At 63.0% G+C, this 56085-nt stretch carries 57 protein-coding genes (1 of these 57 only partly in view); 24 read left to right on the forward strand and 33 right to left on the reverse strand.

The genetic code is table 11. The annotated features are described in order from the left end of the window. From YUO_RS47470 to YUO_RS0137700, 8 genes are all read right to left on the reverse strand, one after another. The coding region (locus YUO_RS47470) for a DUF4372 domain-containing protein (RefSeq protein ID WP_035725689.1) at positions 1–185 on the reverse strand (185 nt) is incomplete at its 3' end. 162 nt (positions 186–347) lie between these two features. Further along, a complete protein-coding gene (locus YUO_RS0137670) occupies positions 348–1109 on the reverse strand; it encodes an SDR family NAD(P)-dependent oxidoreductase (protein ID WP_028351713.1) in 762 nt (253 codons plus the stop codon). Between the two features lie 34 nt (positions 1110–1143). Continuing rightward, a complete protein-coding gene (locus YUO_RS0137675) occupies positions 1144–3030 on the reverse strand; it encodes a feruloyl-CoA synthase (protein WP_028351714.1) in 1887 nt (628 codons plus the stop codon). Position 3031: 1 nt separating this feature from the next. Then, positions 3032–3832: a crotonase/enoyl-CoA hydratase family protein gene (locus YUO_RS0137680; protein ID WP_028351715.1), complete on the reverse strand. Its 801-nt coding sequence runs from the start codon at positions 3830–3832 to the stop codon at positions 3032–3034. A 901-nt stretch (positions 3833–4733) separates the two neighbouring features. Further along, a complete protein-coding gene (locus tag YUO_RS0137685; protein ID WP_028351716.1) occupies positions 4734–5192 on the reverse strand; it encodes a DUF3237 domain-containing protein in 459 nt (152 codons plus the stop codon). Between the two features lie 151 nt (positions 5193–5343). Then, positions 5344–6660 (reverse strand): TRAP transporter large permease, encoded by a 1317-nt coding sequence (locus YUO_RS0137690; RefSeq protein WP_028351717.1) that lies wholly within the window; start codon positions 6658–6660, stop codon positions 5344–5346. Between the two features lie 6 nt (positions 6661–6666). Next, a complete protein-coding gene (locus tag YUO_RS0137695) occupies positions 6667–7176 on the reverse strand; it encodes a TRAP transporter small permease (RefSeq protein WP_028351718.1) in 510 nt (169 codons plus the stop codon). A 78-nt stretch (positions 7177–7254) separates the two neighbouring features. Beyond that, on the reverse strand, positions 7255–8271 hold the full coding sequence (locus tag YUO_RS0137700) for a TRAP transporter substrate-binding protein (RefSeq protein WP_028351719.1): 1017 nt from the start codon (positions 8269–8271) through the stop codon (positions 7255–7257). A 279-nt stretch (positions 8272–8550) separates the two neighbouring features. On the opposite strand from YUO_RS0137700, the gene pobA reads away from it, so the two are divergent. After that, positions 8551–9720, forward strand: coding sequence for a 4-hydroxybenzoate 3-monooxygenase (gene pobA / locus YUO_RS0137705; protein WP_028351720.1), 1170 nt, complete (start codon positions 8551–8553; stop codon positions 9718–9720). 245 nt (positions 9721–9965) lie between these two features. Further along, positions 9966–10385, forward strand: a complete 420-nt coding sequence (locus YUO_RS0137710; protein ID WP_028351721.1) for a PaaI family thioesterase — start codon at positions 9966–9968, stop codon at positions 10383–10385. Positions 10386–10431: 46 nt separating this feature from the next. Here YUO_RS0137710 and YUO_RS0137715 read toward each other — a convergent pair whose 3' ends face one another. Next, positions 10432–11325, reverse strand: a complete 894-nt coding sequence (locus YUO_RS0137715; RefSeq protein WP_028351722.1) for a LysR family transcriptional regulator — start codon at positions 11323–11325, stop codon at positions 10432–10434. A 117-nt stretch (positions 11326–11442) separates the two neighbouring features. On the opposite strand from YUO_RS0137715, the gene YUO_RS0137720 reads away from it, so the two are divergent. Continuing rightward, entirely contained in the window at positions 11443–12072 is a 630-nt protein-coding gene (locus YUO_RS0137720) for a pyridoxamine 5'-phosphate oxidase family protein (protein WP_028351723.1), read from the forward strand. Positions 12073–12135: 63 nt separating this feature from the next. Here the strand turns inward: YUO_RS0137720 and YUO_RS0137725 are convergent, their stop codons facing one another. Together YUO_RS0137725 and YUO_RS0137730 are read right to left on the reverse strand one after the other, a co-directional pair. Then, a complete protein-coding gene (locus YUO_RS0137725) occupies positions 12136–12867 on the reverse strand; it encodes a glutathione S-transferase family protein (protein ID WP_028351724.1) in 732 nt (243 codons plus the stop codon). A 63-nt stretch (positions 12868–12930) separates the two neighbouring features. Then, a complete protein-coding gene (locus YUO_RS0137730; protein ID WP_028351725.1) occupies positions 12931–13176 on the reverse strand; it encodes a hypothetical protein in 246 nt (81 codons plus the stop codon). A 102-nt stretch (positions 13177–13278) separates the two neighbouring features. Here YUO_RS0137730 and YUO_RS0137735 point away from each other — a divergent pair, with 102 nt between their 5' ends. Then, positions 13279–13977, forward strand: a complete 699-nt coding sequence (locus YUO_RS0137735) for a helix-turn-helix transcriptional regulator (RefSeq protein ID WP_028351726.1) — start codon at positions 13279–13281, stop codon at positions 13975–13977. Positions 13978–14023: 46 nt separating this feature from the next. Next, positions 14024–14350, forward strand: a complete 327-nt coding sequence (locus YUO_RS0137740) for a YkgJ family cysteine cluster protein (protein ID WP_028351727.1) — start codon at positions 14024–14026, stop codon at positions 14348–14350. Positions 14351–14489: 139 nt separating this feature from the next. Here YUO_RS0137740 and YUO_RS0137745 read toward each other — a convergent pair whose 3' ends face one another. Next, entirely contained in the window at positions 14490–14891 is a 402-nt protein-coding gene (locus tag YUO_RS0137745; protein WP_028351728.1) for a hypothetical protein, read from the reverse strand. A 181-nt stretch (positions 14892–15072) separates the two neighbouring features. Further along, positions 15073–15426, reverse strand: coding sequence for a DUF3307 domain-containing protein (locus YUO_RS0137750; RefSeq protein WP_083754910.1), 354 nt, complete (start codon positions 15424–15426; stop codon positions 15073–15075). A gap of 423 nt (positions 15427–15849) precedes the next feature. Between YUO_RS0137750 and YUO_RS0137755 the strand changes: the two genes are divergently transcribed. Continuing rightward, positions 15850–17259 carry a TAXI family TRAP transporter solute-binding subunit gene (locus YUO_RS0137755; RefSeq protein WP_028351730.1) on the forward strand — a complete coding sequence of 470 codons (1410 nt, stop codon included), beginning with the start codon at positions 15850–15852 and terminating at the stop codon, positions 17257–17259. 107 nt (positions 17260–17366) lie between these two features. On the opposite strand, the gene YUO_RS0137760 is transcribed toward YUO_RS0137755, so the two are convergent. Beyond that, entirely contained in the window at positions 17367–18230 is an 864-nt protein-coding gene (locus YUO_RS0137760) for a DUF6537 domain-containing protein (protein WP_035728599.1), read from the reverse strand. Between the two features lie 17 nt (positions 18231–18247). Then, a complete protein-coding gene (locus YUO_RS0137765) occupies positions 18248–18913 on the reverse strand; it encodes a Crp/Fnr family transcriptional regulator (protein ID WP_028351732.1) in 666 nt (221 codons plus the stop codon). Between the two features lie 261 nt (positions 18914–19174). On the opposite strand from YUO_RS0137765, the gene YUO_RS0137770 reads away from it, so the two are divergent. Next, on the forward strand, positions 19175–19951 hold the full coding sequence (locus YUO_RS0137770) for an enoyl-CoA hydratase/isomerase family protein (protein ID WP_035728603.1): 777 nt from the start codon (positions 19175–19177) through the stop codon (positions 19949–19951). Positions 19952–19960: 9 nt separating this feature from the next. Here the strand turns inward: YUO_RS0137770 and YUO_RS0137775 are convergent, their stop codons facing one another. Then, on the reverse strand, positions 19961–20395 hold the full coding sequence (locus YUO_RS0137775; protein WP_028351734.1) for a DUF6157 family protein: 435 nt from the start codon (positions 20393–20395) through the stop codon (positions 19961–19963). Positions 20396–20421: 26 nt separating this feature from the next. Continuing rightward, on the reverse strand, positions 20422–21063 hold the full coding sequence (locus YUO_RS0137780) for a glutathione S-transferase family protein (RefSeq protein ID WP_028351735.1): 642 nt from the start codon (positions 21061–21063) through the stop codon (positions 20422–20424). Positions 21064–21149: 86 nt separating this feature from the next. Between YUO_RS0137780 and YUO_RS43415 the strand changes: the two genes are divergently transcribed. From YUO_RS43415 to YUO_RS0137795, 3 genes are all read left to right on the forward strand, one after another. Continuing rightward, positions 21150–22178: a helix-turn-helix transcriptional regulator gene (locus YUO_RS43415; protein WP_035728605.1), complete on the forward strand. Its 1029-nt coding sequence runs from the start codon at positions 21150–21152 to the stop codon at positions 22176–22178. A 102-nt stretch (positions 22179–22280) separates the two neighbouring features. After that, positions 22281–22541, forward strand: a complete 261-nt coding sequence (locus YUO_RS0137790; protein ID WP_028351736.1) for a hypothetical protein — start codon at positions 22281–22283, stop codon at positions 22539–22541. 234 nt (positions 22542–22775) lie between these two features. After that, on the forward strand, positions 22776–24410 hold the full coding sequence (locus YUO_RS0137795) for an ankyrin repeat domain-containing protein (RefSeq protein ID WP_028351737.1): 1635 nt from the start codon (positions 22776–22778) through the stop codon (positions 24408–24410). A gap of 140 nt (positions 24411–24550) precedes the next feature. Here YUO_RS0137795 and YUO_RS0137800 read toward each other — a convergent pair whose 3' ends face one another. The 8 genes from YUO_RS0137800 to YUO_RS0137835 form a co-directional block, all read right to left on the reverse strand. Beyond that, complete coding sequence (locus YUO_RS0137800; RefSeq protein WP_035728607.1) at positions 24551–25264, reverse strand: nitroreductase; 714 nt, start codon at positions 25262–25264, stop codon at positions 24551–24553. 108 nt (positions 25265–25372) lie between these two features. Beyond that, positions 25373–26620: an acyl-CoA dehydrogenase gene (locus tag YUO_RS0137805; RefSeq protein ID WP_028351739.1), complete on the reverse strand. Its 1248-nt coding sequence runs from the start codon at positions 26618–26620 to the stop codon at positions 25373–25375. Positions 26621–26728: 108 nt separating this feature from the next. Then, a complete protein-coding gene (locus YUO_RS0137810; RefSeq protein ID WP_028351740.1) occupies positions 26729–27976 on the reverse strand; it encodes an acyl-CoA dehydrogenase in 1248 nt (415 codons plus the stop codon). A 120-nt stretch (positions 27977–28096) separates the two neighbouring features. Beyond that, positions 28097–29224, reverse strand: coding sequence for an acyl-CoA dehydrogenase family protein (locus YUO_RS0137815; RefSeq protein WP_028351741.1), 1128 nt, complete (start codon positions 29222–29224; stop codon positions 28097–28099). A 129-nt stretch (positions 29225–29353) separates the two neighbouring features. After that, a complete protein-coding gene (locus YUO_RS0137820) occupies positions 29354–31225 on the reverse strand; it encodes an AMP-binding protein (RefSeq protein ID WP_028351742.1) in 1872 nt (623 codons plus the stop codon). A gap of 41 nt (positions 31226–31266) precedes the next feature. Next, entirely contained in the window at positions 31267–32073 is an 807-nt protein-coding gene (locus YUO_RS0137825) for an enoyl-CoA hydratase/isomerase family protein (protein WP_028351743.1), read from the reverse strand. A gap of 187 nt (positions 32074–32260) precedes the next feature. After that, entirely contained in the window at positions 32261–33019 is a 759-nt protein-coding gene (locus tag YUO_RS0137830) for an SDR family NAD(P)-dependent oxidoreductase (protein ID WP_028351744.1), read from the reverse strand. Positions 33020–33105: 86 nt separating this feature from the next. Further along, positions 33106–33771 carry a TetR family transcriptional regulator gene (locus tag YUO_RS0137835; protein WP_028351745.1) on the reverse strand — a complete coding sequence of 222 codons (666 nt, stop codon included), beginning with the start codon at positions 33769–33771 and terminating at the stop codon, positions 33106–33108. Between the two features lie 147 nt (positions 33772–33918). Here YUO_RS0137835 and YUO_RS0137840 point away from each other — a divergent pair, with 147 nt between their 5' ends. The 6 genes from YUO_RS0137840 (at position 33919) to YUO_RS0137865 (ending at position 40691) form a co-directional block, all read left to right on the forward strand. After that, on the forward strand, positions 33919–35091 hold the full coding sequence (locus YUO_RS0137840; protein WP_028351746.1) for an acetyl-CoA C-acetyltransferase: 1173 nt from the start codon (positions 33919–33921) through the stop codon (positions 35089–35091). A gap of 103 nt (positions 35092–35194) precedes the next feature. Continuing rightward, positions 35195–36739 carry an acyl-CoA synthetase gene (locus tag YUO_RS0137845; RefSeq protein ID WP_028351747.1) on the forward strand — a complete coding sequence of 515 codons (1545 nt, stop codon included), beginning with the start codon at positions 35195–35197 and terminating at the stop codon, positions 36737–36739. A 166-nt stretch (positions 36740–36905) separates the two neighbouring features. Beyond that, positions 36906–38084 (forward strand): alpha/beta hydrolase, encoded by a 1179-nt coding sequence (locus YUO_RS0137850; protein ID WP_035728654.1) that lies wholly within the window; start codon positions 36906–36908, stop codon positions 38082–38084. A 105-nt stretch (positions 38085–38189) separates the two neighbouring features. Continuing rightward, positions 38190–39662, forward strand: coding sequence for an amidase (locus YUO_RS0137855; RefSeq protein ID WP_028351749.1), 1473 nt, complete (start codon positions 38190–38192; stop codon positions 39660–39662). Between the two features lie 76 nt (positions 39663–39738). Beyond that, a complete protein-coding gene (locus YUO_RS0137860; protein WP_028351750.1) occupies positions 39739–40299 on the forward strand; it encodes a hypothetical protein in 561 nt (186 codons plus the stop codon). 38 nt (positions 40300–40337) lie between these two features. Beyond that, complete coding sequence (locus tag YUO_RS0137865; protein ID WP_028351751.1) at positions 40338–40691, forward strand: nuclear transport factor 2 family protein; 354 nt, start codon at positions 40338–40340, stop codon at positions 40689–40691. A gap of 100 nt (positions 40692–40791) precedes the next feature. On the opposite strand, the gene YUO_RS0137870 is transcribed toward YUO_RS0137865, so the two are convergent. Together YUO_RS0137870 and YUO_RS0137875 are read right to left on the reverse strand one after the other, a co-directional pair. Beyond that, positions 40792–41880 carry a Zn-dependent alcohol dehydrogenase gene (locus YUO_RS0137870; protein ID WP_028351752.1) on the reverse strand — a complete coding sequence of 363 codons (1089 nt, stop codon included), beginning with the start codon at positions 41878–41880 and terminating at the stop codon, positions 40792–40794. A gap of 50 nt (positions 41881–41930) precedes the next feature. Next, positions 41931–43700 (reverse strand): acyl-CoA dehydrogenase family protein, encoded by a 1770-nt coding sequence (locus tag YUO_RS0137875; protein ID WP_430649594.1) that lies wholly within the window; start codon positions 43698–43700, stop codon positions 41931–41933. A 171-nt stretch (positions 43701–43871) separates the two neighbouring features. Between YUO_RS0137875 and YUO_RS0137880 the strand changes: the two genes are divergently transcribed. Then, positions 43872–44573, forward strand: coding sequence for an SDR family NAD(P)-dependent oxidoreductase (locus YUO_RS0137880; protein WP_028351754.1), 702 nt, complete (start codon positions 43872–43874; stop codon positions 44571–44573). A 144-nt stretch (positions 44574–44717) separates the two neighbouring features. Beyond that, entirely contained in the window at positions 44718–45548 is an 831-nt protein-coding gene (locus tag YUO_RS0137885) for an enoyl-CoA hydratase (RefSeq protein WP_028351755.1), read from the forward strand. A 65-nt stretch (positions 45549–45613) separates the two neighbouring features. Here the strand turns inward: YUO_RS0137885 and YUO_RS0137890 are convergent, their stop codons facing one another. Next, a complete protein-coding gene (locus tag YUO_RS0137890; RefSeq protein ID WP_028351756.1) occupies positions 45614–46234 on the reverse strand; it encodes a GNAT family N-acetyltransferase in 621 nt (206 codons plus the stop codon). Between the two features lie 72 nt (positions 46235–46306). Then, positions 46307–46510, reverse strand: a complete 204-nt coding sequence (locus YUO_RS0137895; protein ID WP_028351757.1) for a DUF1127 domain-containing protein — start codon at positions 46508–46510, stop codon at positions 46307–46309. Between the two features lie 115 nt (positions 46511–46625). Here YUO_RS0137895 and YUO_RS0137900 point away from each other — a divergent pair, with 115 nt between their 5' ends. From YUO_RS0137900 to YUO_RS46930, 5 genes are all read left to right on the forward strand, one after another. After that, complete coding sequence (locus YUO_RS0137900; RefSeq protein ID WP_028351758.1) at positions 46626–47525, forward strand: transcriptional regulator GcvA; 900 nt, start codon at positions 46626–46628, stop codon at positions 47523–47525. Positions 47526–47721: 196 nt separating this feature from the next. Next, positions 47722–49113, forward strand: coding sequence for an FAD-dependent tricarballylate dehydrogenase TcuA (gene tcuA / locus YUO_RS0137905; RefSeq protein ID WP_028351759.1), 1392 nt, complete (start codon positions 47722–47724; stop codon positions 49111–49113). A 63-nt stretch (positions 49114–49176) separates the two neighbouring features. Continuing rightward, positions 49177–50208 carry an alpha/beta hydrolase family protein gene (locus tag YUO_RS0137910; RefSeq protein WP_028351760.1) on the forward strand — a complete coding sequence of 344 codons (1032 nt, stop codon included), beginning with the start codon at positions 49177–49179 and terminating at the stop codon, positions 50206–50208. Between the two features lie 34 nt (positions 50209–50242). Next, a complete protein-coding gene (gene tcuB / locus YUO_RS0137915; RefSeq protein WP_028351761.1) occupies positions 50243–51361 on the forward strand; it encodes a tricarballylate utilization 4Fe-4S protein TcuB in 1119 nt (372 codons plus the stop codon). 315 nt (positions 51362–51676) lie between these two features. Continuing rightward, positions 51677–51949, forward strand: a complete 273-nt coding sequence (locus YUO_RS46930) for a hypothetical protein (RefSeq protein ID WP_156908957.1) — start codon at positions 51677–51679, stop codon at positions 51947–51949. A 175-nt stretch (positions 51950–52124) separates the two neighbouring features. Here the strand turns inward: YUO_RS46930 and YUO_RS44265 are convergent, their stop codons facing one another. The 4 genes from YUO_RS44265 to YUO_RS0137945 form a co-directional block, all read right to left on the reverse strand. Continuing rightward, on the reverse strand, positions 52125–52730 hold the full coding sequence (locus tag YUO_RS44265; protein WP_083754897.1) for a DedA family protein: 606 nt from the start codon (positions 52728–52730) through the stop codon (positions 52125–52127). Positions 52731–53055: 325 nt separating this feature from the next. Further along, positions 53056–53469 carry a Rieske (2Fe-2S) protein gene (locus tag YUO_RS0137935; RefSeq protein WP_028351764.1) on the reverse strand — a complete coding sequence of 138 codons (414 nt, stop codon included), beginning with the start codon at positions 53467–53469 and terminating at the stop codon, positions 53056–53058. Continuing rightward, positions 53469–54572, reverse strand: coding sequence for an amidohydrolase family protein (locus tag YUO_RS0137940; RefSeq protein ID WP_028351765.1), 1104 nt, complete (start codon positions 54570–54572; stop codon positions 53469–53471). Before YUO_RS0137940 ends, YUO_RS0137935 begins: the two co-directional genes overlap by 1 nt. Continuing rightward, the gene (locus tag YUO_RS0137945; RefSeq protein WP_028351766.1) at positions 54569–55648 is read right to left on the reverse strand and encodes an amidohydrolase family protein; all 1080 of its coding nucleotides are present in this window, start codon (positions 55646–55648) and stop codon (positions 54569–54571) included. The genes YUO_RS0137940 and YUO_RS0137945 overlap by 4 nt, the downstream gene beginning before the upstream one ends. A 139-nt stretch (positions 55649–55787) precedes the next feature. Between YUO_RS0137945 and YUO_RS0137950 the strand changes: the two genes are divergently transcribed. After that, positions 55788–56085: the 5' portion of a CinA family protein gene (locus YUO_RS0137950; RefSeq protein WP_028351767.1), read on the forward strand. Its footprint extends 185 nt past the window's final position; 298 of the gene's 483 nt are visible here — the first part of the coding sequence; it begins with the start codon at positions 55788–55790; its stop codon lies beyond the right edge, outside the window.

Consider the following 56085-nt stretch of genomic DNA (forward strand, 5'->3'; position numbering starts at 1 on the left):
CCCGCCACCACCCCGCGCAGACTGTCGTTCCTGCTCAGCTGCGCGTAGATCAGCGCCACCAGATGATCCCAGCTCTTGAATGACTTGTCGTAGGCATCCCCGCCCAGACGATCCACAACTGTCTGAAACTGCCGCCGATTGATCGGTTCAAGGAGCCTTCCAAAAATGCTATCGCGAAATCGCATGCTCGGCCTTCTGTGTCTCGACAACCAGAAAAGGCCGATTTGCCTCGGTCTCGCCGAGCATGCACCGCGACATAGTGAATCATTCCCCGGACAGCCCTGCCGCAAGCGGGACAGGGAGCGCACCTTCTTCTTGGTCGCAATCAAATCTGATTTCATCATGTTCTAGCGCGGCGCCATGCGAAGCGCTGCATCGAGCCGCACCACTTCGCCGTTCAAATAGGGGTTGTCGATCATGTGCAGCGCCAGCGAGGCAAACTCGTCGGCCTGGCCGAGGCGGCGCGGGAACGGGATCGAGGCGGCAAGCGAATCCTGCGCTTCCTGCGGCAGGTTGGCGAGCAGCGGCGTGAGGAACAGGCCCGGCGCGATCGTCAGCACGCGAATGCCGAACTGCGCCAGTTCGCGCGCGATCGGCAGCGTCATGGCGACGATGCCGCCCTTGGAAGCCGAATAAGCCGACTGACCGATCTGGCCGTCATAGGCCGCGACCGAGGCGGTCGAGATCACCACGCCGCGCTCGCCGGTCGCAAGCGGCTCGAGCTTCGACATCGGAGCTGTCGCCAACCGCAGCATGTTGAACGAGCCGATCAGGTTGACCTTGATCACCTTATCGAAATCGCCGAGCGCCATCGGGCCGTCCTTGCCGATCACGCGCTTGGCGACGCCGATGCCGGCGCAGTTCACCAGTACGCGCGCCGGACCATGGGCCGCCGCCGCCTTGGCGATCGCGGCTTCCGCGGAGGCGGCATCGGAAACGTCGCAGATCAGGGCGACGCCGCCGATCTCGGCCGCGACGGCCTCTGCTAGGTTGGCGTTGAGATCGCAGACTGCAACCTTGGCGCCTTGCGCCGCGAGGCGGCGCGCGGTCGCCGCGCCCAATCCCGATGCGCCGCCGGTGACGATGGCGGCCTGGTCCTTCAACTGCATGGTGCTCTCCCTGACAAGCTTTGCGCGAATTCGGTTACGGCGTGATCACCTGCGCTGGTGGCACGGACGAATAGATCTCCTCGATCAGCGCACTGCGGTTCTCCAGAACAGCGCGCTGGTTAATCGAGCCCTTGTCGGTGACCTCGCCGCGATCGATCGACAGCGGCGTATCGAGCAGCACCGCGCGCGTGATCCGGGTCGACGATCCGGTTGCGTCCACAACGAGCTTCTTAAAGCGTTCGCGGAAGGCGGCGACGATCAGCGGATCGGACGCCGCGGTGGCCAGGTCGTCATGCGGAAGCGTTGGATTGATCAGGCGGCAACCGTCGAGGTCGAGCACCACCAGCGCCGATATTTCGTCGCGGTTGATGCCGGCAATGACGACGTCCCGCACCAGCGGCGCGCAGGCCGCGACGAAGCGCGCCCGTAACGGGCCGACGCTGACCCAGGTGCCGCTGGCAAGCTTGAAGTCCTCGCCGATGCGGCCGTCGAAATCGAAGCCGGCGCCGAAATTATCTGGATCGGCCGGCTTGAGCGCGTCGCCCATCTTGTAGAAGCCTTCCTCATCGAAGGACTTCGCCGTCATATCAGGCTGACGCCAATAGCCGGGCATCACGTTCGGGCCCTTGGCGCGAACCTCCAGCTTGCCATTATTGGGCACGAGTTTCGCATCATTACCCAACACCGGCAGCCCGACATGGCCGGAGCGGCTGGTCATCGGATTGACCGACATGAAGAACGGCGCGGTCTCGGTGGCGCCAAGGCCGGTCAGCATCGGCACGCGATAGCCGGTTTCCTGGACCGACAGTTCGTCGAGGCTGTTCCAGACGAAGGCCGACAGCGCAGCGCCCGAGAAGAACATCGCATGGAGCCGCGCAAAGAATTTTTTGCGCAAGGCTGCATCGTCGCGCAGATAGGGTAATAGCGATTCATAACCCTTGGGCACGTTGAAATAGACCGTCGGCGAAATCTCCTGGAGATTGCGCACGGTCTCTTCAATACCGCCGGGCATCGGCTTGCCTTCGTCGAGATACATCGAGCCGCCATTGTAGAGCGTCAGCCCGATATTGTGATTGCCGCCGAAGGTGTGATTCCACGGCAGCCAATCGACGATGACCGGCGGCTCGTCCTTCAGGAACGCCAGCGTCTCACGCAGCATCACCTGATTGGCGCAGATCATGCGCTGGGTGTTGATCACGGCCTTCGGGTTGCCGGTCGAGCCCGACGTTAGCAGGAATTTGGCGATCGTGTCCGGGCCGATCGCCTCATGCGCCGCGTCGAGGCGCGGATGCAATGGCGTCGCCATCAGATCCGCAAGCGTCGTGACATCACGGCCGGGCACCGCACCGCGCGAGGCGACAATCTCGGTCCCGAACGATACATTGGCGGCGAGCGCATCGGTGAATTTCGTCGCGTCGTCGACGAACACGAGGCCGGGAGTCAACAGCTTCATCAGATAGCTGAGCTTGCCGTAGTCGCGTGATACCAGCGAATAGGCCGGCGATACCGGACAGAAGGGAATGCCGGCATAGAACGCGCCGAACGCGACGAGCGCATGATCGACCGAGTTGCCGGACAGGATGACGACCGGCTTCTCGGCCGAAAGTCCGCGCGCCAGCAGCGCAGACGCAATGTGCCGCGATAACGTCAGGAGCTCTGCATAGGTGATCTGCCGCCAGCCCCGTGCCGAGTTGCGTTCCGCCATGAAGACCCGGTCAGGCGCCGCTGCGGCCCAATGATGCAGGCGGTCGGTGATGCGCACCGGATAGTCGCGCAACTGCGCTTTCGGACGCAGGTAGATGGTGCCGTCGTCGCGGCGCTCGACATGCACCGCGGGCGTGCCGAACGAGATCGGGCGCAGCGGATGATCGGCGCGCGCGGCTGAATCGGTCGAGGCGGACACGCTGGGCTTGGCGCTCATGTCAGGTCGGCTTCACCTTTGCGGTCTTGTGGTCGAGAAACGCGCGAATGCGGCGCTTGGCCTCTTTATCGCTCTGCGCCACGGTTGCCATCAAGGATTCCATCAGCAGGCCGGTTTGTGGATTGGCCTCCGCGATCATCGGCAGCGCCTGCAGCACGGCAAAATTGGTCAGCGGCGCGTTCGCCGCCACCCGTTCCGCCAGTTCCAGCGCCTTCGGCAGCGCGCCGTCGGCCTCCGTGAGATATTGCGAGAAACCATAAGACGAGCCCTCGGTCGCCGAGTAGACGCGACCGGTGAGCATCATGTCGATCATCCGCGCCACCCCGATCAGCCGCGGCAGCCGCACCGATCCGCCGCCGCCGACGAAAATGCCGCGCTGGCCTTCGGGCAGCGCGAAATAGGCTGATGGTTCGGCAACGCGGATATGGGCGGCGCAGGCCAGCTCCAGCCCGCCGCCGATCACCGCGCCCTTTAGCGCCGCGATGACGGGAACGCGGCTATACTGGATGCGGTCGAACACCCGGTGCCACATCTGCGAATGGCGTAGGCCCTCGGTGGCGTCGTGCTCGGTCAGTTCGGACAGGTCAAGGCCGGAGGAGAAATGGTCGCCGACGCCATGGATGACCACCGCGCCTGTGCCATCAGGCAGATTGGAGAAGCAATCCTGGATCGCAAGGATGATGCCGTCGTTGAGCGCATTGCGCTTGGCCGGACGGTTAAGCCCCACGGTCAGCACCGCGCCCTTCTGCTCGATCTTGAGCAGGTCGGATTGACCCGCAGCGGCGGTGGAGGCGTTTCCCATGAGCGACTTTAGGTCCTGCGCAGAATAGTTATGTTTTATAACGATTTTGCTGGGCGGGAGTCAAGGCGGCTGACGCGATCACGACACTGCCGTCGTCCCTGCGAAAGCAGGGACCCATAACCACCGCTGCTGATCGTTGAGGGAAAGTCGTCGACCATCCCCGCAAGACAGCATCCGCCGCGGCGTATGGGTCCCTGCGTTCGCAGGGACGACGGGGATGGAGATAGTCGCGCTACAAAATATGACTCCGCGATCTCGCGACGCGTTGCGCCCGAGGTTTGCCCTCAACTTCCCGCCCTCTCGTTCAGAGGGCGCAGGGAAGACCGGGTGCGCGCCGCACCCGCGGTCTCGTGTGCAATTGCGCATAGAAAGAACGCACACGAGCATACAGGTACAGCGGGAGCATCCCGGCCTTCCCTGCGCAATGGCTTTACGGCTTACTTCGTGCTCTTCCCGGAGAACGGCTCTTTTGCCTCCGTCGCTGCGCAAATGGCTTCACGCAACTTAACGCCAGCACCGCGGCGCCCGAACCACACGACTTCGCCGTACGCTTCCGGCGCGCAACGTCTATCACGCCATCTGCGTCCATCGCATCTCACCGCGCATTCGTGACGTGGCCGACGCCCCTCATCTGCCGTGAGACAGGCGGAGTTATGCGACTGATTTAGGTGAGAACGAAAGCGGAATATTTTTGATTCCTGGACTTGACATGATTTCTGAAAATCAGAAGTGATTTGCCCGCGGGCAGCCACAGACAAAGTCACAGCGTGCCCACCATCAAGCAGCGCACACGACGATCGATGGTGGGCACGTCGCTAGCGCTCCTTTGCCCACCCTACAACTGCGATGTCTGCGAGCTCACCCTCCCCTGGAGGGGGAGGGTCGCCGCGGCTCAAAAGCCTCACAACACCTGATGCACGTCGATGACGACGTGGTCGGGGTGGCGGGCGGCGGAGGCGATGAAGAGGTTTTGCATCAGCCGGTGATATTTCTCTGCGCCCGTCTCGAATCTCGGCACGGTGCGGAAATAGATCAGTTTTGGATCGACCGGCTCGCCGCGCTTGAGCTTCTGTAGCAGTTCGACCGGGCCGAAGCGCAGGCCCTTGTTCTCGACATAGACCACCGCGCCGTCGTCGGTCTCGAAGGCGTACTTTGCTTCCAGCTCGATCAGCTCGTTCGGGCGGATGATCTGGAAGTCGGCGCCAAAGGCGCAGACCTTGCCGTTGATTTCGCCCTTCACCTCGCCGCCGATGATCGGAATGATCCGGCGCACGCCGGTGCCGATCTCGCCGGCCGAGGTCACCTCGCCGATCCGCACGGTGATGGTGAAGACGTATCTGGTCTCAAGCTGCGGGGTCATCGGATCACCCTATTTTTACTGCGTCATAGCCGCTCACATCCCTCATCCTGAGGAGCCGCGGAGCGGCGTCTCGAAGGATGTAGGCCACAGACGGGGCCTCATGGTTCGAGACGCGCTTCGCGCTCCTCACCATGAGGGAGACGCAGCACGACTATCCGGCCATGCGCTGCGGCAGCCACAGTGCCAGCAGAGGAAATGCGATCAGGATCACCAGCCGGATCAAGTCCGTCACCACGAAGGGCATCACGCCACGGAAGATCGTGGAGAACGACACGTCCTTGACGACGCTCTTGATGACAAAGACATTCATGCCGATCGGCGGAGAGATCAGGCCAAGTTCGACCGTCATCACGATGATGACACCGAACCAGATCGGATCAAAACCGAGATGCACGATCACCGGAAAGATGATCGGCACCGTCAGGATGATCATGGCCATGGCATCCATCAGGCAGCCCAGCACCAGATACATCACCATGATCAGCGCCAGAATGCCGTAGGGACCGAGCCCGAGGCCGGTGAGCAGCTCGGTGACCTTCTGCGGGGTCTGCGTCACCGTCAGGAAATAGCCGAAGATGAGCGCGCCGATCAGCACGGTGAACACCGCGGCTGCGGTGCGGGTCGCCTGCAGTAACGAACCCAGGATCTTTTCCTTGTCCAGCCTTCCCGTCAGTATGCCAATCAGGAACGCACCGGTGGCGCCGACGCCGCCTGCCTCCGTCGGCGTAAAGCGCGGCAGAAATGGCAGGCCGTACAGCCCACCGATCACGAAGATGAACAGCAGCACCGGCGCCCAGATGTTCTTCAGGCCGGCCAAGCGCTCACGCCATTTGGTTTGCGGACCCGCCGGCAGGAAGTCCGGCCGGAACCAGCCGATCAGCGAAATCGTAAGCATGTACATCGCAATGGCGAGCAGGCCGGGGATGATGCCGGCGATGAACAGCTTGCCGATGTCCTGCTCGGTGATGATGCCGTAGACGGCGAGCACCGTCGATGGCGGCAACATGGCGCCTAACGTGCCGCCGGCCGCGATCACGCCGGTTGCAAAGGATTGCGGATAGCCATAGCGCCGCATTTCCGGATAGGCGACGGCCGAGAACGTCGCGGCGGTCGCCACTGACGAGCCGCAGATTGCGGCAAAACCGCCGCAGGCCCCGACGGTAGCAATGCCAAGCCCGCCGCGCAGATGCCCGACAAAGCCGTTGGCGGCGCGGAACAGTTCGCGGCTCATGCCGGAATTGCTGACGAACGCGCCCATCAAGAGGAACATCGGAATCACGCCGAAGGTGTAGTCGGTCACCGTGCGCATCGAGGTCTGGCCGACCATCTTGAGCGCCGGCGTGAAGCCGACCAGATAACCGAAGCCGCAGACGCCGACGAGGCCCATCGCCATGCCGACCGGCACGCGCAGCAGCATCAGCACGAAGAGCGCGACAAATCCCAGGACCGCGACGGTATCGGTGGTCATCCCGCCCTACTCCACGGTCTTGATCTTGGCGTCATGGATGTCTTCCGGATGGAAGACCAGACGCCAGGTGCGGATCGCGATCAGAAGCACCGCGGCGGCGTCGCCTGCCCAGGCGATCGCGAAGAACGGCCAGGTTGGCATATGCACTTCATACGTCAGGACGTTATCGTTGTAGGTGCCGCGCACCTTGTCGAACAGGGTATAGGTCTGCACGGTGACGACGAACAGCAGCACCAGTGTTGCGAACACGTCGATGATGCGCTGGTATCTCGGGCCGACATTGGCCCAGATCAGATCGACCGTGATATGGCCGCCGCGATAGCTGGTGGCCGCGATGCCCCAGAAGATCAGGATGCCGAGCAGCATGCGCCCGATGTCGAAGGAATCGGGGATCGCATAGTTGAAGGTGTTGCGCAGCAGGACGCCGATGAAGATGTTGAGCGCAACGATGCCGACAAAGCCGGCCGCGATCCATTCGATCGTGTCAATGAAACGATCCATCCACGCGCGATTCATGTCCGCTCCGAACGGCTGGCAATGGCAGGGAGGAGGCGGCGGCAGGAGATCCCTGCCGCCGGCAAGAGCGCTTGCGTTCTACTGCGCGAGCGCGTTGTACTTGGTGAGCGAGGCCTTGAGCTCGGCCAACGCCGCGTCCGGGTCGCCGCCATTCTTCTTGACGCTCTCGCCCCAGGTCTTGACCAGCGGCTCGGCCGCCTTCTTCCATTGCGCGGTCTGCTCCGGCGTCAGCTTATAGACCTCGTGACCCGACATCGCCTTGATCTTCTCGACGCCGGCATCCTCATACTTGCCCCAGGGTTCGCCGACGCGGCCGGCGGCTTCCGTGTTGCAATTGTTGTCGATCGCCTTCTTTTGCTTGTCGGACATCTGGTTGTACTTGTCCTTGTTCATCACGAAGGCAAAGGTCGTGACGTAGATCGGCGCTTCGATGTGATACTTCGTCACCTTGTCGATGCCGAACAGCACGACCGACCCCCACGGGAAGGTAACGGAGTCGGCGACGCCGCGTTCGATGATGTCGCGGACCTCAGGCGCCGAGGACTGCACGTTGGTGCCGCCGAGCTGGGTGACGAAATTCGCCATGGTGGCGTGGGCGGGCCGGACCTTCATGCCCTTGATGTCATCGGGCGTGACGATTTTCTTCGTCCGGGAATGGAAAGTCGACGGCGAATGGATGAAGGCCAGGCAGAACTTGACGTCCTTCATCTCCTTCTCGGCATATTTGCGATACCAGGCGTCGAGCGCCATCGAGCCGCCCTTGGCGTCCGACATCAGGAAGGGCAATTCACCGGCGCCGATCAGTGGAAACCGCCCCGGCTGATAGCCCGGGTTGATGTAGGTGACATCGGCGATGCCGTCGCGCGCCATGTCGTAATGATCGAATGCCTTGCCGAGCTGCTGCGCCGGGAACACCTTGGACTTGATGGTGCCGCCGGATTCCTTCTCGACCGCCGCACCCCATTCCTCCAGCGCCTTCTGCAGCGGATGCGAGGCCGGCACCCAATGCGACAGCTTCAGTTCGAAGGTTTTTTCCTGCGCCAGCGCAGGCGTCACGCTGGCGGCCAGCAGCATCGCCAGAAATGCTTTCCTCATCGGCATCCTCTCCCTCGGCACGCGGGCTGTTCGATCGCCCGACCCTGTTAATTAACATGTTATCTAACTCGCCCGCCTTTTCAAGGCGAACGTTCAGCCGCGGCGTCTCCTCTTCCCCTGGTCGCCACGTGCACCGCCGCGAAGTACATTGATACTGTTTCGCGCCAATGTCCTTTGCCAAAACCGTTATATGATATAACTACCATTGCAAGATAACTACCATTGCAAGCCTGGGGGCAACCGCCGGCTTGAAACCTATAATACCGGGAGGAGCGGGTATTGAGGACAAAAGTCGCAATCATAGGTGCAGGTCCGGCAGGATTGTTGCTTGGGCAACTACTTCACCGCTACGGCGTCGATAACGTCATTCTCGAGCGCCAGACAGGCGAATATGTGCTCGGCCGCATCCGCGCCGGCCTGCTCGAGGAAGGCACGGTGGCGCTGCTCGACGAGGTCGGCGCCGGTGAGCGCGCCCATCGCGAGGGGCTGGTCCACCACGGTCTCGAACTCGCGTTCAGCGGCGCGCGGCACCGCATCGACTTGCACGGCGCCACCGGCAAGACCGTCATGATCTACGGCCAGACCGAGGTGACGCTCGACCTGATGAACGCGCGCAAGGCGGCCGGCCTCACCACCATCTACCAGGCCGCCGACGTCAAACCGCTCGATTTCGATACCGACCGCCCGCGCGTCAGCTACGTCAAGGACGGCGTCACCCACGAGATCGAATGCGACTTCATCGCCGGCTGCGACGGCTTTCATGGCGTCAGCCGCGCCAGCGTAAAGCCGTCCGCGATCCAGACCTTTGAACGGATCTATCCATTCGGCTGGCTCGGCATCCTCTCGGAGACGCCGCCGGTCAGCCCCGAGCTGATCTACTCGAACCATGCGCGCGGGTTCGCGCTCTGCACCATGCGCTCGACCCGGCGCAGCCGCTATTACGTGCAGTGTTCGCTCGACGATCATATCGACCAGTGGCCGGACGACCGCTTCTGGGACGAGCTGAAGCGCCGGATCGATCAGAAGGCGGCCGACGAACTCGTCACCGGCCCCTCGATCGAAAAAAGCATCGCACCGCTGCGCAGTTTCGTCGCCGAGCCGATGCGGTTCGGCCGGATGTTTTTGGCCGGCGACGCCTCCCACATCGTACCGCCGACCGGCGCCAAGGGCCTGAACCTCGCCGCCAGCGACGTGCATTACCTCTCGCAGGCGCTGCGCGAATATTACGACGAGAAATCCTCCGCCGGCATCGATGGCTATTCGGCGAAGGCCTTGTCGCGCGTCTGGAAGGCCGTGCGCTTCTCCTGGTGGATGACCTCGATGCTGCACAAATTCCCGGACCAGGGCGAATTCGGCGCACGGATTCAGCTCGCCGAGCTGGACTACGTCGTCAATTCGAAGGCAGCGTCCGCGTCGCTGTCGGAGAATTATGTCGGGCTGCCTTTTTAGACCAATCGTAGGGCTGCCGTTTTGATCCAACTTGTAGGGTGGGCAAAGGCGCTCTTCGCGCCGTGCCCACCATCAGGCGCTCCGCATAAAATGGTGGGCACGCTGCGCTTTGCCCACCCTACGGTCGCTTCGCCGTCATGCCATTTCAAACGCCTGTCGAAATCCCGTTTAAAACTTTGTAGGCGGTGACTTCGCAAGTGCGTTGCGTTCAATGATGGGAGAAATCATTACGCAGCGAGTTGCACATGACAGCCACCGACATTCCCCAAGGCTTCGAACCGCACACCCGCAAGAGCCCGCTTACCGATCCATGGGAGCCGCTCTATTCGAAGCGGACCGACAAGGCTGTCATCATCGGCTTGCGGCTAGCCAAACCGCACACCAACGCCCGCGGCATGATCCATGGCGGGCTTATCGCAGCGCTTGCCGACGGCGCCATGGGCCATAGCTGCGCCCATGTGATGGGCGGGGTACCGTCACTGGTGACGATCAGCCTCGCGGTCGATTTCGTCGGCACCGCGGAGGTCGGGCAGTGGCTCGCGGTCGAAAGCGAGGTGGTCAAGACCGGCAAGACGATCTGCTTCGCGCAGAGCCTGATCAAGGCCGACGACGCCGTGATCGCGCGGGCCAATGCGACGTTTCGCGTGGTGCCGAAGAAGGCATGATGTCATTCCGGGATGGTGCGCCAGCACCAGACCCGGAATGACATTACTACCCGAAATGCCAGTCGGCGATTTCGGTCACGAGATCGACGAAGGTGCGGACCTTGGCCGAGAGCAGCCGCGAGGTCGGATAGACGATGTGGATCGGCATCGCGGGCTGTTCGAACGGCGCGAGCACGATTCGGAGACGCCGCGCTTTCAGCGATTCGGCGGCCTGATAGGCCATCACCCGCGTCAGCCCGCCGTCCTGCTCGGCATACTGGATCGCAGCATCCGAGCTGTTGGTGGCAAAGCGCGGCGTGCTGGCGACGCGGATCTCGCGGCCGTCCTCAACGAAACGCCAGTCGAGCGCCGCCGTCATGGCGCCGAATTGGATCGTGTCATGCGCGGAGATGTCCCGTGGCCGCTGCGGCTCGCCGCGCGCCCGGAGATAGCCGGGCGACGCCACCACGATCCGCCGCATTTCGCCGACATGGCGCGCCACCAGCGTCGAGTCGGGCAGATGGCCGATCCGGACGGCGAGATCGACGCCGTCCTCGACGAGGTTGATCATGCGGTCGGACAAACGGAGATCGACGCCGACGTCGGGATAGCGCTTCAGGTAGGCGGTCACGATTGCGCTGACGTGCAGCCGGCCGAACCCGACCGGCGCCGAGATGACGAGCTGCCCCTCGGGGCGCGTGCGCTCGCCCGCGACGGCGCCCTCGGCCTCCTCGACGTCGGCAAGGATCCGCCGCGCCCGCTCCAGATAGCGTGAGCCGGCGTCGGTCAGCGTCACCTGCCGCGTCGTCCGCTGCAGCAGCCGCGCGCCGAGACGATCCTCCAGCGCCGCAATCAGCCGCGTCACGCCCGATGGCGACAGGCCGAGCTTGCGCGCCGCCGGGGCAAATCCCCGCAGGTCGGCCACCGCAACAAAGGCCTGCATCGCATCGAGCCGGTCCATCCCATTATTGCATATCCAGCAATAGTGAAGTGTCAATTCCAAAGATTGTTCAAGCTACGGAAACATCCATCTTAAAGCCCGAAGGACGATCGTTTAGGCGGTCCACGGGAGGCTCAGATGTCTGACGTTCACACCTATTCCAGCGACGTCGCCTTCACCCCGGCGGTAAAAGCGATCCAGACACGCAAGGGCTCGCGCGAGGCCTATGCCAGCGTCGAGGCGCGCGGCGGCTGGCGCGTCGAGATCGACGAAAACCTCGCCGGCTTCCTGGCGGAAACCACGAGCTTCTATCTCGCGACCGCTTCGGCCGACGGCCAGCCTTACATCCAGCACCGCGGCGGGCCGAAGGGTTTTGTCAAAATCCTCGACAAGAACACCATCGCGTTCGCCGACTACAGCGGCAATCGGCAGTACATCAGCCAGGGCAATCTATCGGAGAATCCGAAGGCACATATTTTCGTGATGGACTATGCGCATCGCCGGCGCGTGAAGATCTGGGGCGAGGCGCGCGTGGTGGAGGACGATCCGGCGCTGACGAAATCGCTGATGCCGCACGGCTACAAAGCGCGGCCTGAGCAGGTCATCCTGTTCAAGATTGCGGCGTGGGACACCAACTGCCCGCAGCACATTCCGCAGAAGTTCGATGCCGCCGACGTCGCGCAGGCGTTGGCCGTGCGCGACGCCCGCATTGCCGAACTTGAGAGCGAGCTGGCCGCTTTGCAGAGCCAGCCCGCTCCGGCAGGCTAAAGCGTTTTCAAGCGAAGTGGTACCGGTTCGCGTGAAGAAAACGCGTCAAACAAAAAGCCGTAATCAGGCGGCTTGCTGCTGCACCGGCGCCCAGGCGAATTCCGGATAGTACAGCAGCATCATCCGGTCGACATAGGCGGTGAGATTGGCGAACTGCTCCGTCCGCTGCCGCAGCGCCGACTCGAAGAACGGCGTCAGGATTCCGGCGAGCGCGCCGAACGCGGTTGCGTCCATGCCGCAGGGTGTTTCGCCCATCAAGAACGGCTTGTCGCCGAGCTGGACCGACAGCGCAAACAGCGAGCGGGCGGCAAGATCGATGTCCTCGTCCGGGGCGTGGCGGCCGAGGCCGCTGAGCAGGTAGTTCTCGGCGACGCGGAACTGGGCGTCCTCGCGCATCTTCTCGCGTAAGTGCGCCGGTGCGCTGTCGAAGAAGTGCGCAGGGCCCTTGGCAAAATTGTCGCCGTCGACCCAGCGCGCGCCGACCAGCGCCCAATAGATATGATGCTCGATCATCCGCTCGAATGCCCAGGCCTGCGCCCGCGCCTGCAGGCTGAGCGGCGCATCGAAGTCGAAACCATACTTGGCCTCCAGATGCGCGCGAATGAAGGTGGAATCGGCGATCGTCTCGGCCTCATCGACGATGTACGGCAACTGTCCCTTGGGCGAAGCCGGCGGCTTGGCCTTCTCCTTGCGATAGGCAAGACCGGCCATCTTGAGCTGGACCTCGGTCTTGGTCACAAAGGGGCTGATCTCCGGCAGGCCGAAGCCGGCACCGAAGCCGTAGACGGTAATCATGCTGGTCTCCCGATCTCAAAAAACGCTGGCCGAGGCTAGCGCCCCCCTGCTGCCACCATGGTGTCAGCAGCAGCAGTGCCGGCCGCCGCCTTCCTCCCGCGGCGAACGGGTCTTGCGCACCCACGACGCAAGCTGCTCTTGCGCCAGGGCGCACGCGGCGATGAGCGACCGCCATGCCAGCTCAACCATCGCCCAGCGCAGGTCGGTGGTGACGCAGTGGATGGAAACGAGCTGTTCCAATGCAAATCGATGGGCATTCACGAGAGGTCCGCGGCTTTGCCGGAAGCCGAATTCGGTGAAAATCGTCATGGACAAGTTCCCTTTAATTGAGGTGTTGTCCCGATATACAAAACCCCTGCTGCCAACATGCTGTCAGCATCGCGGGCTATCGATCAGGAAAAGAGACGAGCCATGAGACGGGCCGACCGGCTGTTTCAAATCATTCAGGTGCTCCGGCGCACCCGGAAGCCTTTGACCGCAGACGCAATCGCGGCGGAGCTGGAGACTTCGAAGCGAACCATCTACCGCGACATAACGACCCTGATCGAACAGCGCGTGCCGATCCGCGGCGAAGCCGGCGTCGGCTACATCCTGGAAAAGGGATTCGACCTGCCGCCCTTGATGCTCACGCCAGATGAGATCGAGGCCTGCGTGCTCGGCGCGCAATGGGTGGTCGGCCACGCCGACCCTGCATTGGCGCGCGCCGCTCAGGACCTGATGGCGAAAGTCGCCGAGACCGTGCCGGAGCGCTTGCGGCCATTCGTGCTGGAGCCGGCCAGCCGCGCCCGGCGGGCCTGGAACCGGGAGCCCGACCGCATCGACATGGTGCGGACGCGGGCGCAGATCCACGACGGCAAGAAGATCACGCTGAATTATCGCGACGAGCATGGCCGCGACAGCCAGCGCACGATCTGGCCGATCGCGGTCGGCTATCACGAGGCGGTGCGGATACTGGCGGCATGGTGCGAACTGCGGAAGGATTTTCGCAGCTTCCGCACCGACCGCGTCGTCGACGCGGTCTATCACGACGAAAAATATCCGGAACGGCGCGATATCTTGCGGGCGAAATGGCGGCGGAGCCTGGTCTGGGAGGCGCCAAAGGATACTTGAGGCCGGTCGCTGGCCGTCGCCGCCATTCCGGGCTAAACGCTGAAACATGCAAGGAATCGCCGCCGACAACCAAAGCCCCTGCCAAGCCTGTGGCGCCTGCTGCAGCTACTCGCAGAACTGGCCGCGTTTCACCACCGAGGACGATGCGGCGCTCGACCTGATCCCGGAACAATTCGTCAACGAACGGCTGTCGGGAATGCGCTGCGACGGCGATCGCTGTTCGGCGCTGTCAGGCAAGGTTGGCGAAGCGACGTCGTGCCTGGTCTACGCGGTGCGGCCCGAGGTGTGCCGGACCTGCATGCCCGGTGACGTGGAATGCGCGATGGCGCGAAACCGGCACGGATTGCCGATACTTCCCGTCGCCCCTTCCTAGTGCGCAATTGCGCACGGGCGCAGGGACACATACCGCTGATCTATCGATAGAGCAGAACGGCTGTCGCTCGATAACCAACCAAGGCCGGTGGTTATGGGTCCCTGCGTTCGCAGGGACGACGGAGAGTTTGGGTGTTTGTTTACGCGGTCACGGCTTCGGCAAAATCTTCGTCGTCGATCTCGTCCTCGATCGGCTTGAAGGTCGAGAGCGGTTTGGTCGAAAGGGTGATCGGCTTGCGGCCGTTAGATGACGACGAGGCGGAACGCGCGGCGGGTTCGCGCGACAGCGCGTAGAGCGTGGAGCCGACCCGGCCGCCGAAATAGATCAACTCGCGTTCGGTGCAGCTCGCGGCGATGGCGATGGCCAGCGCGTGGAGGTGGCTGCGGCGGTAGCAGAACAGTGCCAGCATGGCGCGGACGTCTGATGAAACGCTTTCCACCAGCAGCGACAGCCCATGCGGATTGGCGCGATACATCTCGCCCAGCAGCTCGTCCCGGACCGGACAGAAATCGTTCTCGAAGGCGTCGCGGCTTGAAAACATTGCGGGTTCTCCCTATCCGGAAGATGCCGCGTAATTCTCTAATGAAGGGTTAACCACCTGCACCAGTAGTGTTCCGGAGCGCTTGCCAGTGGCGCATGAACCGGAATCAGAACGTGATTCGCGCCAACGTGGGTGCGCATTCCGAATTCGGAGAAGATTGGACTGATGCCGCCAGGCGGGATCAGTTCGCCGCCATGAAAATCGCCAGGCCGAAACCGGTGAGATGATGCAGCGCCTGATCGACGCCGATCAGCGTCCAGAACCACGGATGCTCGTTCTCGAGCGTCACGCCGAACCGGGAGGCGATGATCCCCTTGAGGCGGTCGACGGTGATGTGAATGAAGAAATCGATAAACGCGACGAACCAGAATCTCGGCGCGACGATCAGGATCAACGCCAGCGATACCGCGAGGTGCACGAGGCAATGCGCGAGCAGCGGCATCGCCCAGCCGGTCTTTTGATCCTTGCCGATCGCCATCCAGGAAGTTTGCAGCATGAAATCGGCAATGACGTGCTTCACCGTGAGAAGCAGCATCCATCCGATCAGCGCACCTACCGGGATCGAGGACGACATCGAAGGAAACAACAAAGCTGACGCCCTTTGGCTGGGACTGACGAGATGGCGAAAAACCGGGGCCTAGGCTGTCAGCGCAATGTTCTTGTCAAACCCGGACTATTCGAACGTTGCATTATTTATGACATCTCCCGCGGCGGAATGCACCTGTGGGTAGTCTGAAAATCGCACGGTGTGGCGGAACTGCGATACTGCGGCAACCTCGCGCAGCGTGGTCCCGGGGGTAAGGTTACCCGGCCGGCGCGGTTTGCAATCCCATGGGAGAGGGCTATCATCGGCCGGCGGGCAAAATTATCATCCTTTTGTATATATTTACGAATTCATTCGGACGGCCCGCGGCGCCAGCTCGGCCGGCGACACGTCCCTGATCCCCGGGTACGAGCCATGAGTGCTGAAGCCGCAACGCCGCATCCGAAAATGCCGCGTCGCCGCATGCGGGCCGTCAAAAGCAACCGGACCCAGATCCTGCTGTTTTCCATCCTGACGCTAGTCCTGACCGCCGCGGTGGTGTGGGGTGGCCGGACGCTGCTGCGCAATTCCGAGACGCTGGTATTTGCCGTCGGTGATACCAGCGGCCCGGAGGCGCGCTTCGCGGCCGGGCTGGCGACGGTGCTGAAGAACAACTCCTCTCGGCTGCGGCTCAAGATCGTGCCCAACGGCGACAATGCCAAGGCGTTGTCGCAGTTCGACCGCAAGGAAGCCCACCTTGCGATCTTGCGCACCGACGCCAGGATTCCGCCCCGCGCCCGCGCGCTGGCGATCCTCGAACACGACCTGCTGTTGCTGATCAGCCCGAACGGCAAGAAAATCAAATCCATCGCGGAGCTGAAGAAAAAGAAAATCGCCGTTGTCGCCGACAACGAGAGCGGGGCTGCGCTGGTACGCAACATTCTCGAGCTCTCCGACAACCCGGATGCGGCGGCGCGGGTCCAGATGGCTCCGCCGGGCGCGACCTTCGACCAATTGTTCGCCGCGGGTTTCGGCGCCGTGATCAAGATCGCGCACGCCTCGCAGATCGTAAAGGACAAGAGTTACGCGCAATATGCCAGACGCGGCAGCTTCACACTGAACGCGATCGATTCGGCGAAAGCGATCGCGAGGAAGTACCCGGCGATCTCGGAGGAGACGGTAGCGACCGGAATGCTGTCCGCCTCCCCCGCCGTCCCTGCGGAAGACGTTGAGACGATCGGGCTCGAATGGCTGCTGGTCGCCCAATCCAGGCTCTCGACCACCACCGTCGGCGATCTTGCGCGGATCATCTACGAGAACAAGGCCGAGCTTGCGCTACCCGACGGCTTCGCCTCCAAGATCGAGCCCGCAGAGACCGACAAGGACGCCTTCGTCGTGGCGCATCCGGGCGCTGCCGAATACATCAACGACGAAACCAAGTCCTTTGTCGAGCGCTACAGCGATTTGATGTATGTGGCGCTATTGGCGCTCAGCATCATCGGCTCCATCTTTGCCGCCATCTACGCCAAGGTCACCCGGATCGCACCGGAAAAGGCCAGCCAGCTCGCGACCGCGATTCTCGATATCGGCGAACGTGTCGAATACGCCAACTCGCTCGACGCGCTCGACGAACTGCAGGACGAGCTGGAAGCGATCCTGCGCGGCGTGGTGATCGGCTTGCGCGACGGCACCATCAGTAGCGATGGGCTGGATACCTTCAAGCTCGGCTATGAATTCGTGCGCGACGAAATCGGCCTGCGCCGCGAACATCTCAAGCGACATGCCGCGCATGATCATCCGCAGGACGACAAGGTCGTGGTCGTGAAGACCGCGCAGAGCGCGTAAGCTCGATCTCTTGTAGGGTGGGCAAAGGAGCGCTAGCGACGTGCCCACCGTCAGGACCTCGCGCATGGATAGATGGTGGGCACGTCGCTCACGCTCCTTCGCCCACCCTACACGTTAACGGACACCCGTGCCCTTATCTCGGCGATCTTGCGCTTGAGCGCGGTCTGCCGCGGGTCAGGCAACGCGGCGGCGCGCGCTTCGACTATCGCGCCGGCAAGATCTGACAAGGCCAGCACGCCATCGAAGGTCGGCTTGGCAAGCCCGTCGATGATCGCGTTCCAGTCCGCCATGCCCTGCCGATAGACGTCGCCATAGCCCTCGATCATGGTCGCGGTCTGGATGATCGTGGGCGCGGCCTGGGGCTGTTTGGTCAGGCTGCGGTCGATCATGTGCAGCCAGCGCTCGACCCAGACCCGCTCCTTGGCATAACGCACCGAAAGCAGCCGCCATCGCCGCAGCCCCGCCTCGATCTTGAGGCGGCGAATGCCAAAGCGACTTGCCGTACTAAAGCGGATCGAGACGCGCTTGTGCGTCCATCCCACCCACTCCAGCGCATCAAGCAGGTATTCGGCGATGACGGCGGGAAGCGCGCCGATCAGCTCTTCAAGCCGGAATTTTTTGACCTCGACGGACCCGGCCAACACACCGGGCGGGCCGTGCAGTTCGGCGAGCTTGATCTGCGCGATCCGGATCGGGTCCTGATAGCTCATGCGCACCGCCATCAGCCGCGCTATTTCGCCGAGCATCACGTCGTCGACGCCTCGTTTGCCGATGAACCGCCGCAGCCGGTCGACATAGAGGCGGGCGTAGCCCGGGCCCTGATAGTCGATGAGGAGATGGATGGCCTCGCTCGCCACCGCCATCACCGACTCCGGCAGTCCTTCGGGCAGGAATGGCGGCTCGTCGTCATCGTCGCCGATGAAATCGGCGAAGAGATAACGCAACGACGACAGAATACCGCGGTCTGACACTCCTTGGGCTCCGGCCTCTACGCGGGTTTCGGCTCGGCTGCCGGCGCAGACTGCTGTGCCAGTCGCCGCTCAAGCGTTTCAATATTCTGAAACAGCCGGGCACTCGACAGCCGCAGGAAATAGAAGCCGAAGGCCGGGTTCTGCACGTAGAGCTCCTCAACCTTGGTGTAACTGACGCTGAGGATGAGGCCGGATTCGACGCATTCCAGCGTCTGGGTTCGCATGTTCGACGGCGACAGCATACCGAGCTCGCCAACGATGGCGCCTACCGGTAGCACGATGCCGGATTCGACCAGCTTGAACTTGCCGCTGACGATATAGAGCATGTCCTCGGCCTTCTCATCCTTATAGAACAGGATTTCGCCGGCCTGGCATTGGCGCTCGGTCATGAACGGCTTCAACCATTCCATCGACAGGTCGCTGTTGACGGATTTTTTGACGTCGCGCACCAACTGCAACATCTGGTGCAGCCGATAGGAATTAACCAGCAGCATGATCAACTGCACCACCATGACCAGGTAGTTTCGGGCGGGAATTGCGGTGATGATCAGGATGACGTTGGCGAGAATGCCGAAAACCCGCAAGGGGATCATGGTCTTCATCGTCGTGGTGGCAACGACGAAGATCGTGGCAAATAGCGCACCGGCCGTTCCCGCGTGTTGTGCCAGATGAGACGTATCCATTGGAGGCCAACCAATTTTCTTCAGGGAGTGATCTAATTCGCGTTACTGTTGCCGTGCCCGCTATCGTAATGTCCGCGGGCTTGCTTTGGTATACGAGGAAAACGCGACTATTTGTCGGGATTCTCACCTTTCCGGGGTAAAATTCACCGCAATGGCGCTTGCTGGACAGTGCCGGCCGCGGCCCGGGTTTTGACAAGGCATTTGACGGTCCTCCCGGCCCGACGGCGTGCCAAGACAGACAAAAGAATAATGGAGAACAGAATGTCCGAAGCGGCGAGCGCACCAGTCCTTGAGATCAGCGGCCCGCGCGCCACCATCCGCCTCAACCGGCCGAATCATCTGAACCGGCTGCAGAGCGAGGACCTCGGCGAACTCATGAAACTGTTCGACCGGATCGAGGCCGATCCGGCGATCCGCGTGCTGGTGCTGACCGGCACCGGCCGCGCGTTCAGCGCCGGTTATGATCTCAATTCGGTCGCGGACCGAGCGATCAGCGAGAAGGAACAGCCGAGCGCGGGATCGGCATTCGAAGCAGTGGTCGGTCGGCTGGAGGACCTCGGCGTGCCGACGATCTGCCGGCTCAATGGCGGCGTCTATGGAGGCGCGACCGACCTCGCGCTGGCCTGCGATTTCCGTATCGGGGTCGATACGGCCGAAATGTTCATGCCGGCGGCGCGGCTCGGCCTGCACTACTACAAGAGCGGAATTAAGCGCTACGTCTCGCGGCTCGGCGTCGACAATGCAAAGATGCTGTTTCTCACCGCGCAGAAGATTACGGCACCGGAAATGCTCCGGATCGGTTACCTCACCGCCATGGTGCCGGTGGCGATGCTGGACGAGGAGGTGGATCGTCTCGCTGCTATCCTGGCCGGCAACGCGCCGCTGGCGATGCGCGGCATGAAGCGCGCCATCAACGAATTCGCCCGCGGCAAACTTGACGAAGAGGCTGCCGACCGCCGCCACCGCGAGAGCATGCGCAGCGCCGAGATCAAGGAAGGCATCGAGGCATTCGCGGAAAAGCGGCCACCGAAATTTTGAGCGAAAAGTTCAGGCACGCCTGGTACGCATCGCTCGGACCTGCTGGATAGCAGGATCGCACGCAAGCGCCTGGTAGCGCTTGCTGTCGACCGCATAGATCGCGACGCGCCCCTCGACATCGGCGTGCACGCCCCAGCCGAAGCGCTTGCCGAGGCCTGACGCTCTCAGGCACGCCTGCCCTTTTGAGAAGAATTCCTCGCGGGCAAGGCTTAGCTCCTGCTTCGTCGCCTTGGCACCGAGCTGCCGGCCGCGGGCGGATGTCGCGAATATCACGTCGTCGGACGTGTATTTGTAGGGCGCTTCCGCAATCATCTTGTACTGCAGCCCGGCAACCGTCGGATTGCCCGCGCGGGCCGGCGGTTCCTTGCCGGTACGCGCGGGACAATCCTCCGCGACCTGGATGAAGGTGTTGAAGCAGTTGGTGGTGTGAACTGTCTTTGTCATCCAGCGATCAAACCTCGTCGCGCCACTCACCCGCAAGCCGCGGCGTGCTCCGCCGCCATGGCATCATCGGCGGCGCTGATCCGCTGGAAGGCGGGCCGCGACGTAATGCGCTCGGCATAGGCCTTGAACACGTCCTTTTCGGGCACGAGGCCGAACATCATCGTCCAATTGAACGCGACGCCCCAGAGAATATCGGCAGCCGTCATGCGGTCCCCGAGCAGATAAGGCCCCCTGGAAAGCTGCGTCTCCAGGACGCCCAGCATGGAGTCGTAGTCGGAATAGGGCGATTGCGCCGGCGGCGTCGGTTCGTGCTTCATGAACTTGTCGATCAGAGCTGGCTCGAAGGACGAACCATAATAGGCGATCCAGCGCAGATACGGGCCACGCCTGGGATCGTCGAGCGCGGGCGTCAGCCCGGCTTCCGGAAACAGGTCGGCGAGATAGATGTAGATGGCGACCTGTTCGGTCACCAGCGCGTCGCCGTGGCGGATCAACGGCACCTTGCCCAGCGGATTGATGGCGAGATAGGCCGGCTGGCGCTGCTCGCCCACCTTCATGTTCAGGGCATGAAGATCGTAAGGCGCCCCCAATTCCTCCAGCAGCACCCGCGTGCCGGTCGCGCGGCTCTGCGGCGAGTAATAAAGGGTGATGCGGTCCTTGCTGGTCATTGGCAGTCTCCTTTTCGGCCCCACGGGTACCCTTCTATGCCCGGCCATACCTGACATCTTGTGTCAGGTATGGTTTAAGAGGGCCCATGCGCGCAAGCCGGTTGCTTTCCATCCTCACCACCTTGCAGGCGCGGGGACAGGTCACCGCGCCTGAACTCGCTGATACCTGCGAAGTTTCGGTGCGCACCATCTATCGCGACATCGATGCGCTCGCCGCCGCCGGCATCCCCATCTATGCCGAGCGCGGCGCGGAAGGCGGCTATCGCCTGCTCGACGGCTATCGCGTGCGGCTGAATGGCCTGTCACAACCGGAGGCCGAGGCGCTGTTCATGACGGGACTGCCAGGGCCCGCAGCCGCGCTTGGCCTCGACGCCGCGATGATGGCGGCGCAGACCAAGCTGATGGCGGCGCTGCCGGCCAATCTGCGCCCGAATGCCGGCCGGATGCAGGAGCGCTTTCATCTCGATGCCCCAGGCTGGTTCGGCGAGGCCGAGCAGCCCAAACATCTGCGTGCGATTGCCGACGCGCTGCTGCGCGAGTGCCTGATCGAAATCCGCTACCAGAGCTGGAGGGCCGAGAAGCGCCGCCGCGTCGCGCCGCTCGGGCTCGTGCTGAAGGGCGGAAGCTGGTATCTCGCCGGACACGTCGACGGCAGCGTGCGCACCTATCGCGTCGCGCGCGTTCTGGATTGCAACGTTCTGGATGAGTGTTTCGTCCGGCCTGCCAATTTCGATCTCGCTGCCTATTGGCAAGCCGCAACGCTTCGGCTCGAAACCGAGATGCATCCGGACTCCGCCACCGTCCGGCTATCGCCGCTTGGCGTAAAACTGCTCGACGCCTTGAGCCAGCCCTATGTGAGGACGCGTACCCGTATCGAGGAGACTGCTGATGCGGCCGGCTGGCGGATTGCCGTCGTGCCGATCGGGAAAACGGTGTGGCATGCCGCTGCCGAACTGCTGCGCCTCGGCGCGGAGGCCGAGGTGCTGGCACCAGCCGAGCTGCGCGACAAGATGGCCGAGCTCACACAAGCCATGGCCGCCCGCTATCAGACGGTGCGGAGCGCACATCCTGATCGAAAGGGTGCCCGGAAATCTCGTCTCACGAAACACTCCTGAAACACGATTCTCCCCTTCGCACGTGAACGCAAGCTGCGCCTGATCCGACTGATGGGCAGGGACGCAACAAGGCCTCGTGCCAAGCAACTGGAGAAAATGAGTATGTTTCGCAAGGTTATCCTCGGACTGATTGCCGTCGCCTCGCTGACCATTGCCGCTGCAGCGCCCGCTTCCGCCGGCGGCTTCTATCACGGCCATCACTGGGGCCATCATTGGGGCCATGGCTACGGCTGGGGTCCTGCCATCGGCGTCGGCTTCGGCGGCGTCTATGTCGACACCGGTTTCAATGGCTGCCTGCAACAGCGCTGGGTCGAAACCCGCCGTGGCATGCGCCTGCGCACCGTGAACGTCTGCGCCTACTGATCGAACCAGCGTTGCTAAGAAAGATCCCGGCCGCTCGCCACGCGGCCGGGGTTTTTCTGCGCGCCTGATCCGTTGACCCCCGCCCGCTGCAGCCATACTGTGGCGCCTGCGGTGCAAGCCGCGCCCGGGCCCGCGGGAAGGGTTGAACCCACTTGCAGCTTTCGAGCGACATCTTAGAGCCTTTGTGCAGCCGGTATTGCGGGCCGTCGGTGATGTCATGCACGGAGGTGTCTGATGAACCGGTCTCCCGATCGATTGAATCTCGATCATCTGAAGAAGCAAGCCAAGGAATTGATCCGCCTGTATCGAAGCCGCGACCCGGCGGCGATGGCGAGGTTTCGGCATGCGCTGCCGGCGGCGGCCGGCCGCAGCGATGGCGATATTGTATCCCTCGAACTTCGCCTGCACGACGCGCAATCATGCCTCGCGCGCGAGCACGGCTTTGCTTCCTGGCCCGACCTGAAACAATACGTCGAAGTGCAGATGGCAGCGCGCAACGAACGCACGGTCCGCGTCCTGCACTGGACCCAGCTTCTCTATTCCGGCGACGTCAGCGGCGCGGCTAACCGCGCCAACCCGCGCGTCGCGCTGCGCATCCTGGCCGATGATCCCGAACTCGTCGCGGGCGATCCTTATCTCGCCTGCGCGACCGGCGACGAAAGCGCACTGCAGCGAGCGACACAGGCCGATCCGGCCTGGATCAACCGTCCCGGCGGCCCGCTGCGATTGCCGCCGCTGTTCGCGGTCGCGCATTCGAGCCTGCTGCATGTGGAAGAATTTCGCGAACGCCTGCACGCAAGCGCGCGATCGCTCATAGCGGCAGGCGCCGACGTCAACCAGCACATCTACAGCCGCTGGCCGCCTGGATCGCTGAACGAGCCTGACCGACGCTATCCGCTCTCGACGCTTTATGGCGCGGCCGGCAGCAACCATGATCCGGCGCTGACCAAATTGCTGCTCGAAGCGGGAGCAGATCCGAATGACGGCGAATCGCTTTATCATTCATTGGAGAATCCGGCGTGCACGCAGCTATTGCTGGAGCACGGCGCGCGGATTGCAGAGAGCAACGCAATCTACCGCTCGATCGATCTCGAAGACGATACCGCGCTAAAACTGTTGCTGCAGCATGGCGGCGATTCGAACGAGCCGGCGCGGAACAAGCCGCTGACCGATTGGGGCTCGCCTTTGGCATGGGCGATCTACCGCCGGCGCCCCCGCCATGTGAAGGCATTGCTGGAGGCTGGCGCCGACCGGTTGCGGCCAACCGGTGACGGCATCAGTCCCTACAGGCTGGCGCTGCAGTTCGGACTCTCCGAGGTCGCATCCCTGCTGCGCGAGGGCGAACCTGATATCTCCGACGAAGAGCGCTTCGTCGCCGCATGTGCGCGCGGCGACGAAACCGAGGCGCGAGCGATCCGCTCGCGGCGGCCCGACCTGCCGGCCTCGTTGTCGCCGGCACAGTTGCGATTACTGCCTGACATGGCCGCGGCCGGCGCCGATGACGTCGTCAAGCTGATGGTCAGGCTCGGCTGGCCGATCGCGGTGCGCGGCGGCGACTGGGATGCATCCGCGCTCAACCTCGCGGTGTTCCGCGGCGATGCCGCGCTGACGCGCTTCCTGCTTGAACACGGCGCTGATTGGACCGAGCAGCACGGCCACGGCGACAACGCCTGCGGCACGCTGGGTTGGGCCTCCTGCAACGAACCGGTCGAGGGCGGCGACTGGCTCGGCTGCGCACGCGCTTTGCGCGATCACGGCATGCCGGGCGCAACGGCGATACCTGATGATCCCGACTGGGTGATGGTCGCGGGAATCAAGAAGCGGTTTTCGGACGAAGTCGCCGAAGTGCTGTTGCTGCTGAACGTTTGAGGGTTCACTCCCTCTCCCCTTGTGGGAGAGGGTGGATCGAATGAGCGAAGCTCATTCGAGACGGGTGAGGGGTTCTCTCCGCGGAGACATACCCCTCATCCGGCGCTTCGCGCCACCTTCTCCCACAAGGGGAGAAGGATCTACTCCTCCACGAACGTCACCGTGTCGGCCACACTCGCCCGCGAGGTGCGGTAGCTGTTGACCTTGTGGGCGTGGTCGGCGTAGCCGAAGGAAATGCCGCAGACCACGCGGCGGTCGTCCGCCAGATTGAAGTGACGCCGGATCAATCCGGAATGCCGCGCCAATGCTGCCTGCGGAATGGTGCCGAGGCCGAGCGCCTGCGCCGCCAGCATGAAATTCGAGACATAGGCGCCGCAATCGACCGCGCCATAGATGCCGAGCGGCTCATCGGTGTGGATAACAGCGACATGTGGGGCGCCGAAGAAATTGTAGTTCTCCAGCGCCTGTTTGGCGTAGGCCATCTTGTCGCCTCTGGCGATGCCGAGCGTGTTGTAGAGCTGAAAACCGCTCTCGCGGCGGCGCTCGAGATAGACGCCGAGATATTCGCGCGGCGGCGTGAAATCATGATCGTCTTTCGCGCCGGAGGCGGCCTCAGCATAGATCGCCTTGCGAAATGTCTCCTTGGCCTCGCCGCTGGCGATCAGCACCTGCCAGGGCTGGCTGTTGCACCACGACGCCGTGCGCTGCGAGACCCTTAGGATATGCTCGATGGTCTCGCGCGGCACGTCCTGCGGCAGGAACGCGCGCACGGAGTAGCGCTCGTTCAGGAGGTCTTCGAGCACGTCGATGCGGTCCGCAGTCATATAATGAGCATTCGACGTTTTCGCGTCCATGGCGCTTCCTCTTCCGTCATTCCGGGGCGCGCGCAGCGCGAACCCGGAATCTCGATACGAAACCTCTGGATTCCGGGTTCGCCGCTTCGCGGCGCCCCGGAATGACGGCTAGCCTCGCCCCTTGGTCGGGATCTTGTTGAACGGCACGTCCTTGTCGACTCTGATATCGCCGGGCAGGCCGAGCACGCGCTCGGCGATGATGTTGCGCAGGATCTCGTCGGTGCCGCCGGCAATGCGCATCGAGGGCGAGGACAACAGCATCTGCTGGAACTGACCGCGCGCCATTTCCTCATCCGCGCCGGTGAGCGCGCCGGCCGCGCCCTGCAGATCCATCGCATAGGTCGCGATATCCTGCAGCATCGAACCCGACACCAGCTTGCCGATCGAGTTTTCCGGGCCCGGCCGCTCGCCCTTCGACAGCGACGAAATCGCGCGATAGCTGGTGTATTTCAGCCCGCTCGCCTTCACCGCCCAGTTCGCGAGTTTCGAGCGCGTCGCGGGATCGTCGATCGCAAGCCCGTCATCGGTCATCAGGTTGGAGCAGAACTCGAACATCTCGGGGAAGCCCGTCGCAAGGCGCGAACCGATCGACATCCGCTCGTTCATCAACGTGGTCAGCGACACGTTCCAGCCGTCGCCGACCGCGCCGAGCCGTTGGCTGTCCGGGATCACCACATCGGTGAAATATACCTCGTTGAACTCCTGCATGCCGTTGGCCTGCTTGATCGGCCGCACCTCGACGCCCTTGCTCTTCATGTCGAGGAAGAACATCGTCAGGCCCTTGTGCTTGGGCACGTTGGGGTCGGTGCGCGTGATCAAGAGGCCGTAGTCGGAGTAGTGCGCGCCTGAGGTCCAGATCTTCTGGCCGTTGACGATCCAGTTGTCGCCCTGCTTTTCCGCGCGCGTGCGAAGCCCCGCGACGTCCGAGCCGCCGGCGGGTTCGGAGAAGAGCTGACACCAGATGTGTTCGCCGGAAGCGAGCTTCGGCAGATAGTGGCGCTTGTGCTCCTCGCTGCCGAACGCCATCACCGTCGGGCCGCACATGCCCTCGCCGATCTGGAACGGCTGCGTCAGCTTGCCGTAGACGCCCTCTTCCTGCTGCCAGATCACCTTCTCGATCGGGCTGGCGCCGCGGCCGCCATATTCCTTCGGCCAGTGCAGGCAGGCCCAGCCGCCCTCGGCCTTCTTCTTTTGCCAGGCCTTGCCGACATCGACGATATCTTCCTTTTCCAGCCGGATGCGGCCGAGCGAGGATTTTGAAAGCTCCGCCTCATATTGCTTCGGCGCGTTGGCGTCGATCCATTTGCGAGCCGTGGCTCGAAATTCCGCTTCCTGCGGGGTGTCGTCGAAGTTCATGGCGGCTTCCTTTTTTGTTCTGCGTAGGGTGGGCTAAGCGAAGCGAGCCCACCATCTGAGTGTGATGCGGTGGGCAACGCTTGCGCGTTGCCCACCCTACAAACTCGTTTAAGCTCTTCCCTTGGTCGGAATCTGATTGAACGGCACGTCCTTGTCGATCCGGATGTCGCCGGGCAAGCCAAGCACGCGTTCGGCGATGATGTTGCGCATGATCTCGTCGGTACCGCCTTCGACGCGGGTGCCCGGCGCGCGCAGCAGCATCGCCTGGAATTTGCTGGCAACTTCGGCGTCTTCCGGCCCGCTCAGCACGCCGGCGGCGCCCTGCAGGTCGAGCGCGTACATCGCGACTTCCTGGACCATCGATCCCGCCACCAGCTTGCCGATCGAATTCTCCGGGCCCGGACGCTCGCCCTTCGAGAGCGCCGAGATCGCGCGCATGCTGGTGTATCGGAGGCCACTGGCCTTCACCGCGTAGTTTGCAAGCCTTGAACGAACGCTGCGATCCTCGATTGCGGGGCCGTCTTCCAGCATCAGGCTGTTGCAGAACTCGAACAGTTCCGGGAATCCGGTCGCGACACCGGCGCCGATCGACATGCGCTCGTTCATCAGCGTGGTCAGCGAGACGTTCCAGCCATCATTGACGGCGCCAAGCCGCTGCGAGTCCGGGATCTTCACATCGGTAAAATAGACCTCGTTGAAGTCGGACTGGCCGCTGGCCTGCTTGATCGGCCGCACCTCGACGCCGGGGCTCTTCATGTCGAGGAAGAACATCGTCAGGCCCTTGTGCTTGGGCACGTTGGGATCGGTGCGCGTCAGCAGAATGCCGTAATCGGAATAATGCGCGCCCGAGGTCCAGATCTTCTGGCCGTTGATGATCCAGTCGTCGCCCTTCTTCTCGGCACGGGTGCGAAGCCCTGCGACGTCGGAGCCGCCGGCAGGTTCAGAGAACAACTGACACCAGATCTTCTCGCCGGAAGCGAGCGGAGGCAGATACTTTCGCTTCTGCTCCTCGCCGGCATAGGCCATCATGGTCGGGCCGCACATGCCGTGGCCTATGATGAACATGCCGGAGAGTTTGCCGAACGGTCCCTCTTCCTGCTGCCAGATCACCCGCTCGATCGGCGAGGCGCCGCGGCCGCCATACTCCTTCGGCCAGTGCAGGCAGGCCCACCCAGCTTCGGCCTTCTTCTTCTGCCAGGCCTTTGCGACCTCGAGAATGTTGGCGCCCTTCAGCACGGTGCGGCCGAGCGAGGACTTTCGAAGTTCCTCCTCATATTGCTTCGGCGCGTTGGCTTGTATCCACGCGCGGGCTTCAGCGCGGAACGCGGCTTCCTGCGGGGTGTCGTCGAAGTTCATGTTCTCAATCCTCGATCGCGTTCCGGCTTCGTAGGATGGGTGTAGCGAAGCGATACCCATCTCTTTCTTGGCCGGTGTGATGATGGGTTTCGCTTCGCTCTACCCATCCTACAGGTGCCTTTACGCCGCGTTCTTCTTGCGCATGCGGTCGATCAACTGATCTTCCCAGTACGACAGGCTGCCGAGCGTCAGCGCTGACGCGTTGGCGCGGCGGTAGTACATGTGGCAGTCGAACTCCCAGGTGAAACCCATGCCGCCGTGAACCTGGATGTTGTTCTTGGAGCAGTGCTGGAACGCCTGCGTCGCGCTGATGCGCGCAGCAGCGGCGGCTTCCGGCAACTCCGCGGCGTTGGTCGAGAGCGCCCAGGCGCCGTAATAGCAATTCGAGCGCGCCAGCGTCGCCGAGACGTACATGTCGGCGAGCATGTGCTTCACTGCCTGGAACGAGCCGATCGGCCGGCCGAACGCGATACGGTCGAGCGCGTAGTCGCGGCCCATTTCCAGCGCGCGATCGGAGCCGCCGACCTGCTCGAACGCCAGCAGCACGGCGGCGCGGTCGAGCACTTGCGTGAGGATGCTCCAGCCGTCGCCGGCCGCTCCCAGCGGTTCGGCCTTCGCTTTCGTGAAGGTGAGCTCGGCTTGCCCGCGGGTCGGATCGATATTGGTCAACGGCTTCGCCTCGACGCCGCCGGCCTTGAGGTCGACCAGGAACAGCGAGATATCGGAATCGCGACCGGTTGAACCGGTACGCGCGGCAACGACCGCAAAATCGGCAATCGCGCCATCCGGCACCGGCCTCTTCACGCCGTTGAGCGTGCCGCCGGAAGCCTGCAGCTTGATCGCCTTCGGTGACGGATTGCCCTTGCCTTCGAACAGCGCCAGCGTGCCGATCGCCTCACCGGAAGCGATCTTCGGCAGCCATTTCTGCTTCTGCGCATCGGAGCCAGCCAGCAGCAGCGCCTCGGCGGCGAGATAGACCGTGGAGGAGAACGGCACCGGCGCATTCGCGCGGCCCATTTCTTCCGCGATCACGCAAAGCTCGAGATGGCCCGCGCCTGCGCCACCGAACTCTTCGGGGATCGCGACGCCGAGGAATCCCATCTCGGCAAGTCCCTTCCACAATTCCTTGTCATACGGCGCCTTGCCGTCGAGCACCTCGCGCACGGCCTTCGGCGGGCATTTTTCGGCGAGAAATTTCCGCGCCGCGTCGCGCATTTGTTTTTGTTCGTCGGAGAAATCGAAGTTCATGGCGGCTACCTTTACTTGCTGTCATTCCGGGGCGATGCGCAGCATCGAACCCGGAATCTCGATGTAAGAAACTTCTGGATTCCGGGTTCGCGCTTCGCGCGCCCCGGAATGACGGATGGGAGAGGATTCTCATTGCAGCACAATCACGTCGTCTCCCGGCTTGTCGGCGTAGAGCTTCTCCACCAGCGCGGCGCGGCGTTCGAGGCCGGCGCGCTGGTTGATGTAGCCCTTGTCGGTGAGTTCGTTGCCGTCGATCGAGGGCGGCTCGGCCATCAGCATGGCCCGCACAATCCGCATGCTGCTGCCGGTAGCAGAAGCATTATGCGCTTCCAAGCCACGCTTCAGGCGGGCGATCACCTGGGGATGCTTGACCACCTCTTCGAACGTCGCATCGGGATTCCCCACGATCTGCCGGCAGGCGTGCAGATTGGGCCAGGCCAAAAGTCCGATGAACGGACGATCCTGCCCCGTGACCAGCGCGTCATGCACCACCGGCGTCGCGGCCGCGATGGCGTCGGTGCGCAATGAGCCGACATGGACGAAGGTGCCGGTCGTGAGCTTGAAGTCTTCGACCACGCGCCCGGCAAAGATGATGCCCTGCAGCGGATCCTTGTCATCGACGAACACGCCGGCGTCGCCGATGCAGTAAAAACCTTCCTCGTCGAACATCTTCTTCGTCAATTCAGACTGGCCGAAATAGCCCGGCGTGACGTTGATGCCGCGCAGGCGCAATTCGTACTTGGAGCCGCACGGCACCATCTTCAGGTCGACGCCGGGAAACGGCAGGCCGATCAGGCCGACGCGCTCGGTGTCCCAATAGGTGCCGGTCGAGGTCGGCGCGGTCTCGGTCGAGCCCCAGCCGGTGTAGAACACGATGCGCTCGCCGGTGGTCTTCACCGCCAGCGCCTGCATACGGTCGTAAAGATCGTCCGGCAGCCGCGCGCCGCCATAGGCCATCACGGTCAGGTTCTTGAAGAAGCTGCGGCACAGCGCGTCGTCCTTCTCCATCGCAGCGGCGAGCGCGGCATAGCCGGCGGGGACGTTGGCGTAATAGGTCGGCGATATCTCGTGCAAGTTGCGGATGGTCTCGTCGAACTGGCCGGGCATCGGGCGGCCGTCGTCGATGTAGAGCGTGCCGCCGTCGATCAGCGCCGGGTTGAACAGCGCATTGCCGCCCATGGTGTGATTCCAGGGCATCCAGTCGAGATAGGTGGAAACCGGCCCGTTCGGGTCGCGCGGGCGCACCTGCATCATCATCGCCGCGTTGGCGCACATCATCTCCTGCGTATTGATGACGGCCTTCGGCATGCCGGTTGAGCCCGAGGTGAACAAGAGCTTGCCGACGGTTTTCGGCGTGATTTGCGAGATCGAGTCTTCGACATCCTTGGTAGCCGGCGTTGCCGCGAGTTCGGCAAACGACACGCTCTTGATACCTTCGCAGGGTCGCGCGACGTGAACCACAGTGACGCCGGCCAGGTCGATCGCCCTGAGCGCCTTCTCAAAGGTCGGACCGTCCTGCACCATCACCACCGCAGGCTTGATCAGGCCGAAGAGATATTTGAGCTTGAGATGATCCTGGCTCATCAGCGAATAGGCCGGCGACACCGGCGCGGCCGGCAAACGGGCCTGCATCGCGGCCTGTGTCATCAGCGCGTGCTCGATGGAGTTACCCGAGAGGATCGCGACGGGGCGGCCTGCTTCGAGGCCAAGGTTGAGCAGGCCCTGCGTCAGTCCGTCGACGACACGCTTGGCTTCGCCGTAGGAGACTTTCCGCCATTGCCGCTCAGCGCCGCCGCGCTGCGCGAGCCAGATCCGTTCGGGATCTTGCTTCGCCCATTTCGAAAGCGACGCCGGAATGTGCTTCTCGTAGGGCTGCAGCGGAATGCGCGACTTCAGGATGATGACGCCATCGGGACGACGCTCGACCGCGATGTCGCGCGGCAGCCATTCGATCTTGCGGAAGGCCGGCTTTGTCAGCACCTTTGCTGCACTCCCACTCATATTGCGTCTCCCGGAATTCTTGTCCTTTGCGGATCTTGTCGTCATCGCCTGATATAGACAGGCTTTCGTTTCTCAAGGAAGGCCCTGATGCCTTCGTTGAAATCTTCCGAGCGGCTGCACAACACCTGATTGCGGTCTTCCATCGCGATCACGGCTTCGATCGAGCCGGCATCGACGCTCATGTTGAGGCATTCCTTCGACAGCCTTAGGCCGACCGGCGAGGCCGTCATCATCGCCTCGACGTAAGGCTCGGCCGCCGCATCAAGCTCTCCTTCCTCGACGACCTCTGAGACGAGGCCGACGGCCAGCGCCCGCTCGGCGCTGATGAAACGGCCGGTGAGGATCAACTCGGAAGCAACGGAGACGCCGACCAGGCGCGGCAGGAAATAGGAGGTGCCGATGTCGCAGCCGCCAAGACCGAGCTTGATGAAGGCGCAGTTCATCCGCGCGGATTTGGTGGCAATCCGGATATCGGCGGCGAGCGCCAGCGCAAAACCGCCGCCGGCGGCCGCGCCCTGAATCAGCGCGATGATCGGCTGCGGGCAGCGCCGCATCAACATCACGATGTCGGCGATGCGGCGTTGCGAATCTAGGGACTCGGTGACACCAGGCGGCTCCTGCTGCCCGGCGCGGCGCTTCATAGCGTGTTTGAGATCGAGCCCGGCGCAGAACGATGCGCCTGCGCCCTTCAGCACCACGACGCGGGTCGAGCGATTGCGCTGCAGTCCTTCGAAATAGCCATTGAGCGCGTCGATCAGCGAGGGATCGAGCGCGTTGAGACTGTCCGGGCGATTGAGCGTGACCCAATCGCCCCCGTCACGATGTTCGATCAGCAGCGGTTGAGTCATCGAACGCTCCCTGCATCCGCGGACTGCGGCGCTCATTGCTGCGCCCTCTCCCCTTGTGGGAGAGGGCTACACCGGCATCAGCCGTGCATTCGATTCGGTGAGGGTTGCCAGCCGGAGAGAACCCCTCATCCGTCTTCGCTTCGCGAAGCCACCTTCTCCCACAAGGGGAGAAGGGAAGAGAGCCCCCTTACCGCGGCGCCATGCGGATGGCGCCGTCGAGGCGGATGGTCTCGCCGTTGAGCATCGCGTTCTCGACGATGTGTACGGCGAGCGCGCCGTATTCGTCCGGCTCGCCGAGGCGGGCCGGATGCGGCACCTGGGCGCCAAGGCTCTTGCGGGCTTCCTCGTTCAGGCCCATCAGCAGCGGCGTGAAGAAGATGCCGGGGGCGATCGTGTTGACGCGGATCTTCAGGCTGGCGAGGTCGCGCGCCGCCGGCAAAGTGAGGCCGACGATGCCGCCCTTCGAGGCGGAATAGGCGATCTGGCCGATCTGGCCTTCATAGGCCGCAACGGATGCGGTGTTGATGACGACGCCGCGCTCCTCGCCGACGGGGGCCGCGGTGGCGAGCCGCTCGGCGAACAATCGCAGCGCGTTGAAGGTGCCGATCAGATTGACGTTGATGATGCGGACGAACTTTTCCAAGGGATAGACGCCGTCCTTGCCGACCACGCGCTGCGAGCCGCCGATGCCGGCGCAGTTCATCAGCACGCGCGCGACACCATGAGCGGATTCCGCCTTGGCGATCGCCGCCTTCATCTGCTCCTCGCTGGTGACGTCGGCATGAAGGGCTACGCCCTTCACTTCGGCCGCGACCTTCTCGGCATTCTCCTTGTTCTGATCGAGCACGCCGATCTTGGCGCCCTTCGCGGCCATGGCGCGGGCGGTCGCTGCCCCTAAGCCGGAGCCACCGCCGGTGATGAGAACGGCAACGTCTTTCAACTGCATGGTAACAACCTTTCCTTCCTTTGGCGTTTCTTCTCTAGATGGCGAATGGCGAATAGGGAGTAGCGAATGGAATGACGGCCCATTCGCTACTCGCTACTCGCTATTCGCCCGTTCAACATGCCGCCGCAGATCAGCGCTTCCATGTGCTTGATGTATTCGCGGCAGACTTCGTCGGTGACCGGACCGACCCCGGTCGCGCGCGACATCGCGTGGCGGCCGAAGAACAGGTGATCGCAGGCGCCGATCAGGCTGGTGTAAAACATGACCGGATCGACCTTGCGGAACTCGCCGGCCTTGATGCCTTCGGCGAGCAGGCGGCGGTGAAAGTCGAGCAAGGGCGCGACAAAGAATTGCGAGACTTCGTCGGCGGCTTCCGGACTGCTCTCGTGCAGGAGATAGTGGATCAGCCGGTTCATGTAGGGGAACTGGTGATAGGCGCGGATGATGCCGCCGATATGCAGGCGAAGCTTTGCCGTCGGCGAGATCGGCTGGCTGATTAGATATTCGAGCTGCGACATCTCGGTCGCGGCGTCACGGGCCAGAAGCGCCAGTAACAGCCCGTCCTTGTTCCCAAAGTGGTATTTCACCAGCGCGGCGTTGACGCCCGACTTCTGTGCGATGTCGGACAGCGACACCTCGATCGAGGCGCGCTCGATCATTAGCTCGCTCGCCGCCACAAGCAGCTTCTCGGCGGTGGTATTTTTGCCGCTCGGGAGCCTGGTCGGTACGCTGGTATTCAACGGTGATCCCATCACTGCTGAGAGGCGAAAATCTGGCCGCACATAAGCGCATGCCGCGGCTGCACTCAAGAGTTAATTGATTGATTGACTAAATCCCGCAGCCACCCTTAAATCCGGCCCATCTTTCCAAGCCACAAACAACATTCAGGGAGAACAGACATGGCCGAGGCCTATATCGTCGCCGCCGCACGCACTGCCGGTGGCCGCAAGGGCGGACGTCTCGCAGGCTGGCACCCGGCCGATCTCGCCGCTTCCGTGCTCAATTCGCTGGTCGACCGCACTGGCGTCGACCCGGCCCAGATCGAGGACGTGATCATGGGCTGCGTGATGCAGGCCGGCGAGCAATCCAACAACGTTGCGCGCAACGCGGTGATGGCCTCGAAGCTGCCTGAGAGCGTGCCCGCCACCTCGGTCGACCGGCAGTGTGGCTCGTCGCAGCAGGCGCTGCACTTTGCGGCGCAGGCGGTGATGGCCGGCTCGATGGACATCGTGATCGCCGCCGGCGTGGAATCGATGACGCGGGTGCCGATGGGGCTTGCTTCGTCGCTGCCGGCCAAGAACGGCTTTGGTCATTACAAGAGCCCGGGTATCGAGGCGAAATATCCGAACATCGTGTTCAGCCAGTTCACCGGCGCGGAAATGATGGCGGAGAAGTACGGGCTCTCCAAGGACCAGCTCGACGAGTACTCCTACAACAGCCATCAGCGCGCGATTGCCGCGACGCAAGCCGGCAAGTTCAGGGATGAAATCGTTCCGCTGCAGATTACCCGCGCCGACAACTCGACTGACACCCACCATATCGACGAAGGCATCCGCTTCGACGCCAGCCTCGACGGCATCCGGGGCGTCAAGCTGATCGCCGAGAACGGCAAGCACACCGCCGCCAGCGCCAGCCAGATTTGCGACGGCGCCTCCGGCGTGCTGGTGGTCAACGAGAAGGGCCTGAAGTCGCTCGGCGTGAAGCCGCTGGCGCGCATCCATCACATGACCATGATGGGCGGCGATCCCGTGATCATGCTGGATGCACCGCTGCACGCCACCAAGCGGGCGCTGGAAAAGGCCGGCATGTCGATCAATGACATCGACCTGTTCGAGGTCAACGAAGCCTTCGCGGCCGTGCCGGTGGCGTGGCTGAAGACGACGGGCGCCGATACGGACAGGCTCAACGTCAATGGCGGCGCGATCGCGCTCGGCCATCCGCTCGGCGGCTCCGGCACCAAGCTTATGACCACGCTGGTCAATGCGCTGAAGCAGAACAACAAGCGCTACGGCCTGCAGACCATGTGCGAAGGCGGCGGCATGGCCAACGTGACGATCGTGGAAAGGCTGTAAGCTGCGAATAGCGAATGGCGAGTAGCGAATGGTGAGTGGGCAGGGCTATCTGCTTTCCCTATTCGCCATTCGCTACTCGCCATTCGCGCTTTGAGGATTCCCTATGTCCCACCCCTCCATCCACGCCCGCAACACGCCGAACAAGATCGCCTACCAGATGGCCGGCACCGGCAAGGCGATCACCTATCGCGAGCTTGACGAGCTTTCGAACCAGGGCGCGCAATTGTTCCGCAAGCTCGGGCTGAAGGCCGGCGACCACATCGCATTCCTGATGGAAAACCGCCTGGCGTTCATGGAGATCTGCTGGGCGGCGCAGCGCTCGGGGCTCTATTACACCGCGATCAGCCGCTACCTTACCGAGGAGGAGATCGCCTATATCGTGAAGGATTGCGGCGCCAAGGTTTTTATCACCACGCCGCAATGCGCCGACAAGGTTAAAGGCCTGATCAAGGGCGAACCCGGCGAACCGCTGTTCTTCATGGTCGACGAGCCTGCGCCGGGATTCCGCTCCTGGGACAAGGAAGCGATCGCGATGCCGGTGACGCCGATTGCGGACGAGGTCGCCGGCTATGACATGCTGTATTCCTCCGGCACCACCGGGCGGCCGATGGGCATCAAGAAGGAGTTCGAGGGCAAGGCGATCGACGTGCCGAACCCGCTGTTGAAAATTCTCTGCGCCGACATGTGCGGCATGTCGTCCGACAGCATCTATCTGTCGCCGGCGCCGCTCTATCACGCAGCTCCCCTGCGCTTCAACATGATGGCGATCACGCTCGGTGGCACCTCCATCATCATGGAGCATTTCGACGCCGAGGAATTTCTGAAACTCGTCGAAAAATACAAGGTCACGCAGTCGCAGCTCGTGCCGACCATGTTCGTGCGGATGCTGAAATTGCCGGACGAGGTGCGCGCGGCTTACGACGTCTCGACGCTGAAAGGCGCGATCCATGCCGCGGCACCCTGCCCGGTCGACGTGAAAGCGAAAATGATCGAGTGGTGGGGGCCGATCCTGATCGAATACTACGCCGGCTCCGAAGGCAACGGCGTCACCGTTTCAACTTCGCAGCAATGGCTGACCCATCGCGGCACCGTCGGCCGCGCCGTGGTCGGCAAGGTGAAAATCCTCGACGAGAATGACGAGGAGAGACCGACCGGCGAAATCGGCACGGTCTATTTCGCCGACGCGCCTGTTTTCACCTATCACAACGATCCCGAGAAGACCAAGAAGGCCTACAACACCAAGGGCTGGTCGACGCTCGGCGACGTCGGCTATCTCGACGCGGAAGGCTTTCTCTATCTCACCGACCGCAAGAGCTACATGATCATCTCCGGCGGGGTGAACATCTACCCGCAGGAGACCGAGGACGTGCTGATCACGCATCCTGCCGTTTCCGACGTCGCCGTGTTCGGCGTGCCGAACGAGGAAATGGGCGAGGAGGTCAAGGCCGTGGTGCAGCCCCACGACATGGCCAAAGCCGGCAAGGATCTCGAGGCCGAACTGATCGCATTTTGCCGAAAACATCTGTCGCCGATCAAGTGCCCGAAGAGCATCGACTTCGAAGCCGAGCTGCCGCGCACGCCGACCGGGAAGCTGGTGAAGCGGCACCTGCGCGACCGGTACTGGCCGAAGCCGGCGGCGAAGGCGTAAATCTCTCCACAGTCGTCCCGGCGAACGCCGGGACCCATAACCACCGCTGTTGATCGCTTTACAAAGCTGGGGCCACGGCCTTTTATCGCGGCGAACATTTGTGGTTATGGGTCCCGGATCGCGCTCGCTACGCTCGCTTGTCCGGGACGACAAGGGAGTGCGCCGGATGAACACAACAGCTTCCCTCCCCGACATCCCGCTTCCCTCCTCCATCCGCTCCCGCACCGTCGACAGCATCAACGGCCTCCGCATGCACGTGCTCGAAGCCGGCTTCGAGACACCCGGCCGTCCGTGCCTCCTGCTCCTGCACGGCTTTCCCGAACTCGCCTATTCCTGGCGCAAGGTGATGCCGGTTCTCGCCAGCGCCGGCTATCACGTGATCGCGCCGGACCAGCGCGGCTATGGCCGCACCACCGGATGGGATCCGGACTATGACGGCGACCTCGCCTCGTTCCGCCTCACCAATCTGGTGCGCGACGCGCTCGGGCTGGTATCGGCGTTCGGCTACGCAAGCGTCGATGCCGTGATCGGGCATGATTTCGGCTCATCGGTCGCCGCGTGGTGCGCGCTGATACGGCCCGACGTGTTTCGCTCGGTCGTCATGATGAGCGCACCGTTCGGCGGGCCTCCATCGCTGCCGTTCAACACCGTGCACGAGCCCGCCAAGGCGGCCGATGATCCCATTCACCGCGAGCTCGCCGCGCTGCCACGCCCGCGGAAACATTACCAATGGTATTACTCGACGCGCGAGGCAAATGCCGACATGCACAGCGCGCCGCAGGGCGTGCATGATTTCCTGCGCGCCTACTACCACCACAAGAGCGCCGACTGGAAAGCCAACCAGCCCTACCCGCTGAAATCCTGGAGCGCGGAAGAGATCGCAAAGCTGCCGACCTATTATGTGATGGACCTCGCCAAGGACATGGCCGCCACCGTCGCCGAGGAAATGCCATCGGCCGCCGAAATCGCCGCCAACAAATGGCTGCCGGACAATGAGCTTGCCTTCTACAGCGCCGAGTACGAGCGCAACGGATTCCAGGGCGGGCTGCAATGGTATCGCTGCGGCACCTCGGGCGCGTTCGTGCCGGAATTGCAGACATGGTCCGGCCGCACCATCGACGTGCCGTCCGCTTTCATCTCGGGCAAGCAGGACTGGGGCACCTATCAGCGCCCCGGCGTCTATGAGGCGATGCAGTCGCGAGCCTGCACCAACATGCTCGGCTGCCATCTTGTCGACGGCGCTGGCCACTGGGTGCAGCAGGAGCAGCCCGGCGAAGTGAGTCGGTTGCTGATGCAGTTCCTGCAACAAGCAAAGGACAACGCAAAGACAAAGCCGAGCCGGTAGCATACCGGCAGGAGAGGACCGCCGCTGTACAGCTATTGCTCTTGCCGCACGCACCCAAACTGAGCATCATCCGCGCCGTATCCGGAACAGAGCGGAGCGTACGCCTTGGCCAAATCGCAATGGAGTTTCAAGACCGCCGTTGAACTGTCCACGGCGCTTGCCGCGAAGAAGGTCTCGGCCGTTGAACTGGCCGAGGATGCAATCGGCCGGATCGAGCGGCACGACGCGAAGATCAACGCGATTTGCGTTCGCGATTTCGAGCGCGGCCTTGCCGCCGCCCGCGCCACCGACGCCGAACTGGCGCGCGGCGTGAAGAAGCCGCTGCTCGGCATTCCCCTGACGGTGAAGGAATCCTACAATATCGCGGGACTACCGACGACATGGGGTATTCCGGCGCAGAAGAATTTCGCGCCAACCGAAGACGCATTGTCGATCTCGCGGGTCAAGGACGCCGGCGGAGTTATCCTCGCGAAAACCAACGTGCCGCTCAACCTCGCGGATTGGCAGAGCTACAACGACATCTACGGCACCACCAACAATCCCTATGATCTCGGCCGCACGCCGGGAGGCTCCTCCGGCGGATCGTCGGCGGCGCTCGCTGCAGGCTATGGCGCCCTCTCGCTCGGCTCCGACATCGGCGGCTCGCTGCGCGTGCCGGCGTTCCATTGCAGCGTCTATGCGCACAAACCGACGTATGCGCTGTTGCCGTCGCGCGGCCATACAGCGCCGCCGGCTCCGCCGCTGCCATACGAGCGCGATCTCGCCGTGATCGGTCCGATGGCGCGCGGCGCTGCCGACTTGTCGCTGCTGCTGGACGTCATGGCCGGTCCCGATCCGCTCGAGGCCGGCAAGGCCTATCGCCTCGAGTTGCCGGCGGCGCGCCACACGGACTTGAAGGACTTCCGCATTCTCGTGATCGACACCGATCCAGTGTTGCCGACCGACGAGACCGTCCGCGGTACTATCGACCAGCTCGCCAGCAATATCGAGAAGGCTGGTGCCAAGATCTTCCGCTCGAGCCCTCTGCTGCCTGACTTCGCGGCCTCTTCGCGACTCTACGTGCGGATGCTGCTGTCGTTCCTCGCCGCGAGTTTTCCGGCGGATGTATATACCGGCGCTGCGGCCGCGGCCGCAGCCCTGCCGGCAGATGACAGCAGCCTTCAGGCCGAACTGACCCGCGGCATCGCGCTTAGCCACCGCGACTGGGTGATGGCGAGCGTCGGACGGACGCGGTTGCGCGCGCAATGGCGCGAGCTATTCAAATCGTTCGATGCGGTAATCTGTCCGATCATGCCGACACCGGCCTTTCCGCACGATCATACGCCCGACCAGGCACAACGCCGAGTCCTGATCGACGGCAGGGCACATGCTTATACCGATCAGTTTGCCTGGCCGGGCATCGCCACCCTACCCGGCCTGCCCGCGACCGCGATCCCGACCGGCTTTTCGCCGGACGGATTGCCGGTCGGTGTGCAGATCGTCGGGCCGTGGCTGGAGGATCGGACGCCTTTGAGGTTGGCCGAGCTGATCGAGCGCGAGTTCGGCGGCTTCAAGCCGCCACCGATGTTTGATGATTGAAGATACCTCGTGCCGGGGAGTTGCGCGCAAGCGCATCTCCTCGCCGGGAGGGTGAAGCGGTATCGTTGAAAGCGCCATGCGGACTTTCATTCGAAGCGTCATCGCCATCGTCGCCGGCTTCCTGCTGATGTGGCCGCTTGGCTATGCCTATGCCGCGCTCGGCTGGCCAACGTTCCACTTGTGGGGGCTGATGCATGGCACCTTTGTCGCTGCCTGGCCTACCCTGTCGATCCTGGTATTCCTGGCACTGGGGTATCTGCCGCTTTTCCCGCGCGTCGACGACGCAGCGCTTCTGATCGCTGGCCTTGTTTGGGGTCTGTTGCTGGCCACTGCTTTCAACATCCGCCACGCTCTCGGCTTTGAGATTGCCTATGGCCTGTTCAGCGCCACGGCGGTTATCGTTGCAGTACTATGCATCTTTGCCAAACACCGGCTCCGTTTGGCGCTGCTCGTGGTATCGCCGCTTGTTTTCCTGAACTTGGATCTTCTGCTGGTGCCGCCGGCGCTTGAACAACTCGTGTCTCGAGCCACCTTTGATCTCAAGCAGCTCTTGCCGCCCGTCGCCTTCTCGCTCGCGGGTTACGTGCTTGGCTCGCTCGCCCGTGTCGTGATCAAACGCTCGCCGATAACAGCGTGATAGCCGCTCTGCAGTGACGACCAAGAACCGGAGGAATCATGAACAACGACCTCGCCGAGCTGACAGAGCTCAACCGCGACTATGTCGCGTCCGTGCAGAATTCCGACGTCAAACGCTTTGACGAAATCCTCGCAGCCGATTTCTACTGCTCCAATCCCGACAAGTCGCTGGTCGATCGCGCCACGTTCCTGCAACAGACCGCAAAGCCTGTCGCGATCAAGAACCTCCGCGCGGAAGACGTGAAGATCCGAATCCTCGGCGATTTCGCCATCATCCACGCAGCGACGAGCTACACCACGCCGGACGGCCAGCAGGCTCATGGGCGTTATACCGATTGCTGGGCGAAGCAGAATGGCAAGTGGCTCGCGGTGTCGGCGCATGTGTCGCGGTGAACCAACGCCGTCATTCCGGGGCAGCCCGCCAGGGCTGAACCCGGAATCTCGAGATCCCGGGTTCGATGCTTCGCATCGCCCCGGGATGACGACGTTGTCGTCAGCTATCAAACACGATCACGCTGCGTAGCGTCTTGCCGGCTTTCATGTTGGCAAAACCTTCGTTGATTTCGGAGAGTTTCAGCTTGGCCGAAATCCAGTCCTCGAGATGCAGCTTGCCGCGCATGTAGAATTCGACGAGGCGGGGCATGTCGACGCGGAAATGATTGGAGCCCATCGACGAGCCCTGGATGCGGCGCTCCCTAAGGAAATCGAAGCCGTGCAGCTCGATCTTCTGGCCGAACGGGATCATGCCGACGATGGTCGCGGTGCCGCCGGCCGCCAGCATCGCGAAGGATTGCTCGGCAGTTTCCTTGCGGCCCAGCACCTCGAAGGAGTGATGCACGCCACCATTGGTGAGTTCGCGCACCTGCTGCACCACGTCGCCGCGGGAAGGATCGACGATGTCTGTGGCGCCGAGTTTTGTGGCCAACTGCAGCTTGGCCGGATTGGTATCGATCGCGATGATGCGGCCGGCGCCAGCGATCGCGGCACCATTGATCGCGGCCATGCCGACGCCGCCGCAGCCGATCACGGCCACCGTTTCGCCGGCCTGCACCTTTGCGGTGTTCACGACCGCGCCATAGCCGGTGATGACGCCGCAGCCGATCAGAGCCGCGAGTTCCAGTGGCATGTCCTTGCGGATTTTGACGATGGCGTTCTCGTGCACCAGCATCTGCTCGGCGAATGACGAGAGATTGAGGAACTGATGAAGCTTTTCCTCACGCGCCCAGGACAGCCGGTTCGACTGACCGGGCAGCATCTTCACGGTCGTGTCGGTGCACAGCACGGTCCGGCCGGTGGTGCAGTTATCGCAGGTGCCGCAGAACACCGAAAGACACGTCACGACGTGATCGCCGGGCTTTACATAGGTGACGTCGGAGCCGACCTTTTCGACGACGCCCGCCGATTCATGGCCGAGCACGGCCGGCAACGGGTGCGGATACAGTCCCTCCATGAAGTGCAGGTCGGAATGACAGAGGCCGGCGACGCGCGTGCGGATCAGGACTTCGCGCGGGCCGGGATTCGGCACGCTGACCTCCTCGATCACCAGCGGCTGGTTGACTTCATGCAGAACGGCGGCCTTCATCGGTGCTTCCCCTTCAATTCTGTTATTTTTGAACCAGTACTGGCTGCAGCCTACGCTGCGACAAGCAATTCGCCAACCTCGGCCATGCCGACGCTGCGTTCGCCGAGCAAATGGCCAGTGATCGCGCGCTGGGCGGCATTTTCCGCAAGCCGGAACGGATCGCTCGGCGTGACGCGATGGTCGACCACCATCCGCGACAGCAACAGTCGCCTAGCGTCGCCGCGCATGTCGTGGATACGCCCGCCCTCCCAGGCCAGCGCAACGGCGCTGGCGACATGATAGAGGAGGCTGGTGGCGCGCCGTGCATCGCCCTCATTGTCGGTGCGGCTGGCGACCTCGCGGGCAAAGCCGACTGCGCGGTCTGTCAGTTCACGTAAGCGCTTGCGCCAGGCTTGCGGCACGCTGGTGCTCTCGTCGAGGCGGGCGTGCAGATCGGCCGCGAGCGCGGCGTCGGCGCCGTGGCGCCCGACCGCGCGGGTCAGCGCGTCGATTGCGACGATGTTGCCGGTGCCCTCCCAGATCGATCCGAGATGGGCGTCGCGCAGCAGCCGCGCGGTGGCAAACTCCTCAATGTAGCCGATGCCGCCGCGCATCTCCAACGCATCGCCGCAGACTTTTCGCGCGTCGCGCGTGGCGCGGAATTTCAGCGTCGGCGTCAGGATGCGCAGCAGCGCCGCCGCGTCCTGGCTGCCGGCTTCCGCGCGATCGAGCGCGTCGGCCGTGAGAGAACTCATCGACAGCGCCTGCTCGGTCGGCAGCATGATCTTCATCAACTGCCGCCGCGCCAGCGGCAGGTCGATAATGCGCTGGCCGAACACCACGCGGCTCTTCGCCACCGTCATCGCGTCATGGTGCGCGCGCCGCATCAGCGCGGTGGACTTGACGCCATTGGACAGCCGCGAGGAGTTGACCATCTCGGCCATCTGCACGAAGCCGCGGTCGAGCTTGCCGACGGCGTAGGCAATCGCGCCCTCGAACTTAATCTCGCCTGACGCCATCGAACGGGTGCCGAGCTTGTCCTTCAGGCGCACGATCCGGTAGTGATTCTGCGAGCCGTCATCGAGATACCGCGGCATCAGGAAGAGACCTACGCCGCGCGTGCCGGGCCCCGCTCCTTCCGGCCGCGCCAGCAGCATCACCACCTTGGCGTCGGCATTTGAGCAGAACCATTTCTCGCCGTAGAGCCGCCAGTGATCGCCTTCCTGCACGGCCCTCGTCGTCAGCGTGCCGACGTCAGAGCCGCCTTCCTTCTCGGTCATGAACTGGCCGCCTTGGGTCAGCTTGCTCATGTCGGTCTGGGTCAGGCCGTCGAGGTATTTTGCCTTCAGCGCATCGCTGCCGAAATTGTTGAGCAGTTTCGCGCAACCATCCGTGACGTTGATCGGACAACCCATGCCGAATTCGGTCTGATTGAACAGGAACGTGAAGGCATGCTTGGCGACGACGGGATATTTGTCCGGCCAGCCCATGATGCCCTTGCGGATCGACATCGCGTGAATGCCGAACTCGCCGAACGCGGCTTTCTCCAGCTCGCGATAGGCCGGGTGATATTCGATATACTGGATGTCGCGGCCGAACTTGTCGCGCTGGTGCAGCACCGGTGTGTGGCGGTCGGCAAGCCGCGCGCATTCGTCGAGATAGCCGCCGGCCAATTCGCCGAGCCGGTCGAGATGCGGCTCGATATGGCGAAACAGCGCGTCCGGCAGATGCAGGCGAAGCAGATCCGTCAACGCCGGATCGGCACGGTAGAAGTTCATCCCCGTCGTATCGGGTGCGAGCAATCCCGGCTGATTGGCTGACGCGGCTGCACGGTCTTGCATGAGTGGATGCATTTTTAGCCCTTGTTCGTTCCGCCCGATGTTGGTCAACTATCGATAACGCGGGCGGACGTGCCGTCAATAAGCATAATTGGAGGGCCGCCATGGCGGACGATTGCCAGGCGGAATCGGGTTCCTAGATTACCTAATCCCCACCATCCGAGGACTGCGCCCATGGAATTGCCAAAATACAAGATTGCCCTGATTGTTGGTGTCGGCGAGGGATTGAGCGCATCGCTGGCGCGACTGTTCGCGCGCGAAGGCATCAAGGTTGCGCTTGCCGCGCGCAAGATCGAGAAGCTTGGCGCGCTCTGCACCGAGACCGGCGCCCGCGCCTTTGCCTGCAACGCTACCGAGGCGGAGGAAGTCGAGCGTCTCTTTGGCATGGTCGAGCGCGAGATCGGCACGCCCGATATCGTCGTCTATAACGCCAGCGGCCGCGCACGCGGCGCCTTCACCGACCTGGTTCCGGCCGAAGTTGCAAATGCGATTGCAGTCTCCGCCTTCGGCGGCTTTCTGGTGGCCCAGCAGGCGGCGACACGCATGCTGCCGAACAAGCACGGCGCGATCCTGTTCACCGGCGCCTCCGCCAGCGTGAAGGGCTATCCGCAGTCGGCGCCGTTCGCGATGGGCAAGTTTGCGCTGCGTGGGTTGGCCCAAAGCATGGCGCGCGAATTGTCGCCGCAGGGCATCCATGTCGCGCATTTCGTCATCGACGGCGGCATTCGCAGCGCTGCGCGTACGGAGCCTGCCGATCGGCCGGATTCAATGCTCGATCCCGACGCGATTGCGCTGAGCTACTGGAACGTGCTGCAGCAACCGCGCAGCGCCTGGACGTGGGAAGTGGAGCTGCGGCCCTGGGTGGAGAAGTTTTGAGACGTGAACCCGTAGGGTGGGCAAAGGCGCTTGCGCCGTGCCAACCATCTATCGTCGCGCGCGCTCCTCGATGGTGGGCACGCTTCGCCTTGCCCATCCTACCGCTCCTCGCAATGACGGAAAAACAACGACACAGGGGCCACCATGACCACCGAAACCAAAATCGACACCGGCACCGACGAACTGCTCTGCGTGATCCGCGACCGCGTCGCCATCATCACGCTGAACCGCCCCGAAGCGCGCAACGCGTTCTCGGATACGCTGACGCCGGCGCTTCGCAGCATGATCAAGAGCTGCGGCGAGAACCCCGAGGTCGGTGCGCTCCTGCTCACCGGCGCGGGCACCGCATTCTGCGCCGGTGGCAACGTCAAGGGCATGGGCGCGCATCGCGACAAGAAGAAGCTGGAGATGTCCTATAACGAGAAGGTCGCCGACCTGCAGGAGCGGCAGCGCCTGCTGACCGGCGCGCTGGCCTCGGTGCGCAAACCGACGATTGCGGCACTGCCCGGCCCCGCGGTCGGCGCCGGCCTCGCGCTCGCGCTGGCCTGCGATATCAGACTGGCGGCGCAATCCGCCTTCATCTCCACCGGCTATGTCCGCGTGGCGCTCTCCGGCGACTACGGCATCGCCTGGCTGCTGACGCGGCTGGTCGGAACGTCGCGGGCGCGCGAACTGATGTTTACCGGCGACAAGGTCGATGCCGCCAGATCCGAGGCGATCGGCCTCGTCAACCGCGTGGTGCCCGACGACAGACTGCAGACTGAGGCCTTCGCGCTTGCCAAATCCATGGCCGAAGGCCCGACGCTGGCGCTGCGCTACATCAAGGACAATCTCGACGAAGCGCTGCAATTCGATTTCGCCACCGCGCGCGACCACGAGGCCGAGCGCCTCGTCCGCCTGACCGCCACCGGTGATCACAAGGAGGCGGTGCAGGCCTTCATCGACAAGCGCAAGCCGGTGTTCAGGGGAAGCTGAGTTCCTTTTCCGCGGGTAGCGGAAAAATGGCCCGGTTCTGGAGCGGCCAGAACCGGGCTCAGTGGTCAAACCGCAAGCGAGGACATTGCGCGGGGAGAGACGGCGGCAAGCCGCCAACTGGCGCATGGGATTTCCTGCGGTTCGACATGGATATCTTTCTGGAAGCGCGTCAGCCTCCAGTCGCCGGGCGTATTGGTGAAGCCGTAGCCGGACTTGCGGGCAAGCGCGATCATGGCATCGTTGGAACGCAGCGTGTCGCCGAAGATGCGCTCGGCGCCGAACGCGGCCGCGCGGCATTCGAGGTTTTTCAACAGCGCCCTGCCGATGCCGTGGCCCTGCCAGCGATCGTCGATCGAGAGGCCGAATTCGATTGCAGCGCTCTCGCTGTCGAAGGCATAGCGCGCCTCGCCGACGATGGTCTCGCGGCCGTCGACCGGCATGGTCGCGACCACACTGAACCGATCCGCTTCGCCGACCTGGATGAAGCGATCAAGTTCGGACGGCGGCAGTTCGCTGGCGGCGCCGAGGAAGCGGTTGTAACGGGAGCGCGTCGAAAGCGCGCGGAAATAGTTCTGCAGCGCCTCGGCGTCGCGCGGCTCGACGAAGCGCACGGTCACGGCCTGGCCATGCCGCGAGCGCAGCACGTCCGAATACTGCCTGAGATCGTCGAAACGCATCGTGGTCATGGCGCGCTCCCGTCGGTCCTCAATGAAAATGGCCGGCGTCCCCCAGACGAGGCGGCGTCGGCCGGCTGCCACTTAAGCCCGCCAGAACGGTTTTTCGGCCTCGTAGGCAACGTCGCTCCAGGAGACGCCGATATCGTGCAACTCCCGCTCGGACCACTTGGCCAGCTCGCGGCGGGATTGGTACCGCTGCCGCCAGACATGGAGGGTCTCGGCCAATTGGCTCAGAATCCCCGGTCCATGATGATTTATCATCGATTCATGCGTGTAAGTGGACATTTTCCGCTCCTGTAGTAATCTGTTGGCACTAATATCTGCGCTTCCAGGGCCGTTCACAAACGACACTTTGTACCGTTTCGGATGATATAAACTCATGTATTAAGGGAGCATCGGAATGACCGGCAGACTGCCGTCGCTGAATGGCCTGCGCGCCTTCGAGGCAGCCGCCCGGCATCTGAGCTTCACGCAGGCCGCCTCCGAGCTGAACGTCACGCAGACCGCGATCAGTCACCAGATCAAGCGGCTGGAGGAAGAGCTCGGGGTCCGCCTCTTTGTCCGCCAGAACCGCTCGCTGACATTGACGGCGGAAGCGCAGGAATACCTTCCCGGCATCCGCGCCGCCTTCAACGATCTCCGGCTCGCGACCGACCGCCTGCTGCGGAAAGACGACGACCATGTCCTGACGGTGTCGACGCTAGCCTCGCTGGCCGCCAAATGGCTGCTGCCGCGCCTCACGGCTTTTCAGGAAGCGCAACCGGGGATCGACGTTCGCATCACGACCTCGATCAACCTCGTCGACTTCCAGCGCGACAAGGTCGACGCCGCGATCCGCTACGGCCGCGGCCAGTGGCCTGGCGTTCGCGCCGACTGGCTGATGGCGGACGAGCTCTTTCCGGTGTGCAGTCCGGCGCTGCTCAAGGGGAACAAGCCGCTGAAATGCCCCGAAGACCTCCGGGATCACGTGCTGCTGCATACCAGCAACGCGAATAGCGACGACTGGCGGCTGTGGCTGACGGCGGCCGGGCTGCCGGCCGATTTTTCCAAACAGCCGGGCGTGACGTTCGACATGATCTTCATGACGGTGCAGGCCGCGATCGACGGCCTTGGCGTTGCGATGGGCCGCACCGCCTATGTGCAGGAGGACATCGCCAAGGAACGCTTGGTCGTTCCCTTCAAGATGGCTTTCCCGGTCGATGCCGGATTCTATCTGGTCTCGCCGGCGGGTAGAGCCGATCCGCCAAAGCTCGCGGCTTTCCGGCAATGGCTGCTCGCCTCCGTTCAGAACCGTCCCTGATTGCGCTGATGTTCCGCACAGGCAGGTGCATGCGACATCGTCGCATGCGGCCATGCTGATTACTGCTGCAGGCGCACGAGAGGCGTGACGCGGCCGTTGCATCCGGCTAGAAAATCCGCGGGGGCGGATGGATTTGCCTGGCCGAGCGCCGGTTTGATTTTGAGGCCAACAACGACAACAAGAGCGCATGGCCGATTTGAATCAGAAGTTCGATGTGCTGGTGATCGGCGGTGGCAACGCTGCTCTCTGCGCCGCCATCAGCGCTCGGCGCGCAGGTGCTTCCGTGCTGGTGCTGGAAGGCGCTCCGAAATTTTATCGCGGCGGCAACACCCGCCACACCCGCAACATGCGTTGCGCGCACGATGCCGCGACCGACATTCTCACCGGGCCGTACACGGAAGAGGAGTTCTGGGACGATCTGTTGCGACTGACCGGCGGTCAGACCGACGAGGAACTGGCGAAATTCATGATCAGAGAGTCCAAGGACATTCTGAACTGGATCGTCGAACAGGGCGTGCGTTGGCAACCCTCGCTCGGCGGGACGCTGAGTCTGGGCCGCACCAACTCGTTCTTCCTCGGCGGCGGACGCGCGATGCTGAACGCGCTCTATCTCACCGCGGAAAAACTCGGCGTCGAGATCGTCTACGATGCCGAGGTGATCGACCTCGAGATCGAGCACGGCATGTTTCTGTCGGCGAGGCTGAAGCAGCCGATCGACGGCACGAGCGAAATCCGCGCTTCCGCACTGGTTGCCGCCGCCGGCGGCTTTGAAGCCAATATCGAATGGCTGAAGGAATATTGGGGCGAGGCGGCGAATAATTTCCTCATCCGTGGCACGCCCTATAACCGCGGCTCGATCCTGAAAATGCTGCTCGACAAGGGCGTGCAGGATATCGGCGATCCCACCCAATGCCATGCGGTTGCGATCGACGCTCGCGCACCGAAGTTCGATGGCGGCATCATCACCCGCCACGACTCGGTCGTGTTCGGCATTGTCGTCAACAAGCACGCCCAGCGCTTCTACGACGAGGGCGAGGATATCTGGCCGAAGCGTTATGCGATCTGGGGGCGGCTGGTGGCCGCGCAACCGGACCAGATCGCCTACATCATCTTCGATAACTCCGTTCGCAACAGTTTTATGCCGACGCTGTTTCCGCCGATCGAGGGCGGGAGTATTGCCGAATTGGCCGCCAAGCTTGAGCTCGATCCGGCGTCGCTGGAGAAGACCATCGCCGAATTCAACGCCGCGGTTAAGCCGGGCACGTTCGATCACACTATCCTCGACGATTGCCGCACGGAAGGCATCACGCCGCCGAAGACGCATTGGGCGCGCCGGATTGAGACGCCGCCTTACCTCGCCTATCCTGTGCGGCCCGGCATCACCTTCACCTATCTCGGCACCCGCGTGAACAGGCAGGCGCGCATGGTGATGAAGGACGGCAAGCCTTCGGCCAACATGTTCGCGGCCGGCGAGATCATGGCCGGCAACGTACTCGGCAAGGGCTATGCGGCCGGTATCGGGATGACCATCGGCAGCGTGTTCGGTCGGGTCGCGGGACGGGAAGCGGCGAAGAATGCGCGGAATTAGACACGCGCTCAACTCACTTCGCCCCGCCCTTTGCGGGGAGAGGGAGAGAACAAGGGAGGACTTGTGATGCGGCTTGCGATCACTACTGCTGCAGTCGTTCTGATGAACGCGACGCTGGCCCACGCCGCCGAGCCGATCGCGCTACGCGACATGGGTTCGTTCCATGTCGGCGGCCGGCTGGTCGAAATTTCCGGCAAGCCGGTGAAGGAAGTGACATTCACCCCCGGCGGGGTGCCGGCAAAGGTCGATCCCAACGGCACCTATCAGGTCGAGCAGATGTATGTGCAGTATTTTCTGCCCGCGAACGAAAAGGGCGCCTATCCACTGCTGATGTGGCATGGCGGCGGACTCACCGGCGTCACCTATGAGACGACGCCCGACGGGCGCGAAGGCTGGCTGAACTATTTTCTGCGCAAGGGCTGGGCCGTCTACAATTCCGACGCGGTCGAGCGCGGCCGCGCCGGCTGGGCGCAGTATCCAGATATCTTCAAGAGCGAGCCGGTATTCCTCACGACAGCCAATCCGTTCGAGCGGTTTCGGATCGGCGACGGCGTCGGCTCCTACAATCCCGATCCGGCCAAGCGGAAGCTGATGCCCGGCAGCCAGTTTCCGAACGAAGGCTACGAGAACTTCGTCAAGCAGAACGTGCCGCGCTGGACCACCACCGATGATGCGATCATCGCCGCCTATATCGCCGAGATCGACCGCGTCGGCCCTTCCATCATCCTGTTCCACAGCCAGGCCGGCAGTTTCGGCTTCAAGGTAGCGCAGGCGCGGCCCGACAAGGTCAAGGCGCTGATTGCGATCGAGCCGGCCGGCGTCGGCGATCCCGCGAAAGTCGATGTGCTGAAGAACATCCCGACGCTGATCGTCTATGGCGACTACATCGAAAAGGATTCGCGCTGGCCGAAGATTCGCGCCAACGGCCTTGCGTTTGCGGACGCGATCAAGGCGGCGGGCGGCAGCGTCGATGTCGTCGATCTGCCGCAAGTCGGCATCAAGGGCAATTCGCACATGGTGATGATGGACAAGAACAATGCCGAGGTCGCCGCCCTGATCCAGAAGTGGCTGGAGGGCAAGGGGTTGACGAAATAACCGGGTTGGCCGCGAGGGCAGGAAGCAGCGCATCATGCACGGGACGAAGATTCTGGAGGAGGCCGACCGCCTGATGACGGTCTGCAACTCCTGCCGCTATTGCGAGGGCCTCTGCGCAGTGTTTCCAGCGATGGAAATGCGCCGCGCTTTCTCCGACGGCGATCTCAATTATCTCGCCAATCTCTGCCACGCCTGCGGCGCCTGCTACACCGATTGCCAGTTCTCGCCGCCGCACGAATTCAACGTCAATGTGCCGAGGACGCTCGCGGTAGCGCGCGCGGAATCTTATGCGGCCTATGCATGGCCACGCGCCTTCGCGGGCACGTTCGCGCGCAACGGCCTCGTCATCAGCCTCGTTGCCGCGCTCAGCGTTGCTGTATTCATTTTCGGCTTCGCTGCTTTACACGATCGCGAGGTGCTGTTCGGCATCCATACCGGACCTGGCGCGTTCTACAAACTGATGCCGCACAATGCGATGGCAGCCCTGTTCGGCGCGGCGTTCCTTTACGCGATCATGGCGCTGGCGATGGGCGTGCGCGCCTTCTGGCGCGACATCGGCGAACCCATCGGCATGAAGACCGATGCACGCGCGCTGTTGCAGGCCATCCGCGACGCCGGCGAGTTGCGCTATCTCGACGGCGGCGGCGTCGGCTGCTTCAACGAGGACGACCGTCCGACCGACCGTCGCCGGCTCTATCATCACCTCACCTTCTACGGTTTTGCGCTGTGCTTTGCCTCGACCTGCGTCGCAACACTCTATCACTATCTGCTGGCGCGCGAGGCGCCGTATGCATGGTGGGATCTGCCCGTGGTGCTCGGCACGCTCGGCGGCACCGGGCTGTTGATCGGGCCGATCGGTTTGCTCGCTGAACGATGGAAGCGCGATTCCATCCTGGTCGATGAGGCGCGTTACGGCATGGATGTCGCGTTCATCGCGATGTTGTTCCTGACGAGTCTCACAGGCATGGCGCTGCTGATCCTGCGCGAGACGGCAGCGATGGGACCGCTGCTGGCGCTACATCTCGGCGTGGTGTTTTCGCTGTTCGTCACCATGCCCTATGGCAAGTTCGTGCACGGCATCTATCGCTTCGCCGCCCTGGTGCGCTATGCACGGGAGCGGAAGGCGATGGCACAGGGGACGACGCTGGAGTAAGCCAACCGGCCTCTCCCCGTCATTGCGAGCGAAGCGAAGCAATCCATCGCGCCGCGCGCCGAAATATGGATTGCTTCGTCGCTTCGCTCCTCGCAATGACGTGGAGACAGCAGCAGGCGTTCCTGCTGTCTCTGGGATACTGGGTCACCCGTCTTCGCGGGGACGACGGCTCGGAACACCGGAGATCGTTCACATTCGAGTTATCGGTCGGGCCGCCGTTATTTTCAATCGACTCCTCTGAACCGGTTTTCATCTGGCGCCGTCGAACTCCTGTGCGAGCCATTCCGGCTTCGCCAACAGGAATGGAGAGTACAGATGTCGATGAAGTTAATGCTGTCTGCGGCTGCTTTGGTCGCGGTCGGCGCGAGCAGCGCCATGGCAGCTCCCGCGTTCGTGTCGTCGCGGTACTGCGATCAGGCGGTATCACGGCAGGCTTGCGGAGATCACATGCACTATGTGGCGCGGCTTCGCACCCGCGGCGACACTTCGCTGAGCTACATGAAGAATCTCGATCCGCGCGAAAACCAGGCGCTGCGTGATGGCGGTGGTGGTGGCGGCGGCGGAGGCGGTGGCGGTGGTGGTCGATAACCATCGACGTCGATCGTAGGGTACGCAAAGCGACCACGTCCGCTCGTAGCTCCATGAGCGAAGGCGGAAGCGTGCCCACCATCGAGGACCGCATACGATGAGAGATGGTGGGCACGGCGCTGGCGCGCTTTTGCCCACCCCGGATCGTTGTTCAGGAGTAAGCGAACGTTTTGCGTCAGTACCGCTCCACGATCTGATCGAGCTTTCTGCTGAGCAACCAGGACAGGCCGAGGAATGCGACCAACATCACGAGACCCAGACCCGAAGAGGCATTGTTGATCGACTTCTCCGAGAACTGACCGAAGGCATAGCCGGCCGAGACAATGGCGCCGGACCAAAGGCCCGCCGCAACGAAGTTGAGCGCAAGGAAAGTCGACCAGGGCAGCCGCGATATCCCGTAGGCAAATCCCGCGAGCCCGCGGACGCCGTGCGGGAAACGGTGAAACAGGATCATCCAGGCATAGTGACGGTCCGTCAGCCGGACCACGGTCTGGACGGGGCGCTCAAACCGCGGGAAACGATCGAGCAAGCGGAGGCCATAACGCCGCCCGATCCAGAAGCGAATGACGTCGCCGGCGAAGCTGCCGAACCAGCAGACTACGATGAGCGTGCCAAGACCCAGCGCACCCGAGTGCGCCGCGTAGCCCGCGAATAGCGCAAGCAGCAGACTATGCGAGGCCGCATAGGCAAATACGAGGCTGTAGGCCACATCGCCGTGCTGGCGTAAGAAATCGAGGAACGAAGTCAGATCCGTCGGAAACAGCAATGTAAGCGCACCCACTCATGTGAAATGTTCCCCCAGATGAGTGGGTTCGGTCCGAACGCTACCACCCCGCGGAAGGGCACGGAAGCCCATAGAAGTGCTATCGAAGACCCACGCAAACGGCGATGTAGAGCCGAGTGGCTTGCAGTAGACGCGAAGTGGAAAGATGCGGACGCCAGGCCGGAGCGGTGGGATCTGGTGAACAACTTCGCCACGTTCCGCCCGACCTCGAATGATTCCTTCAGGCAGCGGTGCGTCTTTTGCAGGAAGGCGATTACTCATTGGAAGTTCGGTTTATGGAAGGGCCAAATGTAGTTGAATTGCGGCCTGCCCCCTGCGGCCGCTACAGATCCACCACCACGTAGTCGCTTTCGACCGACACGGCGAGGGTCTCTGCCACATACGGGCCCTTCACCACGGCCGATCCCGGCTCGACGTTGACGGGATAGGCGCGCGCGCGAAAGCGTTTCGGGTCGCAATAGGATTGCCCGGTGCGGATGTCGAATTCCCAGCCGTGCCAGGGACAGCGGATGATTTCGCCGAGTTTTGTATACTCGATCTCGCCGGGGTTGGAGGATTGCGCGAGGCCAATCAACGGGCCCTCGCACAGGGCCGCGCCCTGATGCGGGCAGCGGTTCAGAAGGCCGAAGAACTCGCCCTTGATGTTGAAAATCGCGATCGGCCGGCCGTCGATGTCGAGGAATTTTCGTGTCCCCGGCGGCAATTCGTCCACCGGGGCAATGACGTGCCGCACCATCAAACCATCCCGTACAGCTTCTTGGCGTTGCCGAGATAGAACGCCTCGCGGTTGGCTTCGCTGACGCCGGCCGGCAACACGCGCGACGGCTCGTCGAAATCCCAATGCGGGTAATCGGTGGCGAACAACAGTCTGTCCCAACCGATCCATTCGATCGTCTGGAACAAGTGATCGCGGCGCTCCGGATCTTCCATCGGCTGCGTGGTCCACCAGACGTGGTCGCGGATATATTCCGACGGTTTTCGTTTCAGATGCGGCACCTCGCTGTGCAGGCGCTCGAAGCTCTTGTCGAGCCGCCAGGCGAGCGACGGCGCCCAGCCGAAGCCGGCCTCGATCATCACCATCTTCAGCTTCGGGAAACGCTCGAACACGCCTTCGAGCACAAGGCTCGCCAGCACCGTCTGCTGGCATTGCGCATGGCCGACCATCTCCTCGATGTAGAAGCTCGGCCAGCCGGACGGCGTGAGCGGATTGCCGCCGAAGCCGAAGGCATGGACGCCGACCGGCAGCCCGATCTCCTGCGCGGCCTCGTAGACTGGCCAGTAGCGGCGCTGGCCGAGCGGCTCGACATTGCGGCTGAGCAGCAGCACCTGCACGAAATTCGGATCGCCCGCACGCTTGCGAATTTCGGCGGCGGCGGCCACGCCATCCTCATTGGGAACGACGATCGAGGCCTTCAGGCGCTTGTCCTTGCTGGTCCATTTCTCGATCTGCCAGTCGTTGATCGCGGAGCAGAGCGCGCCGGCAAGATCCTGGTTGCGGAGGCCCTGCCCGCTGGCGAGCGGATTGAGCACGCCGAGCGCGACATTGTAGGGATCGAGAAGCTGCTTCTGCATGAAGGACAGCGAGGAGCCCTGCGGCCCGCCTTCCGGCGGCCAGGCATCGCGGCGCGAGGCGTTGGGCTGCGCCTTCGGATAGGGCGGGCCCTCCATCATGCCGTGATAGGCCTGGATGCCATAGGTCTCGAGATGCGAATGCCAGCGCTTCGCCAGATAAGGATAAAGTTCGTCCTTGGTAGCGCGCGCCGGGTGAATGTCGCAATCGGCGATCGCGGTCTCGATGCTAACGGATGCCGAAGATTCAGGACGGAACTGGACGTTCATGGCGTCGTCTCCTTCACCGCTTGCAACCGGCCGTATGTCGCGAACGGATTGTCGATCATGATCTTGCGAACCAGATCGGGCGACAATCCCGGCGGCAGCACCTCGTCGCCATCGAACTGCCAGTGCGGATAGTCGGTCGAGAATAGGAGCAATTCGTCCGACTGCATATGGTCAAACAGGCGGTTCAGGGTTGCGGGATCGGGCGGCGCATCGACCGGCTGCAGCGAGAAGCGGATGTTGCTGCGCACAATCTCCAGCGGCGCGCGATCCACCCACGGCGTTTCCATCCGAATGCCGCGCCAGAACTTGTGCAGGCGCCAGAGATAGGCCGGCAACCAGGTGAAGCCTGATTCTAGCATCACCATTTTCAGATTCGGATGACGGGCGAACACGCCTTCCACGATCAAGCTGGTGAGCTGAGTCTGGAACGCGGTCGCTTGGGCTACATAGTCCTCGATGTGGTAGGAGCCCCAGCCGATCGAGGTCGGCGGGTTGTGATAGGCGCTGCCGGCATGGATGCCGATGGTGAGGCCGAGACGTTCGGCGGTGGCGTAGATCGGCCAGTAGGCGCGCTTGCCCAGGGGCATGTCGCCCATGACCAGCATCAGCACCTGGACGAAGCGCCTGTCTCCAGCGCAGCGTTCGATCTCCGCGACCGACTTCTCGACGCTTTGCGTGGGGATCACGATCGAGCCGCGCAGCCGATCGTCCTTGTCGAGCCATTCTTTGGCCAGCCAATCGTTCAGCGCGCGGCAGAACGCGTCCTGCATGTCCTCGGAGAACACCATCTGCACGCCGTAGAGCGGATTGCAGATGCCGAAACGAACGCCGAACCGGTCGAGCGCCTGCTTCTGCATGTCGGCCAAATCGGCGCCCGGCTTGCCCTGCGCCGGCCGCCAGTCCGGCCGCGACGAAATCGGCGAATGGGTCGGATAGGATTGCGAGACCAGGTCGGTCATGCCGCGCGTTGTCACCTGGTCGCGCCAGTAGTCGTTCATGTAGGGCAACAGGCTGGTCAGATGCGGAACGGCGGGATGCAGATCGCAATCCACGCCGCCCGCGATCGGCGACGTCATGATGTTTCCTCGTATGGCCGCGTCGACGCAGTTGTTTGAGGCATTCAATCAGGGCGGCGCGCGCACGGCAACTCGGCAAGCGTAACCCTCCTGTGTTAGGAAGGCATGACTGGACCAATGACTACGCGCAGGAGTTGAAATGAAAGAGCTTGTTACGATCGCCGAAAAGATCGCGACCCAACTGATCGCGCGGAAACAGACGATTTCGGTGGCGGAATCCTCCACCGGCGGGCTGATCTCTGCGGCGCTGTTATCGGTGCCGGGCGCATCGGCCTATTTCCTCGGCGGCGCCGTGGTCTATACCCGCGACGCGCGTCTGCTGCTGATGGATATTCCGGACGAGGCAATGAAGGGCATCCGCTCGGCGTCCGAACCATACGCGAAATTGCTCGCCGCCCAGGTCCGCCAACGCTTCGCGACCGACTGGGGATTGTCGG

Origin of the sequence: Bradyrhizobium murdochi, from assembly GCF_000472965.1 — a bacterium.
Lineage (GTDB): Bacteria > Pseudomonadota > Alphaproteobacteria > Rhizobiales > Xanthobacteraceae > Bradyrhizobium > Bradyrhizobium murdochi.

Excerpts from the sequence above, each read along its gene's own strand:
- YUO_RS0137670 (WP_028351713.1), bottom strand. The coding sequence starts at position 1,109 with ATGCAGTTGAAGGACCAGGCCGCCATCGTCACCGGCGGCGCATCGGGA.
- YUO_RS0137675 (WP_028351714.1), bottom strand. The coding sequence starts at position 3,030 with ATGAGCGCCAAGCCCAGCGTGTCCGCCTCGACCGATTCAGCCGCGCGC.
- YUO_RS0137680 (WP_028351715.1), bottom strand. The coding sequence starts at position 3,832 with ATGGGAAACGCCTCCACCGCCGCTGCGGGTCAATCCGACCTGCTCAAG.
- YUO_RS0137685 (WP_028351716.1), bottom strand. The coding sequence starts at position 5,192 with ATGACCCCGCAGCTTGAGACCAGATACGTCTTCACCATCACCGTGCGG.
- YUO_RS0137690 (WP_028351717.1), bottom strand. The coding sequence starts at position 6,660 with ATGACCACCGATACCGTCGCGGTCCTGGGATTTGTCGCGCTCTTCGTG.
- YUO_RS0137695 (WP_028351718.1), bottom strand. The coding sequence starts at position 7,176 with ATGAATCGCGCGTGGATGGATCGTTTCATTGACACGATCGAATGGATC.
- YUO_RS0137700 (WP_028351719.1), bottom strand. The coding sequence starts at position 8,271 with ATGAGGAAAGCATTTCTGGCGATGCTGCTGGCCGCCAGCGTGACGCCT.
- YUO_RS0137710 (WP_028351721.1), top strand. The coding sequence starts at position 9,966 with ATGACAGCCACCGACATTCCCCAAGGCTTCGAACCGCACACCCGCAAG.
- YUO_RS0137715 (WP_028351722.1), bottom strand. The coding sequence starts at position 11,325 with ATGGACCGGCTCGATGCGATGCAGGCCTTTGTTGCGGTGGCCGACCTG.
- YUO_RS0137720 (WP_028351723.1), top strand. The coding sequence starts at position 11,443 with ATGTCTGACGTTCACACCTATTCCAGCGACGTCGCCTTCACCCCGGCG.
- YUO_RS0137725 (WP_028351724.1), bottom strand. The coding sequence starts at position 12,867 with ATGATTACCGTCTACGGCTTCGGTGCCGGCTTCGGCCTGCCGGAGATC.
- YUO_RS0137730 (WP_028351725.1), bottom strand. The coding sequence starts at position 13,176 with ATGACGATTTTCACCGAATTCGGCTTCCGGCAAAGCCGCGGACCTCTC.
- YUO_RS0137735 (WP_028351726.1), top strand. The coding sequence starts at position 13,279 with ATGAGACGGGCCGACCGGCTGTTTCAAATCATTCAGGTGCTCCGGCGC.
- YUO_RS0137740 (WP_028351727.1), top strand. The coding sequence starts at position 14,024 with ATGCAAGGAATCGCCGCCGACAACCAAAGCCCCTGCCAAGCCTGTGGC.
- YUO_RS0137745 (WP_028351728.1), bottom strand. The coding sequence starts at position 14,891 with ATGTTTTCAAGCCGCGACGCCTTCGAGAACGATTTCTGTCCGGTCCGG.
- YUO_RS0137750 (WP_083754910.1), bottom strand. The coding sequence starts at position 15,426 with ATGCTGCTTCTCACGGTGAAGCACGTCATTGCCGATTTCATGCTGCAA.
- YUO_RS0137755 (WP_028351730.1), top strand. The coding sequence starts at position 15,850 with ATGAGTGCTGAAGCCGCAACGCCGCATCCGAAAATGCCGCGTCGCCGC.
- YUO_RS0137765 (WP_028351732.1), bottom strand. The coding sequence starts at position 18,913 with ATGGATACGTCTCATCTGGCACAACACGCGGGAACGGCCGGTGCGCTA.
- YUO_RS0137770 (WP_035728603.1), top strand. The coding sequence starts at position 19,175 with ATGTCCGAAGCGGCGAGCGCACCAGTCCTTGAGATCAGCGGCCCGCGC.
- YUO_RS0137775 (WP_028351734.1), bottom strand. The coding sequence starts at position 20,395 with ATGACAAAGACAGTTCACACCACCAACTGCTTCAACACCTTCATCCAG.
- YUO_RS0137780 (WP_028351735.1), bottom strand. The coding sequence starts at position 21,063 with ATGACCAGCAAGGACCGCATCACCCTTTATTACTCGCCGCAGAGCCGC.
- YUO_RS43415 (WP_035728605.1), top strand. The coding sequence starts at position 21,150 with ATGCGCGCAAGCCGGTTGCTTTCCATCCTCACCACCTTGCAGGCGCGG.
- YUO_RS0137790 (WP_028351736.1), top strand. The coding sequence starts at position 22,281 with ATGTTTCGCAAGGTTATCCTCGGACTGATTGCCGTCGCCTCGCTGACC.
- YUO_RS0137795 (WP_028351737.1), top strand. The coding sequence starts at position 22,776 with ATGAACCGGTCTCCCGATCGATTGAATCTCGATCATCTGAAGAAGCAA.
- YUO_RS0137800 (WP_035728607.1), bottom strand. The coding sequence starts at position 25,264 with ATGGACGCGAAAACGTCGAATGCTCATTATATGACTGCGGACCGCATC.
- YUO_RS0137805 (WP_028351739.1), bottom strand. The coding sequence starts at position 26,620 with ATGAACTTCGACGACACCCCGCAGGAAGCGGAATTTCGAGCCACGGCT.
- YUO_RS0137810 (WP_028351740.1), bottom strand. The coding sequence starts at position 27,976 with ATGAACTTCGACGACACCCCGCAGGAAGCCGCGTTCCGCGCTGAAGCC.
- YUO_RS0137815 (WP_028351741.1), bottom strand. The coding sequence starts at position 29,224 with ATGAACTTCGATTTCTCCGACGAACAAAAACAAATGCGCGACGCGGCG.
- YUO_RS0137820 (WP_028351742.1), bottom strand. The coding sequence starts at position 31,225 with ATGAGTGGGAGTGCAGCAAAGGTGCTGACAAAGCCGGCCTTCCGCAAG.
- YUO_RS0137825 (WP_028351743.1), bottom strand. The coding sequence starts at position 32,073 with ATGACTCAACCGCTGCTGATCGAACATCGTGACGGGGGCGATTGGGTC.
- YUO_RS0137830 (WP_028351744.1), bottom strand. The coding sequence starts at position 33,019 with ATGCAGTTGAAAGACGTTGCCGTTCTCATCACCGGCGGTGGCTCCGGC.
- YUO_RS0137835 (WP_028351745.1), bottom strand. The coding sequence starts at position 33,771 with ATGGGATCACCGTTGAATACCAGCGTACCGACCAGGCTCCCGAGCGGC.
- YUO_RS0137840 (WP_028351746.1), top strand. The coding sequence starts at position 33,919 with ATGGCCGAGGCCTATATCGTCGCCGCCGCACGCACTGCCGGTGGCCGC.
- YUO_RS0137845 (WP_028351747.1), top strand. The coding sequence starts at position 35,195 with ATGTCCCACCCCTCCATCCACGCCCGCAACACGCCGAACAAGATCGCC.
- YUO_RS0137850 (WP_035728654.1), top strand. The coding sequence starts at position 36,906 with ATGAACACAACAGCTTCCCTCCCCGACATCCCGCTTCCCTCCTCCATC.
- YUO_RS0137860 (WP_028351750.1), top strand. The coding sequence starts at position 39,739 with ATGCGGACTTTCATTCGAAGCGTCATCGCCATCGTCGCCGGCTTCCTG.
- YUO_RS0137865 (WP_028351751.1), top strand. The coding sequence starts at position 40,338 with ATGAACAACGACCTCGCCGAGCTGACAGAGCTCAACCGCGACTATGTC.
- YUO_RS0137870 (WP_028351752.1), bottom strand. The coding sequence starts at position 41,880 with ATGAAGGCCGCCGTTCTGCATGAAGTCAACCAGCCGCTGGTGATCGAG.
- YUO_RS0137875 (WP_430649594.1), bottom strand. The coding sequence starts at position 43,700 with ATGCAAGACCGTGCAGCCGCGTCAGCCAATCAGCCGGGATTGCTCGCA.
- YUO_RS0137880 (WP_028351754.1), top strand. The coding sequence starts at position 43,872 with ATGGAATTGCCAAAATACAAGATTGCCCTGATTGTTGGTGTCGGCGAG.
- YUO_RS0137885 (WP_028351755.1), top strand. The coding sequence starts at position 44,718 with ATGACCACCGAAACCAAAATCGACACCGGCACCGACGAACTGCTCTGC.
- YUO_RS0137890 (WP_028351756.1), bottom strand. The coding sequence starts at position 46,234 with ATGACCACGATGCGTTTCGACGATCTCAGGCAGTATTCGGACGTGCTG.
- YUO_RS0137895 (WP_028351757.1), bottom strand. The coding sequence starts at position 46,510 with ATGTCCACTTACACGCATGAATCGATGATAAATCATCATGGACCGGGG.
- YUO_RS0137900 (WP_028351758.1), top strand. The coding sequence starts at position 46,626 with ATGACCGGCAGACTGCCGTCGCTGAATGGCCTGCGCGCCTTCGAGGCA.
- tcuB (WP_028351761.1), top strand. The coding sequence starts at position 50,243 with ATGCACGGGACGAAGATTCTGGAGGAGGCCGACCGCCTGATGACGGTC.
- YUO_RS46930 (WP_156908957.1), top strand. The coding sequence starts at position 51,677 with ATGTCGATGAAGTTAATGCTGTCTGCGGCTGCTTTGGTCGCGGTCGGC.
- YUO_RS0137935 (WP_028351764.1), bottom strand. The coding sequence starts at position 53,469 with ATGGTGCGGCACGTCATTGCCCCGGTGGACGAATTGCCGCCGGGGACA.
- YUO_RS0137940 (WP_028351765.1), bottom strand. The coding sequence starts at position 54,572 with ATGAACGTCCAGTTCCGTCCTGAATCTTCGGCATCCGTTAGCATCGAG.
- YUO_RS0137945 (WP_028351766.1), bottom strand. The coding sequence starts at position 55,648 with ATGACGTCGCCGATCGCGGGCGGCGTGGATTGCGATCTGCATCCCGCC.